Source organism: Saccharothrix sp. NBAS 001 (assembly GCF_056640475.1).
This window is the reverse complement of the sequence record NZ_CM153251.1, coordinates 226,905-284,575: the sequence shown is the minus strand read 5'-3', so window position 1 is coordinate 284,575 and position 57,671 is coordinate 226,905. Positions and strand designations below refer to the sequence as shown.

Genomic DNA, 57,671 nt, shown 5'->3' with positions numbered 1-57,671 from the left:
CTGCGGAGTTCGGGCTCCGGCAGCGCGGCCCGGTCGACCTTTCCGTTGGGCAGCAACGGGAGTTCGTCCAGCACGACCACGAACGGCACCATGTGCTCGGGCAGTGCGCGGGTTGCGTGCTCACGGAGTTCGACGGCGGTGGCGTCGCCCTCGACGTACCCGACGAGTCGGTGGTCACGGACGACGACGACGGCGTTGCGCACCTTGGCGTGCGTGGTCAGGACGGCCGCGACCTCCCCCGGCTCGATCCGGTAGCCGCGCACCTTGACCTGGTCGTCGGCACGACCGAGCAGTTCGACGCCGTGCTCCGTCCAGCGGGCCAGGTCACCCGTGCGGTAGGCGCGGGAACCCGGGACTCCCAGGGGATCGGCGACGAATCGTGCGGCGGTGAGCGCGGGTTGGCCGAGGTAGCCCCGGGCGAGGCCCGGTCCGGCCAGGTACAGCTCGCCGACGACACCCGGCGGGACCGGGCGCAGCGCGGCGTCCAGGACGTAGAGCGAGGTGCCGGCGACCGGGGTGACGGTCTGGTCGGTGTGCCGGACGTACGCGTCGACCGTGTACTCAGTCGGGCCGTAGCAGTCGTAGACCTCGGTCCGAGCCGCGCCCAGCCTGCGCCACAACGATTCCGGCACCGCTTCGCCGCCGACGCAGAGCACCGCGGGCGGGTGGTCGAACAGCCCGCGCTCGGCCAGTTGCGCCAGGTAGGTCGGGGTGAAGTCGAGGTGGTCGAGCCCGCGTTCCCGGACCAGGCCCAGGACGAGTTCGGGGTCGCGGTAGGTGTCGGCGTCGAGCAGGTGGAGTTCGTTGCCCGCCAACATCCACAGGATCGGGTCCCAGGACGCGTCGAACGAGAACGACGCGGTGTGCGTGACCTTGATCCGCCGGTCGCCGAACAGCGTCGCCTTGTGCGAGGCGAACAGGTTCGCCAGGGCCGAATGCGGGACCATGACGCCCTTGGGGGTTCCGGTGGAGCCGGAGGTGTAGATCGCGTACGCGGCGCTGTCCGCGCGAACCGCCACCGCTGCCCCGGTCTCGGGGAGTTCCGGCAGTTCGTCCAGGCGCAGCACCGGTTTCGCGTCGGCCAACACGTGCGCGATCCGCTCGGCCGGGTAGTCCGGGTCGATCGGGAGCACCGCCGCGCCGGACTTGAGCACGCCGAAGACCGCCACCACGGCGTCGGCCGTGCGGGGCAGCGCGAGGGCGACGAACCGTTCCGGCGCGGCCCCGTTGGCGATCAGCCACGCGGCGAGCCGGTCGGATTCGGCGTCCAGACCGGCGAAGGTCAACGTCCGGTCCGCCACCACCGCGACGGCGTCCGGGGTGGCCTTCGCCTGGGCGCGAAGGACGTCGGTGACGGGTTCGACCGGCCGGTCCGGGGCCGTCAGCCGGTCGATCTCGCCGGGCAGCAGGGACTTCGTGCGGGACGGTCGGCGGTCCGGGTCGGTGATGACGGCGTCCAGCAGCGCCGCCAGTCGGTCGCCGATGCGGCCGACCTCGGAGGCGTCGCGCAGGTCGGGGCGGTACTCCAGCAGGAGCCGCAGCCGCACGCCCGGCAGCACGGACAGGGCCAGCGGGTAGTGCGTGGTGTCCCGGCCGCCGACGCCGGCGATCGTGACGCCGCCGACCTGGTGCGCGGCGGTTTCCGGGTCGAACGGGTAGTTCTCGAACACCACCAGCGTGTCGAGCAGGGGGCCGACGCCGCGTTGGAGGTCCGCCAGCGCCACGTGGTGGTGCTCGCCCAGCGCCGCCTGCTCGCGCTGGACCCGCGTGACCAGCGCGCGGAACGTCTCGTCGCGGTCCTGCCGCACCCGCACCGGGACGGTGTTGATGAACAGGCCGATCATCGCGTCCACGTCCGGGATCTCGGCGGGCCGGCCGGACACCGTCGCACCGAACACCACGTCGTCCCGGCCGGTCAGGTGGCCGAGCAGGAGCGACCAGGCGACCTGCACGACCGTGTTGACCGTGACGTCCGACTCCTGCGCCAGCCGTGCCAGCCGCCGCGTCTGCTCCTCGGTCAGCTCGACCGCGACCTCTCGCGGGTCGACCACGTCCCGTGACGCGCCGGGGCTGACCAACGTCGGTTCGACGCCCGCCAAGGCTTCGCGCCACACGTCGAGCGAGCTGCCCGACCGCTCCCCCAGCCATTCCAGGTAGCGGCGGAACGGCGGCACGACGGCCGGCTGCTCGCCCGCGTAGTGCGCGAACAGCTCCTGGACGAGCAGCGGCGTGGACCAGCCGTCCAGCAACAGGTGGTGGCTGCTCAACACGAACCGGAACCGGTCGTCGCCCAGGTGCAGCAACGCGCACCGCAGCAGTGGCGGCGAATCGAGGTCGAACCGCGCGCGCTGGTCTTCCACGAGGAACTCGTCCGGATCGACGCCGTGCAGCTCGACCCACGGCACCTCGACCGCCTCGGGCACGTACGCGAACCCGCCCCGCACGCCGACCCGCAGGTTGTCGTGCCGTGCGACCGTGGCGTCCACGGCGGCGCGGAGCGCCACGGTGTCCAGGTCGCCGTGCAGGTCGAGGGTGAGCTGGGTCAGGTACAGGTCCGGGCCGTCGTCGTCCAGCAGCGCGTGGAACGCCATGCCCTGCTGCAACGGGGTGAGCGGCCAGACGTCGGCGACGCCGTGCGGCAGACCGTCCACTTCGGACTGTGAGACGGCCGCCAACGGGAAGTCGGACGGGGTGCGCCCGGCCTCCCGGACGTCGGCGAGTTCGGCGAGGGCGGCGGTCCAGCGCCCGGCGAGGTCGTCCACCTCGACCTCGGTCAGCACACCGTCCTGCCACGACCACACCGCCGTCAGCGTGTCCTCGGTCGCGTCCACGTTGACTTCCAACGGGTACGCGGCCGGGAGGGCGTCCGCGCCGCCCCGCAGCAGGTCCGGTTCGGGCGACCACGCCCCGCCGGGCTCGCCGGTCGTGCGGCCGAGGTAGTTGAAGCAGATCCGGCCGCCGGCGACCGTGCCGAGCAGGCCGAAGCCCAGGCCGTGGTCGGGTGCGGCGCGCAGCTGCTCCTTGACCCGCTTCAACGCCGTGACGACGTCGCCGCGCCCGTCCAGCAGCACCGGGTACAGGCAGGTGAACCAGCCGACCGCGCGGGACAGGTCGAGGTCGCCGTCCCGGCCGTGGCCCTCGACGTCCACCAGGATCTCGTCGGCCTCGCCGTAACCGTGGTCGCGCCGCCACCCCGGCACCACCCTGGCCAGCGCGGTGAGCAGCACGTCCTGCACGTTGCCGCGAACCGCCGCCGGGACGGTGGTCAGCAGCGACTCGGCCGGGACGGTCACCGCGAGCCGCCTGGTCGTGGCGGCGGTGTCGTGCTCGGTCAGCGGGCGGGAGCCGAGCACGGGTTCGGTGCGCGCCAACGCGTTCCAGTAGTCGGCGTGCGGGTCGCGGTCGGCGAGCGACCGGGCCCACGTCCGGTAGGAGACGGGCACCGGGTCGAGCGCACGGCCCGCGCACGCGGCTTCGAGGTCGCCGAGGATGATCCGCCACGACACCGCGTCGACCACCAGGTGGTGCGCCACCAGGAGGAGCCGCTCACCGAGCCGCACGGCGCGGAACACCACGCCGCCGACCGGGTCGAGTTCGTCCTGCGCGGCACGCAGTTCCGCCGCGACGTCACCGTTCCCGACGCGGAGCCCGACCTCCGGCGACGCCGGGACGTCCAGCCGCCACGGGTCGCCGAGCACCAGCCGCGCACCCAGCACGGGGTGCCGGCCGACCAGGGCGCGCAGGCCGGCGGCCAGCTCGTCGTCGGTGAGCGCGGCGGGCAGGCGGACCAGGACTTCCTGGCTGTACGCGGACATCCGGTCCGGCCGGTCGCCGACCAGGCGCGCCAGCCAGCGGGCGATGGGCGGCGCGGGCAGCTCGCCGTGCGCGGCCTCGACCGGCTCGGCGGTGGCCGCGACGACCGGCACCAGCAGGGCGGCGATGCGCGCCGGGGTGCGCTCGGCGAACACCTGTCGCGCGGTCACCGCGTAGCCGGCCGCGCGGATCCGGCTGACCAGCTGGATGGAGACGATGCTGTCGCCGCCGAGTTCGAAGAACCCGTCGTCCACGCCGGCCGTGACGCCGAGCAGGTCCGCAAACGCTTGGCACACCACGCGTTCGGTCTCGGTGCGCGGCCTGACGACGGTCCGCTCCACCGTTGTCGGCTCGGGCAGCGCGGCCCGGTCGAGCTTGCCGTTGGGGGTCGACGGGAGTTCGTCCAGCGCCACGATCACCGCCGGCACGAGGTGCGCGGGCAGCCTCGCGGCCAGCACGTCGCGCAGGCCGTCCGCCGGGGTGCCGACGACGTAGCCGATCAGCCGGCGGTCCCGGACCACCGCCGCGGCGGCCGTGACACCGTCGAGGACGGCCAGCGCGGCTTCGACCTCGCCGAGTTCGATCCGGTGGCCGCGCACCTTGACCTGATCGTCGGAGCGGCCCTGGAACCGCAGTTCCCCGTTGGCGGACACCGTCGCCAGGTCGCCCGTGCGGTACATCAGCGTGCCGGGTGCGCCGTGCGGGTCGGCCACGAACCGCTGGGCGGTGAGTCCCGGGTTACCCAGGTAGCCCCGCGCCAGGCCGGGTCCGGCCAGGTACAGCTCGCCCGTGACGCCTGGCGCGACCGGCCGGAGCGCGGCGTCCAGCACACGGGTCGTGGTGCCGGCGACCGGGCTCTCGCTGTCACGGTGCCGCAGGTACGCGTCGACGGTGTACTCCGTCGGCCCGTACAGGTCGACCGCACGCACCTCGGACAGCTTGTCCCACAACGATTCCGACACAGCTTCGCCACCGACGCAGACCACGCCGGGCCGGTGCGCACCGGTCAGCAGGCCGCGATCCACCAGCTGGGCCAGGAAGGTCGGGGTGAAGTCCACGACGTCGATCCGCTCGTGGCGCACCAGTTCGACGAACGCATCGGGGTCGCGGTACACGTCCTCGGCGACGACGTGCAGTTCGTGCCCGGCGACCATCCACAGGATCGGGTCCCACGCGGCGTCGAACGACAGGGACGCGGTGTGCGCGACCCGGCGGCGTTCCTCGCCGAACAGATCCCTCCGGTGCCCTGCGAGGAGGTTGGCCAGCGCCCGGTGCGGCACGACGACGCCCTTGGGCCGGCCGGTCGAACCGGAGGTGTAGATCACGTACGCCGCGTCCGAGGGCGAAGGCCACGGCAGGCCCCTCGTGCCCACGGCGTCGGGGAGTTCGTGCAGCACGACGACCGGCCGGGCGTCGTCGGTCATGAGCGCGAGCCGTTCGGCCGGGTACTGCGGGTCGAGCGGCAACGCGGTCGCGCCGGCCCGGAGCACGGCGAGCAGGGCGACGACCGCGTCCGCGCCACGCGGCAACGCCAGTCCCACGACCTGTTCCCGCTGCACGCCCTGGTCGGCGAGCCAGGACGCGACGCGGTCCACGTCCCGGGCCAGCTCGGCGAACGTCCGAGAGCCGCCGTCGTCGGTCAGCGCGACCGCGTCCGGGGTCGAGGTGACCTGACGCGCCAGGGCTTCCGGGATCGACGGCCCGTCGGCCGGGACGCCGAGCGGCGCCGGGGCGGGCGGGGCGAGCGGGAGCCGACCCACCAGCTGGTCGGGACGCTCGGCGAGCGCCGTCAGCACCGCGAGGAGGGCGCCCAGCACGGGTTCGGCGTCGATCACGTCGGGCCGGTGCTCGACGTCCACCCGCAAGGTCTCGGCGGGCGTCACCGTCAGGCCCAGCGGGAACGGCGTCGCGTCGCGCCCGGTGACCGCCGAGACCTTCAAGCCCGGCACGGGTTCGGCGGCCTTGTCCGCGTCGAACGGGTAGTTCTCGAACACGGCCAGCGTGTCGAACAGCTCGCCGTGGTCGCGCTGGAGGTCGGCCAGGCTGACGTGCTGGTGGTCCAGCAGCGCCGTCTGCTCGTCCTGGACCCGGGACAGCAGCGCGGCCAGCGATTCGGCCGGGTTCAGCCGGACCCGCACCGGGACCGTGTTGATGAACAGGCCCACGACGTTCTCGATGCCGGGCACCTGCGGCGGGCGGCCGGAGACGGTCGTGCCGAACACCACGTCCGGCGACCCGGTCAACCCGCTGAGCACCAACGACCACGCGGTCTGCACCAGCGTGTTCAGCGTGACCCCGCACGCCTTCGCCCGGTTGGCCAACGCGGTGCCGAGCGAGGCGTCGAGCGTGGTGCGCAACGTTTCCGGCAGGGCCGGGGCGCGGTTCGTCGACGGGCCGCCGACCAGCGTCGGCCGGACGTCCGCGAGGGCGAGCTGCCAGGCGCTCGCCGTGTCGGCGGCGTCTCGCGAACCCAGCCAACGCAGGTACTCGTGCGGTCCGGCGACCGGGCGCGGCTCGATTCCCCGGTACAGCGCGAACAGGTCGTCCAGCAGCAGTGGCGTGGACCAGCCGTCGAGGAGCACGTGGTGGTTGCTGATCAGCAGCCGGTGCTCGGCGGTTCCGGTGCGCGCCAGGGTGAAGCGGATCAGCGGCGGCGTGCCCAGCTCGAACCGGAGGGCGGCGTCCTCCTCGGTGATGCGGCGCAGGGCGGCGTCGACGTCGTGGTCTTGCACGTCGAGGAACCGCCAGCGCACGTCGACCTGCTCGTACACCCAGGCGTGCCGGGTGTCGGGGAACGCGGTGCGCAAGGTCGCGTGCCGGTCTAGGAGACCCTGTGCGGCGCGGTGCAACGCGTCGACGTCCAGCGGTCCGCGCAGGTCGAGGGCGAGCTGGGTCAGGTAGACATCCGGCCCGTCCTGGTCGAACGCGGCCTGGAACACCATGCCCTGCTGCAACGCGGTCAGCGGCCACACCTCGACGACCCCGGCGGGCAGACCGTCCACTTCGGACTGGTCGAGCGCGGCGAGCGGGAAGTCCGACGGCGTGCGGACCTCGGCCGGAATCTCGGCCAGGGCCGCCACCCAGGCGTCCGCCAGCGCACGGACCTCGTTCTCGTCCAGCACCCCGGCGGGCCACGCCCAGGTGGCGGTCACCACGCCGTCGTGCGCTGCGGCGTCGATCTCGATGGCGTGCACGGCGGGCATCCGCGGGTCGATCCCGTTGACCAGCAGCGAGTTCTCCGCCGCCACCGCGAAGTCGGCGTCCTGCGGTGCGGGCAGCCGGCCGAGGTAGTTGAACCCGACCTCCGGCTGCGGGAAGTCGGTGCGCCGCAGGTGCCGCAGGACACCGAAGCCGGCAACCGGGGGCAACGCGCGGACCTGCTCCCGGACCGCCTTCAACGCCTCGGTCGGGGTGCCGTCGCCGGGGGTGAGGCGCAGCGGGTGGACGGCGGTGAACCAGCCGACCGTGCGCGAGACGTCGAGGTCACCGTCACGGCCGTGCGCTTCCCGGTCCACGACCAGGCTTTCCACGCCCCGGACCCGGCGGAACGCCAGTGCCAGCGCGGTGAGCAGAGCGTCGTCGGCGTTCTTCGGCTCGGGCGCGGTGACGGTCAGCCGCCGCACGGTCGCTTCGGTGTCCACCGCCGGGTCGAGCGGGCGGCCCAACGGCAGGTCCGCGCCGTCCAGCACGGCCTCCCACGCCGGGAGGTCGGCCGCGTAATCGGCCTGCTCGCGTGCCCAGGTGCGGAACGCGACGCCCGTGCGCGGCAGGTCGACGCCCTGGTAGGCGTCGGCCAAGTCGGACAACAGGATCCGCCACGAGACGGCGTCCACGACGAGGTGGTGCACGGTGAGCAGCAGCCGCCCGAGGTCGGCGAACCAGACGGCCTGCACCATCACGCCCGCGTCGGGGTCGAGCCGGTCGCGCGCGGCGGCCGACTCCGTCGCGACGTCGGCGACGGCACGGCGGAACACGTCCGGCGCGGACTCCGGGACGTGCAGGGACCAGCTCTCGCCCCGCACCAGCCGGGCGCGCAGCAGGTCGTGCCTGGCCAGCAGGGCCTGAACCGCCTGTCGCAGGTGGGTTTCGTCGTCGGGCACCCGGACCAGCAACGCCTGGTGGTAGCCGGACACCGGTGCGTCGAGTTCGCCGAGCCACGCGGTCATCGGGGTGGCCGGGACGTCGCCCAGCGCGTCCGCCGCCGTGTCGTGGGCGTCCGGCTCGGCGAGCGGGGTGGCCACGGCGGCCAGTGCGCGCACGGTCTTGTGCGTGAACACGTCCCGCGCGGTGAGACCGAGCCCGGCCGCCCGCGCCCGGCTGACCAGCTGGATGGAGACGATGCTGTCGCCGCCGAGGTCGAAGAACCCGTCGGTCGGGCTCACCTCGTCCAGCCGCAGGACTTCCGCGACCAGCGCGCACAGCAGGCGTTCGGTGTCGTCGGCGGGTTCGGCGGAGCCCCTGGTGAAGGTGGGCGCGGGCAGCGCGGCCACGTCGAGCTTGTCGTTGGCGGTGCGCGGGAACGCGTCCAGCGGCACGACGGCGGCCGGGACCAGGTAGTCCGGCAGCACGTTCGCGGCGTGCGCACGCAGCGCACTTCCGTCCACTTCGGACGGTGTCACGTAGCCGATCAGGCGGCCGTCGCGGAGAATTACGGCAGCCTGATCGACGGCGGGGTGCGCGGCGAGGACGGCCTCGACCTCCCCCGGCTCGATCCGGAAGCCGCGCACCTTGACCTGGTCGTCCGCCCGACCCAGCACGGCCAGGCCGCGCGGCGTCCAGCGGGCCAGGTCGCCGGTCCGGTAGAGCCGGGACCCGGCCGGGCCGAACGGGTCGGCCACGAACCGCTCGGCGGTCGCGCCGGGCCTGCCGAGGTAGCCCCGCGCGAGCGACGCGCCGGCCAGGTACAGCTCCCCCGCGACGCCGGCGGGCACCGGCCGCAGGCGGGCGTCGAGCACCAGCGCGGCGCTGCCCGCCACCGGACGTCCGCCGTGCTCGTCCCACCAGTACGTGTCGACGGTGCACTCCGTGGGGCCGTACAGGTTCAGCGCCCGCACACCCGGTCGGAGCAGGTCGCGCCACAGACCGTCCGGCACCGCCTCGCCGCCGACCGCGACCACGCTCGGCACGTGCGGGCTGTCGAACAACCCTTCGTTGACCAGTTCGCGCAGGTACGACGGCGTGAAGTCGAGGTAGTCCAACCCCTTGCGGGCGACCCGCGCGAGCATCGCGGCCGGGTCGCGGTAGACCTCCCCCGGCACGACGTCGAGCAGGTGGCCGGCGAGCATCCAGAGCACCGGGTCCCAGGACGCGTCGAACGAGAACGACGCGGTGTGCGCGACGGTGAGCCTGCGGTCGGTGGTGACCAGGTCACGGCGGTGCGCGGCGAGCAGGGTGGCGATGTTGGCGTGCGTGACGACGACGCCCTTGGGCTTGCCGGTCGACCCCGAGGTGTAGAGCAGGTAGGCGGCCGATTCCGGGGCGAGGTCCCACTGCGGCTCGGTGCCCACGACGTTCGGCACCTCGTCCAGCACCAGCACCGGGTCGGCGTCGGCGAGCATGGCGTCCAGCCGGGCCTGCGGGTAGTCGCGGTCCAGGGTGAGCGCGACCGCACCGGCCGCGAGCACGCCGAGCAGCGCGACGACCGAGTCCACACCGCGCGGTACCGTGATCGCCACCACCCGCTCCGGGCCCGCGCCGCGATCGCGCAACCAGTGCGCCAGGCCGTGGACGCGGTCGCGCAACTCGCCGTAGGTCAACGTGACGTGATCGTCGGTGACGGCGGGGAGCAAGGCGGGCAGGTCCGCGAGCACGTCCGGCAGCAGTGGCCCGGCCAGGGATTCCGGCACGGCGACCTGTTCCCCGGGCAGCAGGACGTCCAGCTCACCCAGCGCGCGGTCGGGTTGGGCGCAAGCCTGGCGCAGCAGCGAGACCAGCCGTGCGGCCATAGAGTCCACAGTGGACTCCTCGAACAGGTCCGTGCGGTACTCCACGAAACCGGCCATGCCGGACGTGCCGGGCACCTCGTGCACGCTGAACGTGAGGTCGAACTTCGCGGTCTCCTGGGCGGCCTGCACGATCTGCACGCCCAGCCCGGTCAGCTCCGGTGGGCGCCGCTCGCCGATCTGGTGGCTCACCATCACCTGGAACAGCGGGTGGTGCGCGGCCGAGCGCTCCGGGTTGACCGCCTCCACCACCCGGTCGAACGGCAGGTCGGCGTGGTCGAACGCGGCCAGGTCGGTGTGCCGGACCCGGCCCAGCAGGGTGCGGAACGACGGGTCGCCGGCCAGGTCCACCCGCAGCACCAGGGTGTTCACGAAGAACCCCACCAACCGGTCCAGCGCGGGGTCCGGTCGCCCTTCGACCGGAGCACCCAACGGGATGTCCTCGCCCGCGCCCAGACGGGACAGCAGCGCCGCGACGGCGGCCTGCACGACCATGAACACACTGGTCCCGGTTGCACGTGCCAGCTCTCGCACGGCGTCGTGCAGTTCACCGTCGACCTGGAACCCGTGCAGCGCACCGGAGACACCGGCCACGGCGGGGTGTGGATGGTCGGTCGGCAACGTCAGCCGCGTCGGCAGACCGACCAGGTGCGTCGTCCAGTGCGCGAGCTGCGTCTCCTCGACCTGGGCCAGGAGTTCGTTGTGCCACAACGTGTAGTCGGCGTACTGCACCGGCAACGGCGGCCAGGTGGGCGCTTCGCCGCGCAGACGTGCCGAGTACGCGGCGGACAGGTCGTTCGCCAGCGGTTCGAGGGAAGCCTCGTCACCGGCCACGTGGTGCAGCAGGAGCAGGAGCCGGTGCTCTTGCGGACCGTCGACGGTCAGCGACGCGCGCAGCGGCGGTTCGTCGGCGAGGTCGAACACGTAGCCGGGGTCGGGCTCGCCGACGCGGTGCAGCACCGGCCGGTCGTCCCGCACGACCTGGCGTGGCCTGCCGTCCACCTCGGGGAACACCGTGCGCAGGGTCTCGTGGCGCTCGACCACGTCCGCCAGCGCCGCCTCCAACGCGGGCACGTCCAGCGGCCCGGTCAGGCGCAGCAGCAACGGCAGGTTGTAGCCCGCGTTGGGGCCGTCCATGCGGCCGAGGAACCAGAGCCTGCGTTGCGGCGCGGACAGCGGCAGTTCCCCGGGCCGTTCGGCGACCACCAGCGGCGGGCGAGCCGGGCCGTTGTCGTCCACCAGCAGCGCGAGCGCGGCCGGTGACGGCGCGGCGAACAGCGACCGCAGCGGCAGGTCCACGCCGAGTTCGGCGCGCACGCGGCCGACCAGGCGCGTCGCGAGCAGCGAGTGCCCGCCCAGCGCGAAGAAATCGTCGTCCGCGCCGACCGGGACGCCCAGGACGTCCTCGAACACCCGGCACAGCGCCGATTCGCGCGCGGTGGCGGGCGCACGGGACCCGACGCTCTCCACCACCGGCGCGGGCAGCGCCTTGCGGTCGAGCTTCCCGTTGGCGGACAACGGGAGTTCGTCCAGCACGACGAACGCCGATGGCAGCATGTAGTCCGGCAGCACGGCCAGCGCCGAGCGCCGCACTTCGGCCAGGTCCGGCGTGCCGGCGAGGTAGCCGACCAGTGCGGGCTCGCCACCCACGCCGTCGCGCAGCAGCACGGCGGCGGCACGCACGCCCGGCGCGGCGGACAGGGCCGCCTCCACCTCGCCCAGTTCGATCCGGAACCCGCGCAACTTCACCTGGTGGTCGACGCGTCCCAGGAATTCGACCACGCCGTCCGCCGTCCAGCGGGCCAGGTCGCCCGTGCGGTACATGCGGGAACCCGCCGGGCCGTGGGGGTCGGCGACGAAACGTTCCGAGGTCAGGCCGGGGCGGTTGAGGTAGCCCCGGGCCAACTGCACGCCGGTCAAGTACAGCTCGCCCGGGACGTTGGCCGCAACGGGACGCAGCAGCGGATCCAGCACCCGCACGCCCGTGTTCCACACCGGGCGGCCGATCGGCACCGACGCGCCGTCGGCGTTGGACACCTGCCACGACGTGACGTCCACCGACGCCTCGGTCGGGCCGTAGAGGTTGTGCAGCTCGACGTGCAGCAGCTCACGGCACCGCTTGGCCAGGTCGCCCGGCAGCGCCTCGCCGCTGCAGATCACCCGGAACAGGCTGGAGCACTCGGCAGCGGCGGGTTCTTCGAGGAACGCCCGCAGCATCGACGGTACGAAGTGGACGGTCGTGACGCGGTGCCGCCGGATCACCGAGGCGAGGTAGGCGGGATCGCGGTGGCCGTCCGGCCTGGCCACGACGAGGGTCGCGCCGACCAGCAACGGCCAGAAGAACTCCCACACCGACACGTCGAACGTCGCCGGGGTCTTCTGCAACACCCGCTCGTCGGGCGCCAACCGGTACCTGTCCTGCATCCACAGCAGGCGGTTCACGATCCCCCGGTGCGGCACCACGACGCCCTTGGGCTTGCCGGTGGAACCCGAGGTGAAGATCACGTAGGCGGCGTCGTCCGGCGATACCGCCGACAGCGGGCGCGGGTCGACCCGGGGCAGCGGGGAGTCCAGCCGCAGCACGGGGAATCCCGGGAAGTCCCGATCGGCGAGGACGACCACCGGTTCGGCGTCGGCCAGCACCCCGGCGATCCGGTCGGCCGGGTGGTCGACGTCCAGCGGGAGGTACGCCGCGCCCGCCCGCTGCACCGCGTGCAGTGCGACGACCAGCTGCGCGGACCGGGGCAGCGCGACCGCGACGATCCGGTTGCGTTGCGCGCCGAGGGAAGCCAGCACCTGGGCCAGCTCCTCCACGCGGCGGTCGAACTCGGCGTAGCTGATCTCCTGGTCGCCGATCAGCGCCACCGCGTCCGGCGTCCACGCCACCTGGCGGCGCAGCAGGTGCGGCAGGGTCGTCGGCGCGACAGGCCGGTCGGTCGCGTTCCACCGGTGCAGCACCTCGTCGCGCTCCCGGGCGGAGAGCAGGTCCACGTCCTCGATCGGCGTGGCCGGGTCGGCGACGACGGCGTCGAGCAGCCGGGCGAACCGCTCGCCGAGCGCGCGGGCCGTGCGCGAGTCGAACAGGTCGGAGCGGTACTCGACGCTGCCGGTCATCGCCGACCCGGTGTCCACCACGCCGAAGGTGAGGTCGAACTTCGCCGTGCCGACCCCGGTGACGTCCACAGTGGACTTCAGGCCGGGCAGGTCGAGCCGCTCGGCGAGCCCCGCCCGGTGCACCAGCAGCACCTGGAACAGCGGCGAGTGGGCCAGTGAACGCGGCGGGTTGAGGTCTTCGACGACCTGCTCGAACGGCACGTCGGCGTGGTCGAACGCGGCCAGGTCGACCTGCCGCACGGCCTCCAGGAGCTCCTCGAACGTCGTCAGGTCGGCGGTGTCGACGCGCAGCGCGAGGGTGTTGACGAAGAAGCCGACCAGCTGGTCCAGCGCACGATCACCCCGGCCGGCGACCGGCGTGCCGACGGTGATGTCGGTGCCCGCGCCGAGGCGGCGCAGCAGGGCGGTGAGGCAGGCGTGCAGCACCATGAACACGCTCGCGCCGGACCGCGCGGCCAGCGTCCGGACGGCGTGCGCGGTGCGCGGCGGGATGGTGAACGGGACGGTGTCGCCGGCCGTGCCCGCGACGGCGGGACGGGGCCGGTCGGTGGGCAGCTCCAGCACGTCCGGCGCGCCCGCGAGGGCCGTGCGCCAGTGGTCGAGCTGCGCGCCGGAGGCCAGCAGGTCGCGCTGCCACAGCGCGTAGTCGGCGTAGCGGACGGGCAGTTCGGGCCACGTGGGCCCGTCGCCGGCGAGGCGGCTCCGGTAGGCCGCGGCGAGGTCGCCCACCAGCGGGCCCATGGACCACTCGTCGGCCGCGATGTGGTGCAGCAGCAGGACGAGGACGGACCGGTCGCCGGCGCCTCGGATGACCGTGCAGCGGACCGGCGGCTCGGCGGTCAGGTCGAAGGTGCGGCGGATCTCCTGGCGCACCAGGGACTCCGGGTCGCCGGCGGTGACCACGGCGAGGTCCGGGCCGGTGTCGAGCACGCGCGCGTGCGGCGTGCCGTCCGGGCCTTCGGGGAAGACGGTGCGCAGCGACTCGTGGCGCGCGGACACGTCGGCCAGCGCGGCGCGCAGCGCGCGCACGTCCAGCGGGCCGGTCAGCCGCACGACCAGCGGCAGGTTGTAGGTGATGTCGGCGGGGTCGAGCCGGTGCAGGAACCACAGGCGCTGCTGGGCGAACGACAGCGGGAGGTGGTCGGGCAGGGTGCGGCGGGTCAGCGCGGGGCGGCCGAGTTCGGTGAGCGCGGCGGCCACGCCGGCGGGGGTGGGCTCGGCGAACAGGGCGCGCAGCGACAGGTCCCGGCCGAGTTCCGCGCGGATCGCGCCGATCAGCCGGGTGGCCAGCAGCGAGTGCCCGCCGAGGGCGAAGAAGTCGTCGTCGGCACCGAACCCGGGCAGCCCGAGCACACCCGCGAACAGCTCGCACAGCCGGGCTTCCAGCGGTGAGGCGGGTGCCCGGCCGGCGGTGTCGGCGGTCGGCACCGGGAGTGATCTTCGGTCGACCTTCCCGTTGGAGGTCAACGGGATGCGGTCCACCGGGACGATCGCCGAGGGGACCAGGTACTCGGGCAGCGCGCGGGACAGCGCGGCGCGCACCCCGGCCGCGTCCAGCGACGCCGGCACCACGTACCCGACCAGCCGCAGCGTTCCGCCGGCGTCCGGCAGGGGCAGCACGGCCGCGCCGTCGACGCCGGGCAGCGCGGTCAGCGCGGCGGTCACCTCGCGCGGCTCGACCCGGAAGCCTCGGATCTTGACCTGCTCGTCCGCGCGGCCCACGTACTCGAACTCGCCGTCCGGCCGTTCCCGCACCAGGTCACCGGTCCGGTACATGCGCGAACCCGCCGGTCCGTACAGGTCCGCGACGAACCGGGCGGCGGTCAGGCCCGGGTTGCCGAGGTACCCCCGCGCGAGGCCCTCGCCGGTCAGGTACAGCTCGCCGACCAGCCCTTCGGCGACCGGGTGGAGTCCGCCGTCCAGGACGTACGCCCCGGTGTTGGCGAGCGGCCGTCCGATGGACACGGCGAACGGGGGCGGTGCGGTGTCGGGCATGGCGGAATGCTCCAGAGGTCCACACGAACGGGGTAATACTTTAAGGTGAGGCTAACCTAATACACCGGTGCACCACCTCCCCCCGATCAGCCCTGTGACATTGCTCCGAGGAGACCCGATGCGGCTCGGCGACCTGGTTGTCGACACCACCCCGCTGCGACAGAGCAAGGAGTTCCGCTACCTGTTCATCGCGCGGTTGGTGTCCCTCTTCGGGTTCGGGCTCACCACCGTGGCCATCCCGGTGCAGATCTACGACCTGACGGGCTCGTCCCTCCAGGTGTCACTCGTCAGCGTGGTGATCATGGTCCCGGTGCTCGTCGGCACCCTCGCCGGCGGCGTGCTCGCGGACCGGATGGACCGCCGCAGGCTGATCCTGCTGGCCCGGGGCGGCGTGGTGCCGGTGTTCGCCCTGCTCGCGCTCAACGCCCTGCTCGACCCCGCCCAGCTGTGGGTGATCTACCTGTGCGCGGCGCTGAACAGCGTGCTCAACGGCCTGAGCGCGACCGCGCTGATGGCCGCCACGCCCGCGATCGTCGGCCGCGACCACCTCGCGTCGGCGGGTGCGCTGATGGCCATCACGGCGGAGCTGGGCGCGATCATCGGACCGTCGCTGGGCGGCGGGCTGACCGCCGCGTTCGGCCTGGCCGCCAACTACGCGCTGACCGGCGTGGCCACCCTCGTCACGACCTCGCTGGTCGCCCTGGTCCGGCCGCTGCCGCCCACCGGACCGGCCGACGAGAGCCCGCTGCGGTCCATCGGCGAGGGGCTGAAGTTCGTGGCGCGCAGCCGGGTCATCGCCGGGCTGCTGCTGATCGACGTCTGCGTGGCGTTGTTCACCATGCCGTTCGCGCTGTTCCCGGAGATCGCCGAGCGGGTGTTCGCGGGCGGGCCCGAGGTGGTCGGCGTGCTGTACGCCGCGCCGGCCGTCGGCGCGATGCTCGCCGCCGCGGCCAGCGGGTGGACCGGGCGGGTCCGGCACACCGGGCGGTACCTGGTCGCCGCGACCATCGCGTGCGGCCTCGCGGTGGGGCTGTTCGGGTTGAGCGGCGGGGCGCTGTGGCTCGCGCTGACCGCGTTGGCGGTGCTGGGCGCGGCGGACACGGTGTCGGAGATCCTGCGGCGGTCGCTGTTGCAGCACAACACCCCGGACCACTTGCAGGGCCGGGTCAGCAGCCTGTGGCTGGCCCAGACCAACATCGCGCCCGCGCTGGGCAACTTCGAGGCCGGCGTGCTGGCGCGGCTGATCGGGCCGGTGTCGGCGGTGGCGGTCGGCGGCGCGCTGTGCGTGGTCTCCGCCGGTGCGGTCGGCGCGGCCGTGCCGGCACTGCGCGAGGCGAGCCTGCACGACCCGTCGGCCGACGAACTGGCCGAGGGTGCGGCCACGCCCTGACGGTCCGCGACCGTCCACTGTGGAGGAAAAGGACCGCGGCCACCCGACCCGAGCGGGTGGCCGCGGTGGCTCAGTCGTCGTCCTGGTCGTGGTGGTCGAAGTCGACCAGGCCGAGCTTCCAGTAGCCGTCGACGTCGTACGCGTCGCGGTGCAGGCCGCGTTCGTCGCGCAGGTGGCGGCGGACCGGCTTGAGGCAACCGGCTTCGCCCGCCACCCAGACGAAACCGTCGCCCTCGGGCAGCACCAGCGCGGCGATCGCGTCGTGCAGCAACGTCGTGGTGCCCGCCGGCGCGCCGGCCCGGTGCAGCCAGGTCAGCCGCACGTCGCCCTTGGAGTCCAGGTCCTGCTGCTCCGCCTCGTCGGCGACCTCGACGAACGCGTAGATCCGCTCGCCCTCGTCGGCCTGCGCCAGCCACCGGGCGATCGCGGGCAGCGCGGTCTCGTCGCCGGCGACCACGTACCAGGCCAGGCCCTTGGGCACGAGCACCGAACCGCGCGGGCCGAGCACGCCCACCGCGTCGCCCTCCGCCGCGCCCGCCGCCCAGGTCGAACCCGGGCCGTCGCCGTGCACCACGAAGTCGACGTCCAGCTCACCGGCCTGCGCGCGGTACTCGCGGACGGTGTAGTCCCGGAACGTGGGACGCGGCGCGGCCGGGTCGCGCTCCAGCCCCTGCGGGCCGAGCTTCGGCATCACCGGCAGACCCCCGCGCTCGGCGGGGAAGAACAGCTTCACGTGGTCGGCGGGCGCGGCCTCCCGGAACCCGGCCAGGTCGGGGCCCGCCAAGGTGACCCGCACCATCCGCGGCGTGAGCCGGCGGACCGCCTTGACCCGCAGCACGCGCGGCACCAGGTCGTACTGGACGACCTCCGGGGCGGCGACCGTCACTGCGCCTCCGCGAGGCTGCGCGGGCGCAGGTCGGTCCACTCGCGCTCGACGTACTCGACGCACGCCTGCCGGGTGTCCGGGCCGTGCGCGGTGGTCCAGCCCGCCGGCACCTCGGCGAACTCCGGCCACAGCGAGTGCTGGCCCTCGTCGTTCACCAGCACCAGGAACGTGCCGGCCTCGTCGTCGAAGGGATTGGTCACGACACGACTCCCCATCTCTTTGGTTAGGCTCACCTTACCTTGTGATGAGCCCGTCCACCACGAGTGAAATACCACGCAACGCGCGCTCGTCGTGCGCCGCCGCGCCACGGCTCGCCAACGCGGGTACGGCCGACCGCGCCATCCTGGTGCCGAACGACTCGTCGTCGGTGTTGGCCGCCGACAACGCCGCGCCGAACAGGTGCGCCCACAGGATCCGGGCCGAGCCCGCCAACTCGCCGTCCGGCACGCCGGCCCGCGACAGCGCCGCGAGCACCCGGTCCAGCAGCGGCAGGATCAGCGGGCCGGCCAGGCCGTCGACGGCCAGCGCGTGCACCGCCCACGGGTCCTCGCGCAACGCCTCGTAGACCGCCCAGGTGACCGCGATCAGCTCCGCGCGCGGGTCCGCGCCCGGCGGCGGCGCCACGATCTCGTCGGCCACCGCGTCCAGCATCGCCACGACCAGGCCGTCCCGGTCGCCGACCAGCCGGCGCAGGGTCGTCGCGGTGCACCCGAGTCCGGCGGCGACCGAGCGCAACGTCACGGCGGCCAGCCCCTCCCGACGGGCCAGCGCGCGCCCGGCGGCCACCACCTCGTCGCGGTCGGGCACCCGCGCCGGCTCGGCCTGCTCGTCCATTGTGGACGGAGGAACCGGGCCGATCCGGGATGCCAGGCCGTCCAGCAGGATCGTCAGCTTCTCGTCCAGCCAGCCCCGGCCGTGGAAGGCGTCCTGGTTGTCCGGTGCGACGGCCTCCCACGTGGTCTGGTAGATCTCCCGCAGGCTGCGCCGGCCGCGCGGGGTGTCGAACACCCGGTCCAGGCCGCGCATGGAGATCTCGGTGGCGATGGTCAGGTCGGCGACCAGGTCCAGCACCACCAGCGTGTCGCGCTCGGACAGGCCGTCCGCGCGCAGCCGGGAACCGTAGGCGACCAGCAGTTCGGTGACGCCCGGCGGCAGGCCCGGCGAGGACAGCACCGCCTCGCCGATGCCGGGAGACCGCTCCAGGAACCGCCACAGCGCGTCGGCGAACGCGAGCAGCAGGTCCCGCCACGGCAGTTCCGGCGACGGCCAGGCGAACTCCCGGATCGCCAGGTCGAGCGCGGCCAGCACGAGGTCGTCGCGGTCGTGGACGTACCGGTAGAGCGTCGAGTGGCCGACGCCCAGCCGACGCGCCACGGCGGGCATCGACAGGGTCTCCATGCCCTCTTCGAGGGCGGCGCGGGCCAGGTCGTCGCGGGTCAGCGACGGGGGCCGCCCCGGTCGCCGACCCGGCCGGGGCTGTTCGGTCACGCCGCCGACCCTACCCGCCGGACCGGTCACCGGCCCGCGAGACGCCAGCCCCGGGCCCGGTCGCGCTCCCGCCAGAACGCGGCGTAACGGCCGTCGGCCGCGAGCAGTTCCGCGTGCGTGCCCCGCTCGGCCACGCCGCCGTCGGCCAGCACGACGATCTCGTCCGCCGCCACCACGGTCGGCAACTGGTGCGCGATGACCAGCAGCGTCGAGCGCCGCCGCAGCACCTCCAGCGCGTCGCGCACGAACCGCTCGTTCTCCGCGTCCAGCGCGGCCGTGGCCTCGTCCAGCAGCACGATCGGCGCGTTCTTCAGGATGGCGCGGGCGATGGACACCCGCTGGCGCTCGCCGCCGGACAGCGACGTGCCGCCCTCGCCCACCTTCGTCCGCCACCCCTCGGGCAGCCGCGCGACGATCTCGTCCACGCCGGCCAGCCGACCGGCCTCCACCACGTCCTCGGGCGTGGCGTCCGGGCGGCCCACCCGGACGTTGCCCTCCAAGGTGTCGTCGAACAGGTAGACGTCCTGGAACACCATGGACACCTGGGCCATCAGGTCCTCGGTGGTCTGGTCGCGCACGTCGACGCCGCCGACCCGGATCACGCCGGCGTCGACGTCCCAGAACCGGGCGATCAGCCGGGTCACCGTCGTCTTGCCCGAGCCGGACGCGCCGACCAGCGCCGTCATGGTGCGCGGCGGCACGGTGATCGAGACGTCCCGCAGCACGGGCTTGCCCGGCAGGTAGCCGAACCCGACCCCGGCCAGCTCGACCGCGCCCGGCGCGACCACTGGGTCCGAAGTGGACGGTTCCGGCAGCGGCTGCTCGGCCAGCACCGACGAGATCCGCCGGACGTCGTTGTGCGCCATGCGCAACGCGCCCGCCAGCTCGGAGACCTCGCTCAGCGGCCCGGTGAACCGCGCGGCCAGCGCCAGCAGCGCGATCAGCGTCGCCGCGTCCGCCGAACCGCCCAGCGCGAGCACCACGCCGACCACGATCAGCACGGTGAACGCGAACTGGGTGACCAGCCCGCCGGCGAGGATGCCGGGCACCGACATCCACAACGCCTTGCGCCCCACCACGTGCTGCTCCTCGATCGCCGCCTCCAGCGGCTGGTGGCCGGCGGAGCCGCGACCGAACGCCCGCAGCGTCCGCTGGTGCCGGGCGTACTCGACCACCCGACTCGCGGCGGTCACCGCGGCGGCGTCCTGCAACTCGTCGGCGCGGCCGACCATCCGGCCCGACCAGCGGAACACCAGGTGCAGCAGCGGTGCGCAGACCAGCATGGCCAGGCCCAGCCGCCAGTCGAACACCAGGGTCACCAGCGCGACCGTGGCGGGCGTGGCGACACCGGCCACCAGCGGCGTGATCAGGTGCGCGAACAGGCCGCCGACGCTGACCGTGCCGTTGGTGACGACCCGGGACAGCCGGCCGATCTGCTCGTCGGTGAACCAGCCCACGGGCAGCGCGCCGACGTGCTCGCCGACCCGTTCGTGCAGGGTGGTCAGCACCACCAGCGCCACCGCGAAGCCCTTCATGGCCTGGATGTAGTGCGCGGCGCAGGTCGCGGCGACCGCGATGGCCATGACGACCAGCCAGCGCACCGCCTCGCCGGACTCGCCGGCCAGCAGCGCGCGCAGCACCGGCATCAGCAGCGCGGCGGCGATCCCTTGCAGCACACCGTAGACGACCACCCACACCAGGTACGTGCGCAGCGTGCGGCGGTGGCGCGGGCCGAGGATGGCGGCCAGTTCCTTGATCATCGGACGTCCCCTCGCTGTGCGGTTCCCCCGTACGCGGACCACAGCCGGGCGTAGCGGCCGTTGCGGTCCATCAACGCGGCGTGCGTGCCCTGCTCCACGACCTCGCCGCCGTCCAGCACGATGATCCGGTCCGCGCCGACGATCCCGGCCAGGCGGTGCGCGATGACCAGCACCGTGCGCCCCTTCGCCAGTTCGGACAGCGCGTCCTGCACCGCCGCCTCGGACTCCGGGTCGGCGAACGCGGTCGCCTCGTCCAGCACCAGCACCGGGCAGTCGGCGAGCAGGGCGCGGGCGATGGCGACGCGCTGCGCCTCACCGCCGGAGAACCGGGCGGCCACGGTCGCGTAGCCGTCGGCCAGCTCGGTGATCCGGTCGTGGATCCGGGCCGCCTTCGCCGCCGCCACCACGTCCTCGTCCGACGCGTCGGGCCGGCCGAGCCGGATGTTGTCGGCGACCGTGCCGTGCACCAGCGCCACGTCCTGGAGCACGAACCCGACCAGTTTGTAGAGCTGCTCGGGCGCGATGTCGCGGACGTCGACGCCGCCCACGCGGACCGCTCCCCCGGTCACGTCGTGGAACCTCGGCAGCAGGGTGGCCAGCGTCGACTTGCCCGAACCGGACGGTCCGACGAGCGCGGTCACCGTGCCGGGGGCCAGTTCCGCGCTCACCCCTCGCAGGACCTCGGTCGTGCCGTCGTAGCCGAACCGCACGTCGTCGAACTCCACCGCGTGCCCGGTCGGGGTCTTCGGCGCGGCCGGGACCGGGAGTTCCGGGGTGGCCAGCAGCGTCGAGATGCGCAGCGCCGCCGACGCGGCCGTGCGCCGGTTGTGCGCGCCGAACGACAGCGCCATCACCGTCGACGGGATCACCATGGCCAGCAGGACTTCGGTCATCGCCTCGGTGGGCGTGACCCACCCGGCGTCCACGAACCACAGCACGCCGGCGAGGCTGACCAGGCCGACCACGGGCGCGGACAGCGCGAGCGTGCCGACCGCCTCCAGCTTCAGCATGGGCCGCACCCACGCCGCGTAGAACCGGCCGAACTCCCCCGCCGCGCGGTGGTAGCTCTCGTGCGCGCGGCGGGTGCGGCCGAACGCCTTCACCACGCCGATCCCGGTCACGAACTCCACGACGGCCGCGCTGATCCGCGCGAACGCGGTGTCCATCTGCTCCATCTTCTCCTGGTAGCCGCGCATCATCCACGCGTAGAGCCCGGCGTAGAACGGCAGCGTCGCGACGGCCAGCAGCGCGAGCCGCCAGTCCAGCCACAGCAGGTACCCGAGCCCGCCGAGCGGCAGCACCAGGGCGGCGGTCATCTCCACCGAGTGGTGCGCGACCAGGTGGTGCAGGTTGGCGATGTCGTCCTGCGCGGCCTTGCGGACCGCGCCGGAGTTCGTGGCGCCGAACCAGCCCAGCGGCACCCGGCCGAGCCGGCGCACGATCCGCCGGCGCAGTGCGGCCTGGAGGTCGACGTCGGCGAAGTGGGTGATGGTCAGCGCCACCCCCAGCAGGACGCCGCGCACCCCCAGCCCGATCGCCACGACCCACGCCACGGTGATCACCGCGCCCCGGTCGACGGTCTGCGCCAGGAGCAGGGTGGCGAGTTCGGCCAACCCCACGAACGGTACCAGCCCGGCCAGCGCGCCGATCGCCGCGAGCAGCATCGCGAACCGCGTCCGGCCCATGACCGGCGCTCTCAGCCCGGCCAGCGCCCGAGCCGCCGCACGGCCCTCGGCGCGCGCGTCGGCCGGTGCCGCCGCAGCGGCCCCGACCTGCGCTTCCTCCACAACGACGGTGGTCACACCGTGCCCCCTTCCGCTCTGCCGCGAGAGTTTACGACAACCTGTCTGCTTTAGGTAAGCCTAACCTGATGTACGCTCCGGCCATGCCTCGCTACTCGGCCCTGGACCAGCTCCAGCTGAAGGTCCTCACCAAGGCGGTGTCCCTGGTGATGGCGAAGACGAACACCCGTGAGGTGTACGAGCAGTTCCGGATGACGGTGTCGGCGGTCGAGGATCTGACCGCGCACCTGCGCCGGGTCACGTTCCACGCGCCGGAGTTCGCCGAGTTCCGGCTCACCGGCCCGGACGAGTGGTTCGGCCTGCTCATGCCGCCCGCGAGCGGCGTGCTGACCATGCCCAGCGAGGACAAGCTCAACGTCCGGGCGGCGATCCGCGCCATGCCCGCCGACCAGCAGCCCGACGTGCGCTGGTACACCGTCCGCGCGCACCGACCGGAGCGGGGCGAGATCGACGCGGACTTCGTGCTGCACGGCGACGCCGGCCCCGGCACGCGCTGGGCGACCCGCGCGGCCGTCGGCCAGGAGGTGGGGTTCCGCGCCGGCGCGTCGGCCTACCAGGCATCCCCGCCCGGCGGCAGCGCGTTGCTCGTCGCCGACGAGACCGCGCTGCCCGCGCTCGCCGCGATCCTGGAGCAGCGCTCGGAGCACGACCTGCGGGTGTACGCCGAGGTGCCCGACGAGAGCTACGCGCTGCCGCTGGACGCCGTGGACTGGCTGTACCGCGGCGCGGACGCGCCGGGTTCGCACGTGGTGCCCGCGCTGCGCGACACCGCGCTCCCGGACTTCGACTACGCGTGGGCGTGCGGGGAATCGGGCCTGGCGACGGGCGTGCGGCGGCACCTGGTGAAGGAGCGCGGCGTCGACCGCCGCTCGGTGATGTTCAGCGGCTACTGGAAGGTGGGCGCGGCCCGGCTCTGACGCCGGAACCGCCGGGCCGCCGCCGACGTACCGCAAACCGAGTCACCGTCGCGGAAGAACACTCCGCGGCGGGGTGTGACGTCCACTCGTTCCGCCCGGGAGCGCGGTCTTGATCGTCTAGGGTCGGCCGGATGAATCCGACGTTCCGGGCCGCGGTCGGCACCGACACCGGCCACCGCTACACCGCGAACTTCGACGTGGCCCACCTCGCCACGTCCCCGCTGCTGGCCGCCGTCGCGGACGGCATGGGCGACGGCCCGGGCAGCTCGATGGCGGGCCGCACCGCCGTGGACCTCCTGGTGCGCGCCGCCCGGTCCGCCGAGGGCCTCGCGGACGCCGTCGCCACCGCCCACCGCCAGGTCGGCGACTACGGCCGGGAGATCGCCGCGCTGGCCGGCTGCACGCTGACCGCGCTGGTCGAGACCCCGGACGGCCTGTGGCTGGCGCACATCGGCGACTCCCGCGCGTACCGGCTGCGCCGGGGGCTGCTGGAACTGCTCACCGTCGACCACACGATGGCGTGGCTGGGCGCGGTGCACGGCTGGTACCCGTTCGACTCGCCCCAGGCCGCCGCCGCCCGCTACCAGCTCACCAGGTACGTCGGCCACCCGGCGGGGCCGGAGCCGGACCTGATGCGGCTGACCGCCGCGCCCGGTGACGTGTACCTGCTGTGCACCGACGGGGTGGCCGAGCAGGTGCCGTACCACCGGATCCACGAGACCCTGTCCCAGCAGGCGACCCCGGAGGTCATGGTCGGGGCGTTGCTGGCGATGGCGGACGCGGCGGGAGGCAACGACAACTCCACCGCGATCGTCCTGCGAGCCGAGTAGATGGTTGATTCCCAGGGTTGGTGGTCGTAGGCGGTCGGGGATCGTTTGACGTGGCGTCCGGTGTGGTCGTTGTGCCGGATGGCTGCGGTGGGGGCGGGGACGCGTTGCGGGACGCGGGCGATCACTCCCGCGGGTGTGCGTCCGCCGTGTCGTTCGAGGTCGAGTCGGGCGTTGAGGGTCTGGTCGATCGACTCGACGGTCTGGCGCAGCGGCTTGGGTCGGTGTCGAGGATGTCGAGCGGGGTGGTGCGTTCGTCGGCCTCGGCTCCGGTCAGGGCGTAGGCCTGATCACGACCTTGAGCAGGCCGGACGCCTTGCGCAGCCGCTTGTTGCAGCCGGGTTGGCCGGGCAGGTGGCAGGTCGTCGGTTCTGACGTCATCTAGAGGCCGAGCGCGGCGCAGGCCGCGTCGACGCCGGCGGCGCACAGCTCGTCGTAGGGCGCGTCCGGGAAGACCATCACGCAGTCCGCGAGGCCGCCCAGCGCCACGGTCGCCTTCACCGCGTCGACCAGCGACGGCTCGGGACCGACCAGCAGCACGGCGAGCCGCTGCCGCCACTGCCACACCTGGTCGAGCAGCCCGAGTTCCTGCAACGAGATGAGTTCGCGCACCAGCAGCGCCACCACCTCGCGGTGCCGGTACTGGAACTCGAAGTAGCCGGCGAGCAGCTCGCGCGGGGACATCCCGCCGCGCTCGGCCCGCTCGACGAACTCCCGGCCGTCGTCGAACAGCGGTTCCACGACGCTGCGCACCAGGTCTTCCCGGGACGCGAAGTGGTAGTACAGCGCGGGTTTCGAGACGCCCAGCCGGTCGGCGATGTCCTGGAGGCTGGTGCGCTGGAGCCCCTGCTTGAGGAACAGCTCACGGGCCACCGCCTGCGCGCGGGCCTTCGTGTCGGACTTCGGCCTGGACATCCCCGCAGCATACCGACTTAACGGTCGGTAAGGGGTTGCGGCCGCGCACCCGGCGACTTACCATCCGTTAAGTAAGTAAGGGGGGACCATGCGAGTACTCATCTCCGGCGCGAGCATCGCCGGACCCGTCCTGGCCTACTGGCTCGCCCGGTACGGCTTCGAGGTGACCGTCGTCGAACGCGCGCCGGCGCTGCGCAAGACCGGCGGCCACGCGGTGGACCTGTTCCGCCCGGCCATGGACATCGCCGAGCGGATGGGCGTGCTGCCCGCCGTGCAGGACCTCAGGACCGGCACCGACCGGATGACCGTGCACACCGCCGGCACCCGGCCCGTCGAGGTCGACCTGCGGCGGCTGTTCGGCGCGCTGTCCGACCGGCACGTCGAGATCATGCGCGACGACCTCGGCGAGGTGTTCCACCGCGCCGGCGCGGACGACGTGGAGTACGTGTTCGGCGACTCGATCACGTCGATCTCCGACGACGGCGACGTGACCTTCGAGCACGGCGCGCCCCGCCGGTTCGACGTGGTGGTCGGCGCGGACGGGCTGCACTCGAACGTCCGGCGGCTGGTGTTCGGGCAGGTGCGCGAGGAGTTCATCGGCGCGTACCTGGCGGTGCGGTCGCTGCCCGACCGCCTCGGCCTGGCCGACCGCACCATCGCGCACGTCGAACCCGGCCGGGTCGCCGCGCTCTACACCGCGCGCCACCTGCCCGACGCGCGGGCGGTGTTCCTGTTCCACAGCGACCGGGAGCTGGACTACCACTACCGGGACGTCGCGCGGCAGGAGGAGTTGCTGCGCACCGCGTTCGCGGACGTGGCCGGGGTGGCGGACTGGCTGGACGGCGACGGCGCGTTCTACTTCGACTCCATCACCCAGGTCCGGCTGGACACCTGGTCGCGGGGCCGGGTGTCGCTGGTCGGCGACGCGGGCTACTGCCCCGGACCGGCGGTCGGCGGGAGCACCAGCCTGGCCGTGGTCGGCGCGTACGTGCTGGCCGGGGAGCTGGCCTCGGCGGGCGGCGACCACGCGCGGGCGTTCGCCGCGTACGAACGGGAGATCGGCGACTACGTGCGCCGCAGCCGGGCGTTCGCGGTGGGTGCGGCGAAGCGGATCGTGCCGGTGACGCGGCGGGACGTGTGGCTGCTGCGCAACGTCGGCCGGGTCGTCTCCCACCTGCCGGTGCCGATCGGGCGGCTGCTGGCCAAGCTCGACGCGAACGGGTTGCGGCTGCACGATTCGGTGCGCCTCAAGGACTACCCGCTGCCGGTCGGCTCACGCTGAACGGGGCCGGGCCGCCCGCGAGTCGGGCGGCCCACCCCCGGGGTCACCAGCGGACGGCGCGGCGCTGGTTGCCGCTCTCCCCGACCACCACACCGGTGGCCGAGACGGCCCACGCGTTGGCCGTCCCGTCCGGGGCGAGCGCGCCCAGGTCGGTGATCGCGCCCGCCGCGGTCCACCGCACCGGCCGGTACGCGCCGGACGGCCCGCTCGCCTGGCCGACCACGACCCCCGCGTCGTTGATGGAGTTGGCCCAACTCGTCCCGGACACGGCCGGCACGCCCAGGTCGGTGATGGTGCCGTCCGGGTTCCACCGCACCGCGTGGTCGGCGGCGGTGGAGGTGCGGCTGTAGCCGACGATCGCGCCGTGGGCGTTGATGCCGCGCGCCCGGCTCTCGTACCCGCCGGGCAGGATCCCCAGGTCGGTGACCGTGCCGTCGGTGTTCCAGCGGGTGGCCCGGTTGCGCAGGCTGGTGCCCGCCGAGGTGCCCACGGCCGTCCCGTCCGGGGCGACCGCCTCGGGCATGGCCACGGTGTACCCGCCGGGCAGCGGTGGCAGTTCGGTGATCGTGCCGTCGACGTTCCAGCGCACGCCGCGCGTGGTTCCGGCGGCCCCGCCGAGCAAATAGCCGACCGCCACGCCGGAGTTGTTGATCGCGGCGGGATAGGCGCCCGTGCTCCCGGGCAGCAGCGGCAGCACGGTGGTCGTGCCGTCGGTGTTCCACCGGACCGGCGTGTGGATGAACAGGTTCGAGATCGAGTGCCCGACGACCACGCCGCTGTCGTTGATCCCCGTGGCGCTGCTGCCCCAGGCACCGGGCAGGGCACCGAGATCGGTGACCGTGCCGTCGGTGTTCCAGCGCGCCGCGCGGCTCCAGCTCGGGAACCCGTCGTAACCGGAACTCCCGACCACCTCGCCGCCGGCGTTCACGGCGCGCGCGATCGACGTGGTGGCACCGGGCAGGTGGCCCAGGTCGGTCGCCACCGGTACCGCTGCGGCCGGCGTCACGACGCCCACCGCGACCGCGCAGGCCACCGCGACCGCGCCGAAACCGCGACGAATCCTCATACGCACCCCCGAGTCCGCCCGACCGGGTCCCCACCCGGCCCTCCTGCGCAGCGTGCCACGGGGCCGATCACGCGCGCCAGGGTCGACCGGCGGGCGGCCTTCCGCGCGGACCCGTCGGTCATCGCCCGTGCGCAGCGGCCCGCGCGCCCCGTTCCCGTGGGACGCGCGGGCCGGGTCTCACCACCGGATGTCGGCCAGGTCGTCCAACGGCGGCCGGTCGCCGAGCAGCTCCGGCCCGGCCAGGGTGTCCGCCGCGTGCAGCGGCTCCGGGAAGGTGAACCCGCAGCGCGCCTCGACGTCGGTCAGCTTCACCTGGAACACCCGGAACTCGTCCAGTTCCAGCGATTCCAGCTGGTCGAGGTTCTGGGTCAGCACGAACGCGCGGGCCTTGAGCACGCCCTGCTCCACGAAGGCGATGACCTTCCAGTACTCGCGGGGCAGCCGCACGCCGCGGAACACCCGGTCGTCCTCCTGGAACACCGGGCCGCCGTAGACGCTCACCCTGAGGTCGTCCACCTCGACGTCGGCGAGCACCGCGTCCTCCAGCCTGCCCCACAGGCCGTGCCGCATGCTCTGGTTGAAGTCGTCCATCTGCGGGGTGATGTTGGTGAAGAAGAACGAGTCCACGTTGGCCTGTTCCGCCTCGGACTGGCTGCCCCACAACAGGTCCGCGCGCCGCGCCACGTGCCCGCGGTCGAGCCGGTTGCCCTTGTACAGCTCGTCGCCGACCTGGAACTTCGCCGGGATGCGCGAATCGAGGACGAACGGGATGCCGCTGCGGTTGATCGTCTTGAGCGTCTTGCCGTCGATGTTCCACGCCACCCAGAACGCGAACCGCCGCGACTTGCTCAGCGCCAGCGAGAAGTGCGTGTAGTCGACGACCTCCGTGCCGCCGAGCACCACCGCGTCGGCCTTGGCCGCCGCGCCCAGCACCGGCACGCCCACCGGCACGCCCAGGAAGTCCGCCGCGAACCCGGACTTCGCCGGTTTCGGCTGGGGCTTGGGCGGTTTGAGCGTCACGCCGAGCTTCTCGAACACCGACTGCGGCAGGCACGCCAACGCGTGCTCGTCCGTGCTGCCACCGGCCTCGCCGCCGAAGTGCAGGCCCGCCAAGGTCTTGCCGGGCTTGCCGTTGGCGGACTTGAACACCCAGGCCGCGCCCGAGTCGCCGCCGGTGCTGATCTCGCCGCCGGGGGCGGGCTTGGCCGGGTCGGGCCCGATCTCGAAGCAGCCGATCTCCTTGACGCCCGCCGCGCCGCCGTAGTCCAGCTTGACGATCGTGTCGACGCGGCGCACCACGCCGTGCGTGACGCCCGTGGTCCGGCCGCTCTTGACCACCTTGTCGCCGAGTTCCGGCTCGCCGATCCTGTCCACGGACACGCCGAGTTCGGCGATGTCGGCGGCGAACCGCCGGTCCTCGATGGTGGCGATCGCGCAGTCGCCCGCCGCGCCCAGGTGGGAGCGGACCAGGGTGCCCAGGCGGTTGCGCTCCAGCCGGTTGTCGTCGTGCGGACCGGGTTGGACGACGACCTCGCCGATCGCGCCGTCCGGGCCGTGCAGCACGTGCCAGTTCGACAGCACGTACGGCGTCCCGTCGACCTGGTCGTACACGATGCAGCCGACGGTGCCCGCCGACACCTTCACGTGCCCGACGCTGACGCCGGGCGTGACCGGGTCGACCCGGCTCTTGCGGTCGCCGGAGGTGCGTTCGGCGACGATCTGGAAGTTCGTCCGGTAGTCGCGTTCGAGCACGTCGGTCGGCACCTCGACGCCGTCCACGGTGATCGACTCGGGCAGCAGGGTGGTGCCCAGCGCGCCCAACGCCTCGGGCTCGGCCTTCTGCCGCACGGTGAACTGGACGGCGATCTCGTCGGTGGCCTTGCCGTCCTCGACCTTGTAGCCGATGCCGATCGAGGACACGTTGTGGTCGCGCAGGAAGTCGGTGCCCTTGGTGCGCACGAACCGCCGGAGCGAAGCCAGCAGCGTCTCGTTCTTCTTCTTGGCCATGAAGCGCAACCCCCTGTGTGCGCACGTCGGTGCCTTGCTGTCGACAACCCACAGGTCGCCGTTAGCCGCCGCCCGACCGGTTCACCCGTTCAGCCCAGGACCAGCCCGCCAAACGCCTACCTGATCAAGCTTCTCCAAGCAGGGCAACGGAAACATCAACAACCGGCGAACACCGGGTGGCCGGCGCGCACCACTTCGACGGGCCGCCGGGAAGATCACCGCGCGACGGGGTCGCCGCGGTGTGTGGTGACGGCGGGCCACGGGTACCCGGTGGCGGAACCTGGACGGGGGGCACGTCCGCCCGCACCGGGTCGATACTGCTTCCCAGACCCCGAGGCAGTGCCATGACGCAGTCACGTCCCGCTCGCCGCCGGCCCGGCGAGAGCCTGTGCGCGCTGCTGGCCGAGGCGGACTGGAGCGGTGAAGCGCTGGCCGTCGAGGTCAACGCGATCGGCGCCGAATCCGGTCTGTCGCTGCGGTACGGACGCGCGTCGGTCGCCCAGTGGCTGTCGGGGGCGCGTCCCCGCCCGCCGGTGCCGGGGTTGATCGCCGAGGCGTTGTCCCGCCGCCTGCGCCGCCGCACGACGCCGGCCGAACTCGGGTACGCCGAGCCCGCCGGGGAGTCCGTCCCGTGGTGGGAGGAGGACCCGGTGGCCCGGCTGTCCGCCCTCTGCGCCGCAGCGGGCTCCCGGCGGCTCGGCACCGCGTTCGTCTACCGCCTCGAACCGCCGCCGGCGGCCGGCTGGGAGGGTGCCGTGGCGGTGCGCGCCGCGCTCGTGCCCCGGGACGCGACCTCGATCCGGGTGGGCCGGGACGAGGTGGACGCCGCCGGCACGATGCTGCGGCTGTTCTCGGCCACCGACGCCGCCCACGGTGCCGGCGCGACGCGGCCGGCCGTCGCCGACTACCTGGCGACCGCCATCGGCCCGTGGCTGCGCGCGCCGACCACCGGCCCGCTGCGCCGCGACCTGTTCTCGGTGGCCGCGCGGATGGCCTACCTGTGCGGCTTCCTGTGCGTGGACGACCGGCTCGACGGTCTCGCGCAGCGCTACTACCTCAGCGCGCTGCGGCTCTCGGCCGAGGCCGACGACCCGGCCGGCTACGCGGTCACCCTGCGCGGAATGTCCTTGCAGGCGCACACACTCGGCCACCCCGCCGACGCCCTCGACCTGGCCGAGGCCGCCGCGCGGGCGGGCACCCGCGCGCCGAGGTCGACCCGGGCGTTCCTGGACGGCCAGGTGGCGCTGGCCTGCGCCGCGAACGGCGAACGGCACCGGGCGCTGGCGCACCTGCGGTCGGCCGAGCGCCGGCTGGACCACGACGCCGGCTCCGCGTCGGTGGTCGGCACCCACCACTGGGCGTCCCTGGCCCACCAGGAGGCCGCGGTCCTCGCCCGCCTCGGTGACCGCCCCGGCGCGATGAGGGCGCTGGAGCGGTCGATCCGCCACCGGCCGGCCACCGAACGCCGGTCCCGGCTCATCACCGTGGCGCGCCTGGCCGAACTCCGGCTGCGGCACGGTCGGATCGACCACGCCGTGGAGACCTGGCACCGCTTCCTGGACGACTACCCCGCCGTCCGCAGTGCCCGCGCCCGCGCCGCGCTGTCGGCCATGCGCGCCATGCTGCGCCCCTACGCCAACCACCGCGCCGCCACCGCGTTGCTGCACCGCGCCACCGCCGTGCACCAGATCACCCGACGGCCCGGGACGTCGCGGCGGGCCCCCGAGGTGCCACCGCCGGTCACCGAACCGGTCACCGCGCCGGACAGCGTCGCCGATGCGGTGGCCGAACTCGACCACGCGACCGCCGCCGCCGAACGGGCCCGCGCCCGTCTGGTACAGGCGCTGCGCGCGGAGAACGAGGCGGGAACGAGTGCGAACCGGTTGGCGGACGCCGCAGCCGGCGTGATGTCCCGGCCGCTCGTGCTCCGCGCGCTGCGGAAACCGTGACCGGCCCGTAACGTCGGAACCGGCCGGCCACGTCCCGTCCGGGGGGTGCGGCTGCCACTGCTCGCAGCCGCGCGGCCGACTCCCCCGCCCGCGCGCCACGTCGGTGGAACCCGAACGGGAGGAACCGGGCAGCGCCGCCTCAGGACGGACAGCAGAGCGTGTTTTGTCGGGACGCGCCGACGCACGAAGGCATGGACTTCGCCGAGAACTCCCTTGCAGGGACCCACATCGGGTACATCCTTGAACCTCACCCCAACAGTTTCGTCTGGAGAGGTCGGTCTGATGAACCGAAGTGTGGTGCGGGAGAGGTCGAAGTCCTCGACCCAGGTGGTCGAGGGCGAGGTCGTGGTCGCGCGGCGGCTGGAGATCCCGGTGCGCGGCAAGGTCCGGTGCGCGGCCGCGCCGCTGGTCGCCGGCGAACTCCGGCGGCGCGGCATCCGGGTCCGGTTCGGCACGTTCGGCGCGCCCCGGGCCGGGCAGGACGGGGCAGGCGCGGAGCTGGACGTGACGAGTTGGCTGGACCGGGAGGGGCGTCCGATCGGTTTCGGCGCGGCCGCGCACAGCGCCGATGCGGCAGCCCTGGCGGCGACCAAGGAGGTGATGGACGAGTGGTCGTCGGTCCTGCGCACGCGCCGGATGGTGCTGACGGAGGTGACACCGGCCTGCTGGGGGATGCGACGCGCGGTCGCGGCCGCCGGACGGGCGCTCACCCGCGGCGACCCCGTCTACCTGCTCGGGCGGATGGTCGCCGAGGCGCACGTGGCCGACGAGATGGCCGGGCGGGGCGCGAAGGTCGCGACCGACCTGGCCGCCGTGCCCGCCGGCGCCACGGTGGTCTTCCCCGCGCACGGCGTTTCCCGTTCCGTGCGGGCCGATGCCGCCGCGCTGGAACTGTCCGTTGTGGACGCGACCTGCCCGCTGGTCGCACGGGTCCACGCCGATGTGGAGAAGTTCGTGCGGCGGGGCGACACGGTCGTGGTGATCGGCCGGGCGGGTCACGCGATGCTGGAGCCGCTGCTGGCGTCGGCACCGGAGGACATCAGGGTGGTGGAGAACGCCGAGGACGTCCGCCGGCTGGAGTTCGCGTTCCCGGACCGGGTCTCGTTCCTGGTGGCACCGGGATTTCCGGTGGAGGAGGCCACCGCCGTGATCACGGCCCTCCGGCACGCCGTGCCCCGCGTGCGCGCCCAGCACCCGGACGGCCTGTGCTACGCGGCCAGCGACCGCGCCGAGGCGGTCGGTGGCGTGGCCAAGGCGTCCGACGTGTTCCTGGTGGTCGGCGCGGCCGACGACCCGGACGTGCGGGTCGCGGTCGAGTGGGCGCGGGCGGCCGGCTGCCCCGAGGTGCACGCGGTGGCCGGGGTGGAGGAGATCCGGCCCCGGTGGCTGGCGTCGGCGTGGAGCATCGGCGTCACCAACTCGCTGTCGGCCGCGCCGCAGGTGGTGGACGACATCGCGACGGCGGTGGCCGGCCTGGGGCCGATGGCGGTGGTGCGCCGCGAAGTCGACACCTACGACACCGCGTTGGGGGTGCCGGCGTGGCACGCGCCGTCCCCGCCGCCCGCCGCGCCCGCCGAGCCGATCAGGACCGGGTGACCGGATCGCCGGGGTCCGTGCCGGATCCCGCCGTGACGAGCGGGATCCGGCGCGGCGCGCGGGTCGTCCGCCGGGGTCGCCCCGGCCGGGTCAGAGCAGGCCGTGGTCGCGGGCGTAGAGGGCGGCCTGGGTGCGGTCGCGCAGGGCCAGGCGGGTCAGGATGCGGGAGATGTGGTTCTTCACCGTGCCCTCGCTGACGTACAGGCGTCGGGCGATCTCCCGATTGGTGCTGCCGCCCGCGACGAGCTTGAGCACCTCCACCTCGCGTGCGGTGAGCGCGTGGTCGGCGGGCGGTGACGCCGTGCCGCGGTTCAACGCCGCCGCGAGCCGGGCCGCCGCGGCCGGATCGAACTGGGCGATGCCGTCGTGCGCGAGCAGGACCGCGGCGGCCAGCTCCCGGGCCGGCCGGTCCTTGAGCAGGTAGCCGCTCGCCCCGCCGCGCAGCGCGTGCACGACGTACTCCTCGTCGTCGAAGGTGGTCAGCATGACGACCCGGCACGTGGGCACGCGCCCGCGCAGCACGGCCAGCGCGTCGATCCCGTTCATCACCGGCATCCGCACGTCCATCAGCACCACGTCGGGCAGCAGCTCGACCGCGCGGTCCACCGCCGCGCGCCCGTCACCGGCCGTGCCGACGACGGCGATGCCCGGCTGGATGTCCAGCAGCGACGCGATGCTCTCCCGGATCAGCTGCTGGTCGTCCACCACCAGCACGCGCACGTCGTTCACGGCGTCCTCGGAATCGTGACCACCAGGCGGGTTCCGGCCTCGCCGCGCACGTCGACCGTGCCGCCGAGCTGCGCCACCCGGTCCCGCATCCCGGCCAACCCGAACCCCTCGCGCCCGGGCTCGAACCCCCGGCCGTCGTCCACCACCTCCAGCCGCAGACCCGAATGTCCACAGTGGACGGACACGGCGACGGCGGACGCCTCGGCGTGCCGCAACGCGTTGGTGATCCCCTCCTGCGCCGCCCGGTACACGGCGAACAGCGCGGCGGGTTCGTGACCGGTCTCGTCGCCCCGGCAGTCCAGCGCCACCTTCAGCCCGCCGGTCAACTCCTCCAGCGCCGACGCCAGCCGGAACGGCTCGCGCAGCGTGCGCACCGAACTCCGCACGTCCGCCAACGCCCGGCGCGCCGACTCCCGCGCGTCCGCCAGCGCCCGGTCGGCCACCGCCGGGTCCCGCTCCCGGAACGCGGACGCCTTCTCCAGCAACACGGCCACCGCCGTCAGGTGGTGCCCGAGCCCGTCGTGGACCTCCCGCGCCACCCGGTTGCGCTCGGCCGCCGCCGACAGCTCGGCCAGCCGCGCGCGGCTGAGCCGCGCCTCGACCGCCACCGCCGCCATGGCCACCGTGAGCACCAGCCCGACCGCGAACATCAGCAGGTCCGACACCTGCTCGACCTGCCGCGCCCACCCCGGCGCGGTCACCTCGAACGCCACCACCAGCAGCACCAGGCAGCCGACCCCGAGCCCGACCGCGACCAGCCGGCCGAACACGAAGTACGCGCCGAACGGCAGCAGCAGCAACAGCACCCGCGACATCCCGGAGCCGTCGGCCGCGACCACGACGACGACCAGCGCCGCCCGTGCCGCCAGCAGCGCCACGGCGGGCCTGGCCGGGGTCCACGCCGGGTACCGGCGGCGTTCCAGCACGTCCACCGAGGCCAGCACCACCAGACCCGCCACGAACTCCGGCCGCACCACGCCGAGCCCGGTCAGGCCCGCGTAGCAGCCGGCGACCAGCACGACCCCGTACAGCAGCGGGGACAACCACGGAACCGGGCGCACCAGCGCAGGCTACTTCCGTTCCGGCGCGGGCGGGGGCGCCGGAAGGCACGTGCCGACCGGCACCCCCGACGCCGGCCGGTCGGCACTGCCCGCCGGCCGGTGGCCGCTCCTAGCGTCGCCGCCATGACCTTCCTGCTGCGGTTCGGCGCCCTGTCCGGCGCCCTGTCCGGAATCCTGATCGCGGTCACCGGGGCCGTCGAGGCGTTCGTCGGCGAGACCCTGCCCACCAGCCTCGCCATCGGCGTCTCGCCGGCCCTGGCGCTGCCCCTGATCACCGCCCTGCACCTCGGTCAGCGCGACCGCGCCGGCCGGTTCGGGTCGATCGCCTACGCGGTCGACGTGATCGGGCTGGGCCTGTTCGGCGCGGCGGCGTACGCGCTCAACGTCGTGCTGTTCCCGCTCGACGTCGAGCCCGCCGCGCCGACCAGGCTCGTGCTGGCGGCGAGCGCGCTGGTGTTCGCGACCGGCACGGTGCTGTTCGCCGCCGCGATGCTGCGCGCGAAGGTCCACCCGCGCGTGCCGGTGTGGACCCACGCCGTGGCGCTGCCCGTGCTGGCCCTCGCCGCCCGCCTGCCCGACACCCCGCTGACCAGCGGCGTGCACGTGCTGGCGGGCGGCTCGCTGGTCTGGCTCGCGGTCTCGGTCGCCCGGCGCCACCCCGCGAACGCCGCCACGTCCTCCGGCACCGCGCCGGCCTCGAACGCGGCCTCGGTGGTCTCTTCGTCCGCCTCGTAGTCCACGACGATCCGCCACCGGCCGTCGAGCCTGCGGCAGAACACGTGGAACCTGCCGTGGAACACCTTCGGCGTGCCGGCGCGGATCGCGTCGATCCGGAACAGCCCGCGCTCGCTCGCCGCGTCGGCGGAGGCGAGCCGTTCCACGAACCGGAACCGGATGTCGAGCGAGTCGCCGTTGGCCGCCACCCGGTCGAACCACTCGGCCATCTGCCGGGCGTAGTCGGCGTGGCCCACGACCTGCCCGGCCGGGCCGCCGGCGCGGATCAGGTCCGGGCCGTGCACCGCCAGGAACGCCGCTGCGTCGAGATCCCCGTACGCGCTGCGGAACGGCTCCCACACGTCGTGGTTGAGCTGCCGGAGCAAGGTCGCCGAGGTCATCGGTCTCCGGTCTCCGCGAGTCCCGGAGAGTAGTCAGGCCGACGCGATGGCGTAACCGAGATATTCGAGCCCCAGCACGGCGAGGATCCCGAGGTAGGGCACCGGGAAGCGGGGCGGTCGCGTCGCCGGGCCGACCCGGCCGATCCACGTGCCCAGCAGCGCCGCCAGCACCACGACCGGCAGGCCGAGCAGGTTCAGCATCATCGGCAGCTGCCCGTACGCGCACACGCCGGCGTTCGAGTCCTTGCAGCCGGTCGTCGGCGTGAACGCGAACAGGCCGTAGAGGAACGCCACCGGCGTCAACAGCACCAGCAGGACAGTGCCCAGGACGGCGGCGGCTTTCATGACCGCACGCTAGCAGCGCCCTCGGCCCGACCAGGGCGGTTCACCGGATCCGGCCAGGTGTGACGGGATTTACATCGTTGGAACAACGTTGTAAATCCGCCCGCCACGACCTAGGCTCCCGATCACCCACCGCGCAGGACGGAACCCGACCATGGCCACCCTGAAGGACGTCGCCGAACTCTCCGGCGTGTCCGTGAAGACGGTGTCGAACGTCGTCAACGGCCACGCGTTCGTGAAGCCGGAGAACCGGCGGCGGGTCGAGCGGGCGCTGGCCGCGACCGGCTACCGGCCGAACCTCGGCGCGCGCAACCTGCGCAGGGGCCGCACCGGGTTGCTCGCGCTGGTGCTGCCGGAGCTGACCGTGCCCTACTTCGCCGAACTCGCCGGGTTGGTGCTGCGCGCGGCGCGGCGGCACGAGTGGAACGTGCTGATCGAGCAGACCTCCGGCACCCGCGAGGGCGAGCGGGACGCGCTCGCGGCGCTCGGCCCGCACCTGGTGGACGGCGCGATCGTGAGCCCGGAGTCGTTGCGTGAACAGGACTTCGACGCGTTGTCGGTCCCCGCCGTGCTGCTCGGCGAGCACACCGTCGACCTGCCGCTGGACCACGTCGGCACCGACAACGCCGCCGCTGCCCGCGCGGCGGTCGGGCACCTGGTCGGGCTGGGCCGGCGGCGGATCGCCGCGATCGGCGCGCACCCGCACCGGGGCACCGCCGCACAACGCCTCCGGGGCTTCCGCGAGGCGCTGTCCGAGGCGGGTCTGCCCGCCGGCGCGGTGGCCACCGTCGAGAACTACCACCGCCGGGACGGGGCGCGCGCGATGGCCTGGTTGCTCGACCGGCCGACGCCGCCGGACGCGGTGTTCTGCTTCAACGACCTGCTCGCGGCCGGCGCGCTGCGGGCCGCCGCCGACCACGGCGCGCGGGTGCCCGAGGACGTCGCCGTGGTCGGGTTCGACGACAACGACGAGAGCGCGTACCTGCGCCCGTCGCTGACCACCATCGCGCCGGACAAGGCCGCGATCGCCCGCGCCGCCGTGGACCTGCTGCGCCGCCGGGTCGACGGCCCGGACCTGCCGCCGGAGCACGTCCGGACGCCGTTCACGGTGGAGATCAGGGAGAGCACGCTCGATGGCTGACGTGTGGATCGCGCCCGGCCGGATCAACCTCATCGGGGAGCACACCGACTACAACGACGGGTTCGTGCTGCCGATCGCGTTGCCGCACGCCGTCCGGGTCACCGCCGCGCGGCGGGCCGACGGCGTGCTGCGCGCGAGGTCCCGGCAGGCGGACGGCGTGCTGGAGGTCGCCGTCGCGGACCTCGCGCCGGGCGTGGTCTCCGGGTGGGCCGCGTACGTGGCCGGGGTGGTGTGGTCGTTGCGCCAGGCGGGTTTCCCGGTCGGCGGGTTCGACCTGGAGGTGGACGGGAACGTGCCGCCGGGCGCGGGGCTCTCCTCGTCCGCCGCGCTGGCGAGCGCCACCGCGCTGGCCGTCGCCGAACTGTCCGGAGTGGACGTCGACCGGCTCGGGCTGGCCCGGTTGGCGCAGCGCGCGGAGCACGATTTCGTCGGGATGCCGTGCGGGATCATGGACCAGTCGGCGTCGTTGCTCGCCCGCGCGGGCCACGCGCTCCTGCTGGACACCCGCAGCCTGGAGTTCGCGCACATCCCGTTCGACCCGGCGGCGGCGGGTCTGGCGCTGCTGGTGGTCGACACCCGCGCGCCGCACCGCCTGGTGGACGGCGAGTACGCGGCGCGGCGGACGACCTGCCACCGGGCGGCCGAGGTGCTCGGGGTGGCCGCGTTGCGCGACGTGACGGAGGTGCCCGGCGGGTTGTCCGACGAGCCGGCCCGGCGGGTGCGGCACGTGGTGACCGAGAACCGGCGGGTGCTGGACGTGGTGGACCTGTTGCGGGACAACCGGATTCGCGACATCGGGCCGGTGCTGACCGCGTCGCACGAGTCGTTGCGCGACGACTTCGAGGTGACCGTGCCGGAACTGGACGTCGCGGTAAGGGCGTTGCTGGGTGCCGGGGCGCTCGGCGCGCGGATGACCGGCGGCGGGTTCGGCGGCTGCGTCGTCGCGCTGGTCGACGCCGACCGGACGGCGGCCTGCACGGCGGCCGTGCGGCGGGCGTTCGCCGACAAGGGATTCCACGAACCCGACTGCTGGCCGGCCGTCGCGTCGGAAGGGGCGCGGCGCGGGTGACGCCGGCGGTCGGGCACCACATTCTTGCGGGCCTTGCCGAACAGCCCGAGAATGGCGGTTTCCGGCCGGACGCGAATAGCCCGCGCCGGTTCGCGACACCGCCGGACCGGCCCGAAACGCGCCCTGTCGACCGTTGCCCGCACCCCACCCCGCAGGTACGCTCCTCGCACCACAAAACCGGAACGGCCACGTCCGCAGGGCCGCATTTCGGCAAGGTCGAGCGAGAAAGAACGCGCATGAGTGCACATCCCGCGTTATTCCTGTACCTGGATCAGCAGTCCGTCGAAAGCACCTACGCGCAATTGTTCTCCGCGCTGGAACTGACCGAGCACGAGACCGGGACGACCCGGGGCGGCAACCGGGAAACCGCGATCGGCTTCGGGGAGTGGGGCGGGTACAAGCGCGGCGGGCAGAGCGGCGAGGCGGAGCGCACCGTCTACCAACGCAGGCGGACCAGCACGGACCTGGCGCTGCGGGTCGAGCGCGCGCTGACCGCCTCGGACGCGGTCTACGCCGTGGACCTGGACGCGAGCCCGTCGTTCCGGTCCCCGGTCCAGCGGGCCATCGCGGACGGCGACCCGCTGGCCCGGCTCGCCGCCGCGATGGTCGACCGGGTGACGCGCAATCGTTTCCGGCCTGACGACAACGGCGACGGGATCGGCACCGAACTGCTCCACGCGGCCCGGCAGGACCTCGCGCGGCGACGCCAGGACATCTCCTCGGAGACCATCGGGCGGATGATCAGCTGGTCCGGCCACCTGTCCGTCCGGGGAACGTTCGGCGCGCGCCCCGCCCGACACCGGGGAACCGAACTGGTCTTCGAGGACCCGGCGGACGCGGTGACCGTGGTGATCCCGCTGGACGAACAGCACTTCCTCGGACCGGGCAGCGCCATGCTCGGGCCCGGCAGGCGGCTCGCCGTCACCTGCTTCGGCCGCCGGATCGCCTACGACGAAGCGGACGACCTGCTCACCATCTGGCCGTTGTGGATCACCGCGTGAGCCGTGGCGGCACGGCGGCCGGAGCGCGCCGGCCCGCTCGGCGCTGATCCTCCCCACCCGTTTCCGGTGGTGCTTCGGCTGCGCGCAGGCGCCGACCAAGACAACCCGGTGTACATGTGGAGGATGGCGCGCGCTCACCTTGGGCGTGTACGCATCTAGGAATGCGCCGATTAGCCGTCATCGCAGCCCTGGTCCTCCTGCTCCCCGCGCCACCGGCCAACGCCGCCGGGCTGACCCGCGACCCGGTGTCCGTCGTCTACGCCCGTGACCACGCGCTGCACGTGCTCAACAACGGAGCCACCGACGACGAGCTGACCGCGCGCACCGCGAAACTCGCCGCCGACCCGTGGAGCTTTTTCCGCGGCACCTCCCCGCTCTACTACCGCGACCTGGGCGAACTCGCCCCGTCCGGCTACCGCGGCACGCAGGTGTGGATCACCGGCGACGCCCACCTGGAGAACACCGGCGCGGACCGGGGCGCGGACAACACCGAGCAGTACCAGCTCACCGACACCGACGACGCGTGGATCGGCGACTGGACCTGGGAGCTGCGGCGCGAGGCCGTCTCCATCGTGCTGGCGGCCCGGCGCAACGGCCGCAGCGCCGCGCAGACCACCACCGACCTGAACACGTTCGTCGCCGAGTACGCCCAGTGGATCGGCAAGTTCCACGGCAACGACGACGAGCTGACCTACCGGCTGACCAAGGCCAACACGTCCGACCTCAGCCATGACCTGATCGACGCGTCCGACGCCGACAGCCGCGCCGACCTCGTCGCGCGCTGGACGTCCGGCGGGCGGTTCAAGGCCGACCCCGAACTCCAGACCGTGCCGGCCGCCACCCGCACCCAACTCGTCAACGCCGTCGCGGCCTACCGCACCACCGCCGCCGACCCGCTGACCGCCGCCGAGGCGACCGTGAAGGACGTCCGCCGGCGGACCGGCGCGGGCACCGGCAGCCTGGGCCGGTACCGCTGGTACGTGCTGGTCGAGGGCGACACCGCGGCCGCCTCCGACGACCGGATCCTGGAGCTCAAGCAGCAGGTCGACCCGGCGCCCAAGCCGCTCGCGCCGTCCGCCACGACGCTCACCGGCGGGCAGCGGCCCGCGCTCGCCCTGCGGTGGCTCGTGAACCAGTCCGACCCGCTGGCCGGCTGGGCCCAGGTCGGCGCGGTTCCGGTGCTGGTGAAGGAGAAGTCGCCGTTCGCCGAAGACCTGGCGGTCGGCGACCTGACGTCGTCGGCGATCTGGGACGACACCGTGCGCGACGTCGCCCGCCTGCTCGCCGCAGGCCACGCCCGCGCCGACCGGGACCTGGCGGGGACCGGCATCGCCTACTCCGCCGACGCCGCGATCGACAACGCGATCACGTCCGTGTCCGGCCTCCAGGCCGAGACCCGCGCGTTCGCCACCGGCTACGCCGACCAGGTCACCGCCGACTGGTCGGCCTACGTCACCGCGAAGAACAACGGTCGCGCGTTGTTCTGAAAAGGAGGCACACCGTCCCATGTCCCCCCTGACTCGGCGAACCCTGATCGCCGGCGGCATCGCCAGTGCCGGCGTCACGGTCCTCGCACCCACCACGGCCAACGCCGTCGCCTACCCCTTCACGCTCGGCGTCGCGTCGGGCGAGCCCGCACCGGACGGCTTCGTGATCTGGACCAGGCTCGCGCCGAGCCCGCTCGACGCCGACGGCCTGGGCGGCATGTCGAGCGCGAGCGCCACCGTCGAGTGGCAGGTGGCCACCGACCAGCGGTTCACCCAGATCGCCAAGTCCGGCACGGTCACCGCCGTGCAGGCGTGGGCGCACAGCGCGCACGTCGAGGTCACCGGCCTCCAGCCGGGCCGCGAGTACTTCTACCGGTTCCGCGCGCTGGGCTTCGTCTCCGGCGTCGGCCGGGCGGTCACCGCGCCCGCGCCCGGCACGTCCCCGGCGCTGACCATGCTGTTCACCTCGTGCTCGCACTACGAGGCGGGCTACTTCACCGCGTACCGGCGGATGGCCGAGGAGAACCCGCACCTGATCCTGCACCTGGGCGACTACATCTACGAGGGCGCGGCCTCCACCACGAACGTCCGCAAGCACGCGCCCGCCGCGGAGATCGCCAGCCTGGCCGACTACCGGGTGCGGCACGCGCAGTACAAGACCGACGTCGACCTCCAGGCCGCGCACGCCGCCGCACCTTGGCTGGTCGTCTGGGATGATCATGAAGTAGAGAACAACTACGCCAACCTGGTGCGCAACGACGGCTCCCCCGCCGGCGACTTCCGGGCCCGGCGCGCGGCGGCGTACAAGGCGTACTACGAGCACATGCCGCTGCGGCCCGCGCAGGCCCCGACGGCGGAGAACATGCAGCTGTACCGCCGGGTCCGGTGGGGTTCGCTGGCCACGTTCCACATGCTCGACACCCGCCAGTACCGCGACGACCAGGCGTGCGGCGACGGCACGAAGGTGTGCCCGGAGGCGGACGTCCCGACCCGCACGCTGACCGGCAACCCCCAGGAGACGTGGCTGCTCAACGGGATGCGCGAGAAGCTCGCCACGTGGGACTTCATCGGGCAGCAGGTGTTCTTCGCGCAGAAGCTCGCGTCGGCGGACGGCGCGCGGTCGATGGACTCGTGGGACGGCTACACCGCCAACCGCGACCGGCTCCAGCGCGGGTGGGACGCGGCGGGGCTGAAGAACACCGTCGTGCTGACCGGCGACGTGCACCGCTCGTGGGCGAGCAACCTGATGTTCAACTACACCACCCAGGACCGGATCGTCGGCACCGAGCTGGTGACCACGTCGGTCACCTCCGGCGGTGACGGCAACGCGGCCGACAACGGCCTGTCCGCGCTCAACCCGCACGTCAAGTTCCACAAGAACCTGCGCGGTTACGTCCGCACCGTCACCACGCCGAGCCAGGTCGCGGTCGACTTCCGCTGCGTGGACAAGGTGACCGTGCGGGACTACCCGGTCAAGACCGTGCAGAGCTACGTCGTGCGGGCGGGCAACCCCGGATTGCAGGCACCGTGAAGAAGATCATCGCACTGGCCGCCGCGCTGATGCTCGTGACCACGGGCACCGCGTCCGCCGCCGTCGCGTGGACCACCGCGAACTCGACCGCGACCGGCGACCAGGACAACGCCGCCGTGTCCGCCGTGCGCACCGGCTACACGGCCGTGGTGTGGGAGGACGACCGGGACGCCACCGACCCCGGCGACGCGCTGCACAGCGACGTCTGGATCCGGCTGTTCAAGGACGGTGTATCCCGGTACGAGAAGAAGTTGTCGGCCGGCGGCACCGGGAACTGGACGCACGTGCAGCCCGACGTGTCGCTGCACGACGACGGCAGCGCGGTCGTCGTGTGGTCGGAAGACCCGGACGGCAACGGTTTCTACAACATCGCCGTGCGGGTCGTGCGCACGGACGGCACGATCGCCGGTTCCGCCACGGCGAACGCGTCGTCGGACGGCCAGCAGAGCGTCGCGGCGGTGGCCGCCGACCCGGACGGCGCGGGTTTCGCGGTGGCGTGGGAGGACAAGCAGTCGACCACGAACGCGACCGTGCGGGTGGCGGGCTTCGGGTCGGTGTCCGCCAAGACCTACGAGGCCCAGGTGCACGCGAACGGCGGCACGCACCGACGTCCTGACGTGGCCATGGGTGCGGCCGGCAACGCGATCGTCGTGTGGGACGAGGACGGCGACGGCAACGGGTTCTTCAACGTGGCCCGCAAGGTCCTCACCCCAGCCGGTGGCGTGAAGTTGGCGCAGGCCGGGGTGAACGCGGCCGGCGGCGGCCAGCAGCGGCACGCGTCGGTGGCCGCGAACTTCAACGGCGATTTCGCGGTGGCGTGGGAGACCGACCACACCGGGACGCTCCAGACGGCGGTGCGCTCGTTCTCCGCCACCGGGGCCGCAGAGTCCACTGTGGACACTCTGGTGGCGGGCACCGACCCGCAGGTGGGGATCGACGACCAGCGCTCCGCCGTGGTGACGTCCGTGGTCGCCTCGGACGTCGTGACGCAGGGCCTCAACCCGGACGGTTCGACCGAGGGCCGGTTGCCGCGCCAGAACACCGTGCAGACGGCCACGGGGCGGCAGGACGAAGCCGCCCTGGGCGTGGACGCGTGGGGCCTGGTCACCGTCGTCTACACCGACGACAACGACGGCAACGGTTTCGACCAGGTCTACCTCGGGACCGGGTGGCAGAACAGCACGTGGTGAGCCGCGCGGCGCGCCCTCGCGGGGGCGCGCCGCGTCACTCGGCGACCACGACGGCGACCATGCCCTCCGGCGCGTCGCCGTCGTGCGCGCCGCCCGCCAGCACGATCGGCAGGCCCCGGTAGGCGCGCCGGAACTCCTGCACCACCGTGAAGTACCACGCCCGGTCCGCCGGCGGGCCGTCGACCAGCGGCACCAGCCGGTGGTCGGCGAGCCAGGCGAGCCCGGTGTCCGGGTCGATCCCGTAGTCCTCCCGCAGCCGGCCCAGCAGCCACGCGGTGAACGGCCGCACCACCCCCGGCACGGGCGGTCCCGGCCACGTGGCGAAATCCACCAGCACCGCGACGGGTTCCGTCGCGTCCGCACGCGCCTTGTCCACCAGTACGTGGGCGATCTCCCGCAGCACCGCGGAAGTCCCGGCCGCCGGACCGCACACCACCAGTCGGCTCCCGCTGATGTCCAGTTCCTGCAACGGACTCGTGGACACCTGGAAGCGCCGAGTCGGGTCGAGCAGCCTCGGGACGTCCACCGGGCGCGCACCGAGCCGCCGCACCACCCGTTCCAGCACCTCCTCGCGCGGCTCACCGGCCGACCCGGCGCGCACCCGGCCGTCCACCAGGTCCACCGACCGCAAGTGGTCGCGCAGCACCAGGTGCGGGAACCGGAACCGCCTGCCGTCGGCGGCGACCAGGCCGCACGAGGCGGCCTCGCGGAGGAACCGCCGGGTGCGCCACGGCAACACCCCGGCCCACGCCGCCGCCGGGCCCCACCAGCACACGCCGACCGCCAACGCGGTCAACGGCGCGAGCGGGTAGCCGCCCAGGAGACCGACCACCAAGCCCAGCAACGGCATCGCGACCGGACCCGACATCGGCGGGCCGACCAGCCACGCGCCGCCGACCGCCAGCAGGCCGCCCACCGACGCCGCCACCGGCGCCCACCAGCCGATCCGGTGGACCGACCCGAAACGCGAGCGCACACCACCCTCGGAGGCGTCCACGACGGCCCGGCAGCAGATCGCGCACAACACGCCCAGGATGAGCCCCGCCAAGAGCCCGGCGGGCAGGAACGTGAACGCGTCGAGCAGCATCGCCGACCCGTACACGCCCACGAGGAAGACCGTCGCGATGATCGCCACCGCCCGCGACCCCCGCAATCCGGGGTGGTTGTACTGAACGGTGATGAACGCGGTGACCGTGATGTAGGTCGTCACCAGGAGGACGACCGACTGCGGATTCGCCGGTTGCACGACCGTGGTCGAGCCGAGCACCTGCCCGACCGCCGCGCCCAGCACCAGCCCGCCCGCCGCGCCGACGAGCCGGCGGGCCCGGGTCCGCACCGGGTCGACCGCGTAGCGCGTGCCCCAGGAGTCGCGCGGCGTCCGGCGCAGCGCCCACGCGAACGCGGTGACGACCGCGGTCGCCGACAGCCCGGCCGCCAAGCCGCCGAGCCGGGCGAGCGGCAGCACGGCCCCGGTCGTCAGGAGGCCCGCGACCAGGGCGGGGGTCACCCACCGCCGCATCGCGACCGCCACCTCGTCCGGCAGCGGGCCGATGGGCCGGGTCTGCACGGCACCCGGGTCGTCGGTCCGTTCCGCGGCCCGGACCAGCAGGCCGATCCCGCGCACCAGCCGGATTCGCTCCGCCGGGCTCCCGCCGCGCCGGTCGAGCAGTTCGGCGAGGTAGCCGCCGAGCAGGTCGCGCCTCGGGTCGGCGGAGCGGCGGCCGGCGGTCCGCGCCACGCGCAGCCACAGCGGCGTGTCGACCAGGTCGCGCAACTCGCCGGCGAGCGCGCCGAGACCTCGTTCGACCTGCTCCGGCGTCAACGGCTCGATGGTCGCCGTGCGGGCCAGGGCCAGCCCCTCCACCTCGCCGGTCCGGGAGGTCACGACCAGCGGTGGCGCGGCGGGGTCGTTCGCCAGTTCGTTGATCGCCTTCACGCACGCCGCGCGCAGGTCCGCGCGCACCTCGTCCACGCCGTCCAGCAACAGCACCAGCTGCCGCTGCCTCAACCACGCCCGCGCCACGTCCGGCAGCACGCCGTACCGGGTCCGCGCCTGCGCCAACAGCCAGTCCAGCAGCGCCGGCGGCCCGTCCGGTCCGCCACGGCGCAGCAGCAAGCGCCGGCGACGTCCCCACCCGGCCAGCGACAGCACCACCGGCACGGGCTGGAGCACCCGGTTCGCGCGTTCGGCGCGGCGGGCCAGGACTCGGGCCAGCCGCAGCAGTTCGGTGCTCTTGCCGGCCCCGGCGGCACCGAGCACCAGCAGCGACTCGTCCACGTCGTAGGCCGCGACCAACGAGTCCGAGACGTCGTTGCCCGCGCGCACGCTCAACGCCAGCGGCCGCACGGCGGCGAACTCCTCGCGCAGCGCCGCCGCCACGTGCTCGCCCGACCGGCGCAACGCCCGTGCCCGGTCGCGCGGCGTGGGTTCGGGCGCGCCGCCGAGCAACGACCACGACCCGCGCTGACGGCGCAGTTCGACGGCGGTCAGCGCGAGCGCTCCCGCCGCCCACAACACCCACAGCCACCACGGCGGCGAGTCGCCGGTGACCAGGTTGGTGAGCAGTCCGACCAGTACCGTCAGCCAGGTGGCGGCGACGACGAGGGGTAATCGGCGCATCAGTCGTCGAGCGTCGCCCGGAACCGGGCGGCCAGCCGCTTCGGGGCCTTGCACAGCCACGCCTCGGTGACCAGCTCGGCCAGCTCGGCCACGTCGATCCGGTCCAGCCGCACCAGGACGGCGGAGTAGCCCTCGAAGTGCGGGATGGTGAAGTAGACGTCCGGGTCGTCGGCCACCAGCGCCTCTTTCACGCCCAGGTCCGGGACGCTCGCGCCGAGGATCGGGCCGTCCGGCGCGTCCGCGCCGAGTTCCTCCCGGTCGCGCCGGCGCAGCGGCCGGTCCCAGACGAACAGCTTGTCCTTCACCCGCCAGGCGGGCATCCCGTCGTGCGACGGGCGTTCGGTGACGTCGGGCAGCGCCGTCGCGAGTCGGCGCACGTCGTCCCAGGTGGCCATGCCGCACGATAGCCCGCGCGCGCGGTCGGCGCTCCCGTGCGACACCATCGTTGGCAACACCAACATTTGCAGCTATCGTTGGCGTCACCAACATTGGTGAGACCAACGGAGTCGACGTGATCGAGCCCTACGAGCTGAACGTCCCGCAAGCCGACCTGGACGACCTGCGCGACCGCCTGGCCCGCACCCGCTGGCCCGAACCGGAACCCGGCGAGGGCTACGGCCTGCCGCTGGCCCGGACCCGGGAGCTGGCCGCGCGCTGGCAGGCGTTCGACTGGCGCGCCCAGGAGGCGGCGCTCAACGCGTGGCCGCAGCACACCACCGAGATCGACGGCCAGCGGGTGCACTTCCTGCACGTCCGCTCCTCCCGCGAGGACGCCCTGCCGCTGGTGCTGACCCACGGCTGGCCCAGCACCGTGCTGGACTTCCTCGACGTGATCGAGCCGCTCTCGCGGGACTTCCACCTGGTCGTCCCGTCCATCCCGGGCTTCGGCCCGTCCGGTCCCACGCACGACCGGGGCTGGAGCGTCGAGCGGGTCGCCCGCGCGTGGGCCGTGCTGATGGACCGCCTGGGCTACCACCGCTACGGCGCGCAGGGCGGCGATTTCGGCTCCGGGATCTCCCGGGCGCTGGGCGCGATCGCGCCGGACCGGGTGGTCGGCGTGCACGTGAACTACCTGCCCACGCCCCCGCCCGCGAGCACCGACGGGCTGTCCGCGCGGGACCTCGAACGGGTCGGGGCGATCGAGCGGTTCCTCGCGCAGCGGCCCGGCTACCAGGTGCTGCACTCGACCCGGCCGCAGACCGTGGCCTACGGGATCACCGACTCGCCGGTCGGCCTGCTCGGCTGGGTGGCCGACCGGTTCGACCAGTGGGTGGACCCGGCGTCCGGGCTGGACGACGACCGGCTGATCGCGACCGTGGCGATGTACTGGCTGACCAGGACCACCGGGTCCGCGCTGCGGCTCGCCCGCGAGTCCACCGGCGGCGGAACCCCGTGCCCCGTGCCGCTCGGGGTGGCCGTGTTCGCGCGCGACATCATCCTGCCGGTGCGCGGCGTGGTGGAGAAGTCCTTCGACCTGCGGCGGTGGACGGAGTTCGACCGCGGTGGCCACTTCCCGGCGATGGAGACGCCGGACCTGCTGGTCGCCGACGTGCGCGCGTTCTTCGCCGAACTCCGCTGACCGCAGGGTGTGCCCGGTGGCCGCGCACGACGGTGGGCGGCGACAACGGTTCCCCCACCGCCCAGACGCGGTGATCCAATCCAGTTCGCCCCGGGATCGCGTCGACCACCTGCCGGTCGACTCACCATGACCACCAGGCAACCTGATCACGGGCCTGCAGGACGCTGCCTAGCCGAAGCGCCCGTGCACGTAGTCGGCCGTGCGCTGGTCCTCGGGCGAGTTGAACACCGCGTCCGTACCGCCCTGCTCCACGATCACGCCCGGAGTCCCCTGCTCCGCCAGGAAGAACGCGCAGCGCTGCGAAACCCGGGCCGCCTGCTGCATGTTGTGCGTGACGATCACGATCGTCACCAGGGTCCGCAGCTCCGCGATGGTCTCCTCGATCCGCCGGGTCGACGTCGGGTCCAGCGCGGAGCACGGCTCGTCCATCAGCAGCACGTCCGGGCGCACCGCGAGCGACCGCGCGATGCACAGCCGCTGCTGCTGGCCGCCCGACAGCGCGCCGCCGGGCTGCCGCAGCCGGTCGCGGACCTCGTTCCACAGGCCCGCGCGGGTCAGGCACTCCTCGACCAGCGCCTCCCGCTCGGACCGGGACGCCGACGTGCCGGTGAGCTTCAGGCCCGCGGTCACGTTGTCCGCGATGGACATCGCCGGGAACGGGTTGGGCTTCTGGAACACCATGCCGATCCGCCGGCGGGTCTCGGTGATCGGGCGGCCGGGTTCGTAGATGTCCGTGCCGTCCAACCGGACCTCGCCCGCCAGCGCGGCGGACGGCACCAGTTCGTGCATCCGGTTGAGGATGCGCAGGAACGTCGACTTGCCGCAGCCCGAGGGGCCGATCAGCGCCGTCACCGTGCCGGCCTCCATGGTCAGCGACACGCGGTCAAGCACCTTGCGCTGCCCGAACCACGCCGTCACGTCCACCGCGTCCAGGGTCGCCCCGGTCACCACCGGCCCGAGGTCCACTTCGGTCTGCTGCACGGGCGCGAGGGTAGGCAGCGCACCGGGCGCGGCGGTTAACTCGGCGTTCACCCGACATGGCCGGTCGCCGAGTTGGCTGTGCGTTCACCACCTGGGTGAGGGGCGAGAGCGCAACCTTCCCCGATGCGAGGTGGCTACCCCTTGTTGACGTGCGGCAACGTTCTCCTCGCCCCATCCGGGGGGCAGGAAATCGTTGAGGGACAAGGAGATTTCCCGATGCGCTCCACCCTGAAGAAGGCCGCCGTGCTGGTCGCGGGCGCGGCGGCGTTCGCGATGCTCGCGGGCACCGCGCAGGCCGACCCGTCCGGCACGCCCGCCGCCACCGACCTGGTCGGCGTCGGCTCGGACACCACGCAGGACGTCGCCCAGACCCTGGGCACCCTGTACAACGCCAAGACCCCCACCCCGGCCTCGAAGGTCTACTCCTGGCACGCCACCGGCGGCGGCACGATCACCACCAAGACCGGCGCGACCCCGATCACCCGGCCGAACGGCTCCGGGGCCGGCATCACCGCGCTGCTCGCCGACACGGCGCACACCACCGTCGACTACGCGCGTTCCTCGCGCACCCCGAAGACCGACGGCACGGAGGCGGGCCTCGCCTTCATCGAGTTCGCCCGGGACACCGTGACCTACGCGACCGCGTCGACCTCCACCGTCCCCACCACGCTGACCACCCTCGCCCTGAACGAGCTGTACTCCTCGGCGGCGGGCAGCGCGGCGTGCAAGTACACCGCCTACCTGCCGCAGGCCAACTCCGGCACCCGGGCGTTCTTCCTCGCCAGCATCGGCGTGTCCTCGCCGGGTACCTGCGCCAAGGACAAGTTCAACGGCGTGGACGTGCAGGAGCACAGCCCCGCGCCGCTGATCGGCGACCCGACCGCGATCGCCCCGTTCTCGGTCGGCCGCGCCGTCGGCATCACCACCATCAAGGTCAACACGGTGGACGACTCGGTCCGCCCGGTCGGCAAGGCTCCGGCCGTGACCGCGCGGGTGAACCCGGCGACCGGCCAGGAGGTCGCCACCGGTGGCGTCGTGGCCTACGACCGCCCGCTGTTCAACGTGATCCGCAAGGCGGACAAGACCGTCGCCAAGTACTCGGCCTACTTCGGCTCCCTGGGCTACATCTGCACCAACACCAACGCCAAGAACGCCGTCCAGGCCGCGGGCTTCCGCCTGGCCGGCGGCTGCGGCATCGACCGCAACTGACGCTCGACCCGAACCGAGCCCGGCGGCCTCCAGTGGTCGCCGGGCTCGCCCGCACCCGAACGAGAACATCCCCCGAGAAAGGACATCCCATGCGCACCATCGCAGCAGTCGGTGTGGCCGCGGCGATCGCCGTCGCCCTCCCCACCGCCGCCCAGGCCCAGGGCGCGGCCCCGATCACCGTTCCCGGCTACGAGTTCAGCCTGATCGGCGAGCACAGCCTGTCCGGCGGCACGAGATACGCCGGCACCACCGTCGGCGGGATCACCGGCGTCGACTACGACGCGGCGAGCGGCAGCTTCCGGCTGCTGTCCGACGACCGCGCCAACGCCCGGTTCTACACCGGCAGCTTCTCGCTGACCGGCAACTGCCCGAAGCCCACGCTGACCGGCGTGAGCAAGCTGCGCAAGGCGGACGGCTCGAAGATCGCCGGCGTCGACCCGCAGGCGCTGCGCTACGACGCCGCGACCGGCCACGTGCTGTGGGCGGACGCGGGCGAGCGCACCACCGCGCTGAAGGCCGACCCGGCGGTCCGCGAGGCGGCCGGCAACGGCTCGTACGTCGGCCAGTTCGCCACGCCGGACGTGCAGAAGGTCGCGGCGGACGGCGTGGGCGCGCAGCGCGGCAAGTCGCTGTCCGGTCTGGCCACCACCGAGGACGGTACGCAGGTGCTGACCGCCCTGCGCGGCCCGCTGGCCCAGGACGGCACCGCCGTCCGGCTCACCCTGCACGACCGCGCGAGCGGCGACCCGCTGGTCCAGTTCGGGTACCAGCCGGAGGCCGTGGCGGGCAACGGGATCAGCGAGATCCTGGCCGCGGGCGACAGCAGGTTCCTGGTGCTGGAGCAGGCGGGCGTGAACTCCGCGAAGCTCTACGAGGTCGACTTCGCCCTCGGTGCCACGAACGTCGCCGACCTGCCCTCGCTGGTCGGCCAGACCTACGTGGCCGCGCCCAAGCGGCTGGTGCTCGACCTGACCGCGCTCGGCCTGTCCAAGGTCGAGGATCTGGAGGCGGTCACCTGGGGGCCGACCCTCTCGGACGGCGCGCGCACCCTGGTGTTCGTGTCGGACAACGGTCTCAAGTCCTACAAGCGCACCCAGCTCATCGCCGTCAAGGTGCGGCTGAGCTGAACTCCGGTGCACCGAGGGGCCTCCCGACCGTTCGGGAGGCCCCTTCCTGGTTGTGAGGAGGAATTCCATGCGACTCGTCGCAGCGGTGCTCGCGCTGGTGCTGTCCAGCGCGCTGCCCGCCCACGCCGACCCCTGGAACGGCGTGGTGCCCGCGCCGGGCGACGTCGTCGGCGTCGGCGACCGGACCACCGACCAGCTGCTCGACCTGCTGGCGCAGCACTACAACGGCGAGGTGCCGCCCCAGGCCGACCGGCTCCACTCGTGGGACTCGGTGGGCACGCCGCTGATCACGGTCCGATCCGGCCGCCCGCCGATCGTGCGGCCCGCGGAGTGCTCGCACGGGCTCGTCCTGCTGTCCCAGACCGATTCGGGGGTGGACTTCGCGCGGTGTCAGCGGAAAATCGCCGAGACGAGCGACAGCCCGTTCGTCTTCCGCAGGTTCGCCAAGGACACCACCGTGTACGTCACGGCCACGGGCAGCGCGGTGCCGACCACGTTGACCACGCTCCAGTTGGCCCGGCTGTACAGCGCGACCGCCGGCACGCCCGACTGCCCGTACCACGCCTACCTGCCCGCGCTCGGCTCGGACACCCAGGCGTTGTTCCTGAACAGCCTCGGGGTCTCGACGCCGGGGACGTGCGCCCGCACGACGTTCGCCGGCGTGCCCGTCCGCACCGACGACGCCACGCCCGTGCTCGGCGACCCGCTGGCCCTGGTGCCGCACTCCGCGGCCCGGTCGATCGGCGTCCCGGGCTTGCGCGCCAACACGATCGACGACTCCGCGCGCCCGGCCGGCGTGCCCGCGAACCCCGTGGCCCGGATCTCCCCCGGCACCGGTCAGCTCGTCCCGACCGGCGGCGTCGTGGGGTACGACCGCGAGCTGTACCACGCGTTCCGCAAGGCCGATTGGCCCGGACCCCGCTACCAGCGGATCTTCGGCCACGGCGGATGGCTCTGCGCGTCGACCTCGGCCAACGCCGACCTCGTCGCGACGGGGTTCCGCCGCAACTACGCGTGCGGAGCCTGATCCCGTTCCCCTGGAAGGAGAAACCATGCGAGTTCTCGTGATCGCCCTGCTCGTGGCACTGGTCGGCGCGGTGCCGGCGCAGGCCGACCCGCCCTTCACCCCACCGACCAACGCCCTGGTGGGCGTCGGCGACGACATCACCGAACGCCTGATGGACGCGCTCGCCTCGACGTACAACGCCAAGAGCCCCGCGCCGGCCGCCCCGGTCTACTCCTGGGGCAGCACCGGCGGCGCGATCATCACGCCCAAGGTCGGAGCGCCCCAGATCAGCCGGCCCCGGACGTGCGCGCACGGCCTCACCCTCCTGGCGACGAGCCGGGACGTCGACTTCGTCCGCTGCGCCCGTTACAGCGACGACACCCGGTTCTTCTACGCCCGGCTCGCGGACGACACCGCCACCTACGCCACTGCCGCGACCAGCGTCGTGCCGACGACCTTGAGCACGCTGGCGCTGCACGACATCTACAGCGCGGCGGCGGGCTCGCCCGCGTGCACCTACACCGCCTACCTGCCCGGCTCCAGCGACACGGCGTTGCTGTTCCTCCAGGAAATCGGTGTCGCCACACCGGGAACGTGCGCCAAGGACACGTTCGGCGGCGCGCCGGTCGCTCCGAACGACCCGGCACCCGTGGCCGGCGACCCGAAAGCGATCGTGCCGTTCTCGGTGGCCCGGGCGATCGGCGTGACGAGCCTGAAGCTGAACAGCGTGGACGACTCGGTGCGGCCGGTCGGCTCGCCGCCCAACGTCACGAGCCGGGTCGACCCGGCCACCGGGCAACCGGTCGCGGTCGGCGGGATCGTCGGGTACCACCGCACGCTGTACAACGTGATCCGCCGAGCCGACCGGACGGTGGCGAAGTACTCGGCCTTCTTCGGCCCGCTCGGTTGGATGTGCACCAACGCGGTCGCCAGGAGCATCATCGTCTCGCACGGCTTCCGGCGGGACCCCAGCTGCGGCGCGTGAGCAGAACACGGACGCGGCACGATCCTTCCCCCAAGGAGAAACCGTTGCGAACATCAGTGATCGCACTGCTGTTGGTGCTCGCCGGCGCGGTGCCGGCACAGGCCGACCCTCCCGTCGTCCCCCCGGCGAACAGCGTCGTCGGCGTCGGCGACGAGGTCGGTGAGCGCCTGGTCGGGGCGCTGGCCTCGGGCTACGACGGCAAAGTCCCGCCGCCGTCGAACAAGGTGTACTCGTGGGACGCGTTCGGCGGCTCGCCGATCGTCCCCAAGACCGGCGCGCCGCCGATCAGCAGGCCGAAGACGTGCGAGGAGGGCCTCACCGCGCTGATCGCGATCCCGAGCCTGGACTTCGTGCGCTGCCGGCGTTTCATCGCGGACAGCCCGACCAGCCCCTACGCGTTCCGCCGGCTGGCCGACGACACCGCGACGTACGCCACCGCGACCACCAGCAACGTGGCCACCACGTTGACCACGGCGGCGCTGTACGACATCTACAACTCCGCCTTCGGCAGTCCGGCGTGCGTCGCCAACGCCTACCTGCCCGCCTACGGTGACACCGCCGCGCTGTTCCTGCGCAACATCGGTGTCACGACACCGGGATCGTGCGCCAAGACGACGTTCGGCGGCAACCCGGTGGTTCCGCACGACCCGACACCGCTGATCGGCGACCCGAACGCCATCGTGCCGTTCTCGGTGGCCCGGGCGATCGGCGTGCCGGGGCTGAAGGTCAACACCGTGGACGACTCGGTGCGGCCCATCGGGTTGCCGCCGAACGCCATGGCGCAGGTGAACCCGGCCACCGGCCAGCTCGTCACCGGCAGCGGGATCACCGGCTACCACCACACGCTGTACGACGTGTTCCGCAAGACCGAATGGCCGCAGGCCAAGATCCAGGCCGCCTTCGGCCCGGCCGGCTGGCTGTGCGCGAACGCGGCGGCGAACAACACCGTCGTGGCGCAGGGCTTCCGCCTCAATGCCAACTGCGGGACGTGACCCTGCGGGACCCGATCGACCTCGCCTGACCTGAGGGAAGTGGAGGACGCCGTCCGGTGCGCCGGACGGCGTCCGCTCACAGCAGGTTGGGCATCAGGACCACCGACGCGTGCTGGAACACCTGCCACGACGTGGCCAGCAGCACCGGAGCGCCCACCAGCCAGGTCTCCCAACGGCCCCAGCGCAGCACGGTCCACACCGCCGCCACCACCGACGCGAGCAGCACCTGGAGCCACAGCACCAGCGGCACCAGGCCGGTCGGGTCGTGCCGCATCGCCTTCTCCTCCGGCAGGAGGGTGGACGGCCGCGCGCCCGACGGTGCGGCCTGGTCCAGCAGCGACGCGTCGACGTAGATAGACCGCTCCGCGCTCAGCGGGAGGCCGAGGAAGTCCTCCGCCTCCGCGGTGACCAGCACCAGCCGGCCGCGCCCCTTCGCCACCGGCTGCGGTGTCGGGTCGCCGTCCCGGCGCACCCCGTCGACCCGGTAGGTGAACCGGCCCTGGCCGGTGGTCGTCACGATCTCGTCGCCGGCGCGCAGCGCGGAGACCTCGCCGAACGGCCCGCCGGAGGTGATCGCCCGTCCCATCACCACCGACACCCCGGCCTGCCCGGGCAGCGCGGTGGTCCGCTGGTGGCCGGGGCCGTCGTCCAGGTTGCCCCCGGACGTGCCCTCCACCACGACCTGGGTCAGCCGCAGCCCCGGGATCTCCAGCACCGCCACGGGCTCGCCGGGCGCGATCTCGCCGCTGCTCGGCATCTCGATGGCGGCCAGCTGCTCACGGGCCCGGTCGTAGAGCAGGTCCTGCCCCCGCTCGTACCGGATCGGGCCCACCAGCAGCAGGTAGGCCGCGAAGTCCAGCAGCAGCAGGGAGAGCAGCAGCAGGACCCGCCGCAGCAGCACGATCTCCAGCGGTGACTTCACGCGCCACCCCGGCGCAGCACCCGGCCCAGCCACCGGCGCGCCGGGTGGCCGGGCGTGCCCGCCGCCGACACCACGGGCGCGAGCACGCCGGCCAGCAGCCCCAGGCCGAGCAGCGACGGCAACAGCCACCGCCCGAACGACGACGTGTCCGACCGGGTCGCCACGCTGGTGACCGGCCGCGCGGCGCTCGGCTGAGTGGTGGGCGTGGCCGCGACGGCCGGGGTGTCGGCCGGTGCCGGTGGCGCGACCGGGTTGCCCAGCACCGGGTTCACCGCCGGCGGCAGCAGCCCGCCCGCCGGGTCCCGGAGCACCGAGTCCGGCGGCTTGGGCACCTCGCCCTTCTGCTCCCGCACGGCGCGGGCGGCGTTGCGGGTCTGCTCGCGCAGCGGATCGCTCAGCGCCAGGTAACCGCCGGGCAGGTTGCCCAGCGCGGTGCCGTAGTCCTGGCCCGGACCCGCCGCGAACTCCAGGAACGTGGCGTAGTGGCTCGCCTCGGACTGCGGCAGCCCGCTGGTCGGCACGCCCGCGTACACCACGGCGGTGCCCGGGTAGGCCTGGGCGTCCAATTTGGACTGGTCGATGGTCAGGATGCCGGTCTTCGGGTCGATCGTGGTCGCCCGCAGGCCGTAGGCCAGGGCCTCCCGGCTCGGCGCGACGAACGCGCCGGTCGGGGTCTTCAAACCGGCCGAGCGCAACCCGAACACCGACATGTCGGCCAGGTCCGTGATCGCCAGCAGCGCTCGGCTGCCGCTCGGCTGGCGCTCCGGCCGCTTGTAGACCGTCTGGCCCTGCGCGTTCTGGCTCTCCTGCGTGGTCGCGGTCGGCTGGGCCTGCACCAGCGCGATCGCCGCGCTCACCACGGAACCCACCTGGTTGGCCACGAGGTTGAACCAGAGCTGGTCCTTGTACGCGGGCGCGTCCTTCGGCACCTTCCAGTCGTCGCGCAACTCGAACTGCGCGTACGGCAGGCGCTGCAACCGGTACTTGGGGTTGACGACCATGCCGTACTCGTCCGGGGCGCCGCCCAACCAGGCCACCGCCGCCGGGTCGGCCGCGATGTAGGAGGTCAGCGCCCACGTCATGTCCAGGTCGCCCTGCACGAACACCGGGTAGGTGGACGACGAGATGCCCAGCGTGCCCAGCGTCACCTTGCCGTTGGCCTCGGTGAACTCCTTGTCCGCGCCCCACCACTTCGGGTTCTTCGAGATGGACGGGTGGTTCTCGATCCCCGGCGCTTCGGCGGTGTAGGACTGGGTGAGCATCTTCGCCAGCAGCCGGGGTGTCAGGTTGAGCGTGGTCATCTCGACGTGGTCGGAGTTGTCCACCAGGAAGCCCACCGCGAAGCCGGTGGTGGCGACCGGGGCGTAGACCACCGGCGCGGGCGCGTCGGTGTCCGGCGACCGGGCGGTGAGCACCGCGTTCACGCCGTCGGCCCGCCGTTCGGTCAGGTTGGTGAAGAACTGCCGGCGCGCCTCGCCCTCGCCCAGGCTGGTGTAGCCGAGCTTGAACAGGCCGCTGTCGGTGCAGAACTTGGGCCGCCAGCTGGCCATCAGCTGCGACAGGTACGGGGATCCGGCCACGCCGGTCTCCGGGCGGGTGTCCGACGCGCACACCTGCTGGGTCTTGCGGAAGGCCAGCGGGAAGACGAAACGCCGCTCCCAGTTGGTCGGGGTCTTCCAGGTGGAGGCGTCGCGGAACACCGACGAGGTGGAGGTGGGCAGGCAGCCCTCCTTCCACTCGTCGAGCAGGATCTGGTCCTCCGGCTGGCAGTGCGGGTCGCCGATGGGCACCACGACCAGCGAGCACGCGTCCGCTTCGGTGCAGCCCAGGCTCGGCAGGTCGGAGCCGGGCAGCAGCTCGATGTCGGTCGCGCCGGTGCCGTCCGCCCGGGTCTCCGCGCGCAGCGTCGGGGGCATCACGTAGTTGCTGGTCTCCGCCGAGTGGTCCGGCGACTTGCCGGACTTGACCGAGCCGTCCGGCCACGCGGCCGGTTTGCCGTTGTCGCCCAGCTGCACCTCGTCCCACGAGTAGCGCTGGCCGTCGCGGGCGGTGAACGACATGACGGTGGACAGGTTCGCGCTGTCGTCGCCGTAGTCGCCGAAGGCCACCCGGTCCCACGGGCGGTTGTCGTTGAACGTGGCGGGCTCCATGCTGCGGCGGGCGCCCCAGCAGCGCTGCTGGTCGACCTGGTTGGCGTCGCCCCAGCACTGCATGATCACCACCGGGTAGGCGGCGCTGTCACCGGACTGCGCGGTGGGGCGCAGCCCCGACCACGACACCCGAACCCGCTGCCGCACCAGGTCGGCGGTCTGCGACACGGTCACCGAGCCCCGGTGGGCGACGCCGGACTCGTAATACTGGTCCAGGTCCTGGGTGACCGTCACAGGCTGCGCGTTGGGCGCGGGCGCGACCACGCTGGCCGAGCTGAACGGCGCGGACAACCACACCAGGGTCAGCACGAGTCCTAAGAGGACGGTCCTGCGCATCAGAGTCCACTCCCCTGCCGGGCCCGCCTGCGCCGCACGGCGCGAGCCACGAATGTCGGCACGATCAGCACCAGCACCAGTTCGACCGCGGCCAGCACGGCCAGCGCGGTGTCGGTGCTCGCGGAGCGGGCGGCGGCCAACTCGGTGGCGCTTCCCGTGGTGCTGCCGTTGGTGTTCTGGTTGTTGCCCACCTGCTCGCCGGTCACCGGGTCGATCCCGGCCACCGGGTCCGGCACCCCGTCGCCGTCGCTGTCGGCGGTGCCCTGCTGCCCGTTCTGGCCGTTCTGGCTGTTGCCCTGGCGGTTGTCGGCCTCGCCCTGGCCGGTCCCGCCGCCGGCCGTGCCGCACG

36 protein-coding genes and 3 pseudogenes (2 of these 39 cut by a window edge) are annotated in these 57,671 nt (G+C 73.4%); 19 read left to right on the top strand and 20 right to left on the bottom strand.

Annotated features, from left to right (window positions below):
• A pseudogene (locus AC0HI0_RS01305) lies at positions 1-14,864 on the bottom strand (non-ribosomal peptide synthase/polyketide synthase) (its annotated part extends 5,242 nt beyond the left edge of the window); the annotation flags it as partial.
• Between the two features lie 118 nt (positions 14,865-14,982).
• Between AC0HI0_RS01305 and entS the strand changes: the two are divergent.
• Positions 14,983-16,254: an enterobactin transporter EntS gene (entS, locus tag AC0HI0_RS01300; RefSeq protein ID WP_480930368.1), complete on the top strand. Its 1,272-nt coding sequence runs from the start codon at positions 14,983-14,985 to the stop codon at positions 16,252-16,254.
• Positions 16,255-16,324: 70 nt separating this feature from the next.
• On the opposite strand, the gene AC0HI0_RS01295 is transcribed toward entS, so the two are convergent.
• From AC0HI0_RS01295 to AC0HI0_RS01275, 5 genes are read right to left on the bottom strand one after another with little or no spacing between them, the layout of a single operon-like run.
• Positions 16,325-17,140 (bottom strand): siderophore-interacting protein, encoded by an 816-nt coding sequence (locus AC0HI0_RS01295; RefSeq protein WP_480930367.1) that lies wholly within the window; start codon positions 17,138-17,140, stop codon positions 16,325-16,327.
• Positions 17,137-17,340 (bottom strand): MbtH family protein, encoded by a 204-nt coding sequence (locus AC0HI0_RS01290; RefSeq protein ID WP_480930366.1) that lies wholly within the window; start codon positions 17,338-17,340, stop codon positions 17,137-17,139. The genes AC0HI0_RS01295 and AC0HI0_RS01290 overlap by 4 nt, the downstream gene beginning before the upstream one ends.
• A gap of 34 nt (positions 17,341-17,374) precedes the next feature.
• On the bottom strand, positions 17,375-18,628 hold the full coding sequence (locus tag AC0HI0_RS01285) for a TetR/AcrR family transcriptional regulator (RefSeq protein WP_480930365.1): 1,254 nt from the start codon (positions 18,626-18,628) through the stop codon (positions 17,375-17,377).
• A 26-nt stretch (positions 18,629-18,654) separates the two neighbouring features.
• Positions 18,655-20,388, bottom strand: a complete 1,734-nt coding sequence (locus AC0HI0_RS01280) for an ABC transporter ATP-binding protein (RefSeq protein ID WP_480930364.1) — start codon at positions 20,386-20,388, stop codon at positions 18,655-18,657.
• Complete coding sequence (locus AC0HI0_RS01275) at positions 20,385-22,190, bottom strand: ABC transporter ATP-binding protein (protein WP_480930363.1); 1,806 nt, start codon at positions 22,188-22,190, stop codon at positions 20,385-20,387. Before AC0HI0_RS01275 ends, AC0HI0_RS01280 begins: the two co-directional genes overlap by 4 nt.
• Positions 22,191-22,273: 83 nt before the next feature.
• Between AC0HI0_RS01275 and AC0HI0_RS01270 the strand changes: the two genes are divergently transcribed.
• Both AC0HI0_RS01270 and AC0HI0_RS01265 read left to right on the top strand, forming a co-directional pair.
• Entirely contained in the window at positions 22,274-23,107 is an 834-nt protein-coding gene (locus AC0HI0_RS01270; RefSeq protein WP_480930362.1) for a siderophore-interacting protein, read from the top strand.
• Between the two features lie 131 nt (positions 23,108-23,238).
• The gene (locus tag AC0HI0_RS01265) at positions 23,239-23,937 is read left to right on the top strand and encodes a PP2C family protein-serine/threonine phosphatase (protein WP_480930361.1); all 699 of its coding nucleotides are present in this window, start codon (positions 23,239-23,241) and stop codon (positions 23,935-23,937) included.
• Between the two features lie 20 nt (positions 23,938-23,957).
• Here the strand turns inward: AC0HI0_RS01265 and AC0HI0_RS01260 are convergent.
• Positions 23,958-24,146, bottom strand: a pseudogene (locus AC0HI0_RS01260) (IS982 family transposase); the annotation flags it as partial.
• 169 nt (positions 24,147-24,315) lie between these two features.
• On the bottom strand, positions 24,316-24,849 hold the full coding sequence (locus tag AC0HI0_RS01255; protein ID WP_480930360.1) for a TetR/AcrR family transcriptional regulator: 534 nt from the start codon (positions 24,847-24,849) through the stop codon (positions 24,316-24,318).
• Positions 24,850-24,937: 88 nt separating this feature from the next.
• Between AC0HI0_RS01255 and AC0HI0_RS01250 the strand changes: the two genes are divergently transcribed.
• Entirely contained in the window at positions 24,938-26,131 is a 1,194-nt protein-coding gene (locus tag AC0HI0_RS01250) for an FAD-dependent monooxygenase (RefSeq protein WP_480930359.1), read from the top strand.
• A 43-nt stretch (positions 26,132-26,174) separates the two neighbouring features.
• Here the strand turns inward: AC0HI0_RS01250 and AC0HI0_RS01245 are convergent, their stop codons facing one another.
• Together AC0HI0_RS01245 and AC0HI0_RS01240 are read right to left on the bottom strand one after the other, a co-directional pair.
• On the bottom strand, positions 26,175-27,197 hold the full coding sequence (locus tag AC0HI0_RS01245; RefSeq protein WP_480930358.1) for a hypothetical protein: 1,023 nt from the start codon (positions 27,195-27,197) through the stop codon (positions 26,175-26,177).
• Positions 27,198-27,374: 177 nt separating this feature from the next.
• A complete protein-coding gene (locus tag AC0HI0_RS01240) occupies positions 27,375-29,204 on the bottom strand; it encodes a DNA/RNA non-specific endonuclease (protein ID WP_480930357.1) in 1,830 nt (609 codons plus the stop codon).
• 344 nt (positions 29,205-29,548) lie between these two features.
• Here AC0HI0_RS01240 and AC0HI0_RS01235 point away from each other — a divergent pair, with 344 nt between their 5' ends.
• Positions 29,549-31,153 carry an NsdA family TPR-like regulatory protein gene (locus AC0HI0_RS01235; RefSeq protein WP_480930356.1) on the top strand — a complete coding sequence of 535 codons (1,605 nt, stop codon included), beginning with the start codon at positions 29,549-29,551 and terminating at the stop codon, positions 31,151-31,153.
• 282 nt (positions 31,154-31,435) lie between these two features.
• The gene (locus AC0HI0_RS01230; protein ID WP_480930355.1) at positions 31,436-32,749 is read left to right on the top strand and encodes a 4-hydroxy-3-methylbut-2-enyl diphosphate reductase; all 1,314 of its coding nucleotides are present in this window, start codon (positions 31,436-31,438) and stop codon (positions 32,747-32,749) included.
• Positions 32,750-32,839: 90 nt separating this feature from the next.
• Here the strand turns inward: AC0HI0_RS01230 and AC0HI0_RS01225 are convergent, their stop codons facing one another.
• Together AC0HI0_RS01225 and AC0HI0_RS01220 are read right to left on the bottom strand one after the other, a co-directional pair.
• On the bottom strand, positions 32,840-33,478 hold the full coding sequence (locus AC0HI0_RS01225) for a response regulator (RefSeq protein ID WP_480930354.1): 639 nt from the start codon (positions 33,476-33,478) through the stop codon (positions 32,840-32,842).
• A complete protein-coding gene (locus AC0HI0_RS01220; RefSeq protein WP_480930353.1) occupies positions 33,475-34,539 on the bottom strand; it encodes a sensor histidine kinase in 1,065 nt (354 codons plus the stop codon). The genes AC0HI0_RS01225 and AC0HI0_RS01220 overlap by 4 nt, the downstream gene beginning before the upstream one ends.
• A 123-nt stretch (positions 34,540-34,662) precedes the next feature.
• Here AC0HI0_RS01220 and AC0HI0_RS01215 point away from each other — a divergent pair, with 123 nt between their 5' ends.
• The gene (locus AC0HI0_RS01215) at positions 34,663-35,274 is read left to right on the top strand and encodes a hypothetical protein (protein WP_480930352.1); all 612 of its coding nucleotides are present in this window, start codon (positions 34,663-34,665) and stop codon (positions 35,272-35,274) included.
• Positions 35,275-35,294: 20 nt separating this feature from the next.
• On the opposite strand, the pseudogene AC0HI0_RS01210 reads toward AC0HI0_RS01215, so the two are convergent.
• Positions 35,295-35,654: pseudogene (locus tag AC0HI0_RS01210) on the bottom strand (YybH family protein); the annotation flags it as partial.
• A 33-nt stretch (positions 35,655-35,687) separates the two neighbouring features.
• A complete protein-coding gene (locus tag AC0HI0_RS01205; protein ID WP_480930351.1) occupies positions 35,688-35,999 on the bottom strand; it encodes a hypothetical protein in 312 nt (103 codons plus the stop codon).
• Positions 36,000-36,150: 151 nt separating this feature from the next.
• Here AC0HI0_RS01205 and AC0HI0_RS01200 point away from each other — a divergent pair, with 151 nt between their 5' ends.
• From AC0HI0_RS01200 to AC0HI0_RS01175, 6 genes are all read left to right on the top strand, one after another.
• Complete coding sequence (locus tag AC0HI0_RS01200) at positions 36,151-37,137, top strand: LacI family DNA-binding transcriptional regulator (protein ID WP_480930350.1); 987 nt, start codon at positions 36,151-36,153, stop codon at positions 37,135-37,137.
• Complete coding sequence (gene galK / locus AC0HI0_RS01195; RefSeq protein WP_480930349.1) at positions 37,130-38,206, top strand: galactokinase; 1,077 nt, start codon at positions 37,130-37,132, stop codon at positions 38,204-38,206. Before AC0HI0_RS01200 ends, galK begins: the two co-directional genes overlap by 8 nt.
• A gap of 236 nt (positions 38,207-38,442) precedes the next feature.
• Complete coding sequence (locus AC0HI0_RS01190; RefSeq protein ID WP_480930348.1) at positions 38,443-39,207, top strand: hypothetical protein; 765 nt, start codon at positions 38,443-38,445, stop codon at positions 39,205-39,207.
• A gap of 161 nt (positions 39,208-39,368) precedes the next feature.
• Positions 39,369-40,694, top strand: coding sequence for a DUF2252 family protein (locus tag AC0HI0_RS01185; RefSeq protein WP_480930347.1), 1,326 nt, complete (start codon positions 39,369-39,371; stop codon positions 40,692-40,694).
• Between the two features lie 19 nt (positions 40,695-40,713).
• Positions 40,714-42,225 carry an alkaline phosphatase D family protein gene (locus AC0HI0_RS01180; protein WP_480930346.1) on the top strand — a complete coding sequence of 504 codons (1,512 nt, stop codon included), beginning with the start codon at positions 40,714-40,716 and terminating at the stop codon, positions 42,223-42,225.
• Positions 42,222-43,415, top strand: coding sequence for a hypothetical protein (locus tag AC0HI0_RS01175; protein ID WP_480930345.1), 1,194 nt, complete (start codon positions 42,222-42,224; stop codon positions 43,413-43,415). Before AC0HI0_RS01180 ends, AC0HI0_RS01175 begins: the two co-directional genes overlap by 4 nt.
• Positions 43,416-43,449: 34 nt before the next feature.
• Here AC0HI0_RS01175 and AC0HI0_RS01170 read toward each other — a convergent pair whose 3' ends face one another.
• Both AC0HI0_RS01170 and AC0HI0_RS01165 read right to left on the bottom strand, forming a co-directional pair.
• Positions 43,450-46,035, bottom strand: a complete 2,586-nt coding sequence (locus AC0HI0_RS01170; protein ID WP_480930344.1) for an NACHT domain-containing protein — start codon at positions 46,033-46,035, stop codon at positions 43,450-43,452.
• Complete coding sequence (locus AC0HI0_RS01165; protein WP_480930343.1) at positions 46,035-46,430, bottom strand: MmcQ/YjbR family DNA-binding protein; 396 nt, start codon at positions 46,428-46,430, stop codon at positions 46,035-46,037. Before AC0HI0_RS01165 ends, AC0HI0_RS01170 begins: the two co-directional genes overlap by 1 nt.
• A 116-nt stretch (positions 46,431-46,546) precedes the next feature.
• Between AC0HI0_RS01165 and AC0HI0_RS01160 the strand changes: the two genes are divergently transcribed.
• On the top strand, positions 46,547-47,614 hold the full coding sequence (locus AC0HI0_RS01160) for an epoxide hydrolase family protein (protein WP_480930342.1): 1,068 nt from the start codon (positions 46,547-46,549) through the stop codon (positions 47,612-47,614).
• 168 nt (positions 47,615-47,782) lie between these two features.
• Here AC0HI0_RS01160 and AC0HI0_RS01155 read toward each other — a convergent pair whose 3' ends face one another.
• Complete coding sequence (locus AC0HI0_RS01155; protein ID WP_480930341.1) at positions 47,783-48,595, bottom strand: phosphate ABC transporter ATP-binding protein; 813 nt, start codon at positions 48,593-48,595, stop codon at positions 47,783-47,785.
• Between the two features lie 216 nt (positions 48,596-48,811).
• Between AC0HI0_RS01155 and AC0HI0_RS01150 the strand changes: the two genes are divergently transcribed.
• The 5 genes from AC0HI0_RS01150 (at position 48,812) to AC0HI0_RS01130 (ending at position 53,914) form a co-directional block, all read left to right on the top strand.
• Entirely contained in the window at positions 48,812-49,804 is a 993-nt protein-coding gene (locus AC0HI0_RS01150) for a hypothetical protein (RefSeq protein ID WP_480930340.1), read from the top strand.
• 89 nt (positions 49,805-49,893) lie between these two features.
• Positions 49,894-50,931, top strand: coding sequence for an esterase-like activity of phytase family protein (locus AC0HI0_RS01145; RefSeq protein WP_480930339.1), 1,038 nt, complete (start codon positions 49,894-49,896; stop codon positions 50,929-50,931).
• 67 nt (positions 50,932-50,998) lie between these two features.
• Positions 50,999-51,958, top strand: coding sequence for a hypothetical protein (locus tag AC0HI0_RS01140; protein WP_480930338.1), 960 nt, complete (start codon positions 50,999-51,001; stop codon positions 51,956-51,958).
• 25 nt (positions 51,959-51,983) lie between these two features.
• Positions 51,984-52,922 (top strand): hypothetical protein, encoded by a 939-nt coding sequence (locus AC0HI0_RS01135; protein ID WP_480930337.1) that lies wholly within the window; start codon positions 51,984-51,986, stop codon positions 52,920-52,922.
• A 44-nt stretch (positions 52,923-52,966) separates the two neighbouring features.
• Positions 52,967-53,914: a hypothetical protein gene (locus AC0HI0_RS01130; protein WP_480930336.1), complete on the top strand. Its 948-nt coding sequence runs from the start codon at positions 52,967-52,969 to the stop codon at positions 53,912-53,914.
• 76 nt (positions 53,915-53,990) lie between these two features.
• On the opposite strand, the gene AC0HI0_RS01125 is transcribed toward AC0HI0_RS01130, so the two are convergent.
• The 3 genes in view from AC0HI0_RS01125 to AC0HI0_RS01115 are tightly spaced (each overlapping or abutting the next) and all read right to left on the bottom strand, a layout consistent with a single transcriptional unit that may run on beyond the window.
• Complete coding sequence (locus tag AC0HI0_RS01125; protein ID WP_480930335.1) at positions 53,991-54,836, bottom strand: sortase domain-containing protein; 846 nt, start codon at positions 54,834-54,836, stop codon at positions 53,991-53,993.
• On the bottom strand, positions 54,833-57,322 hold the full coding sequence (locus AC0HI0_RS01120) for a hypothetical protein (RefSeq protein ID WP_480930334.1): 2,490 nt from the start codon (positions 57,320-57,322) through the stop codon (positions 54,833-54,835). The genes AC0HI0_RS01125 and AC0HI0_RS01120 overlap by 4 nt, the downstream gene beginning before the upstream one ends.
• Positions 57,322-57,671: the end of a substrate-binding domain-containing protein gene (locus AC0HI0_RS01115; protein WP_480930333.1), read on the bottom strand. Its footprint extends 1,240 nt past the window's final position; the window shows 350 of its 1,590 coding nt (coding positions 1,241-1,590); its start codon lies beyond the right edge, outside the window; it ends in the stop codon at positions 57,322-57,324. Before AC0HI0_RS01115 ends, AC0HI0_RS01120 begins: the two co-directional genes overlap by 1 nt.

Bases quoted from the DNA above. Each gene is read 5' to 3' on its own strand.
- AC0HI0_RS01245 (WP_480930358.1), bottom strand. From the start codon at position 27,197: ATGAGGATTCGTCGCGGTTTCGGCGCGGTCGCGGTGGCCTGCGCGGTC.
- AC0HI0_RS01215 (WP_480930352.1), top strand. From the start codon at position 34,663: ATGACCTTCCTGCTGCGGTTCGGCGCCCTGTCCGGCGCCCTGTCCGGA.
- AC0HI0_RS01150 (WP_480930340.1), top strand. From the start codon at position 48,812: ATGCGCTCCACCCTGAAGAAGGCCGCCGTGCTGGTCGCGGGCGCGGCG.
- AC0HI0_RS01235 (WP_480930356.1), top strand. From the start codon at position 29,549: ATGACGCAGTCACGTCCCGCTCGCCGCCGGCCCGGCGAGAGCCTGTGC.
- AC0HI0_RS01205 (WP_480930351.1), bottom strand. From the start codon at position 35,999: ATGAAAGCCGCCGCCGTCCTGGGCACTGTCCTGCTGGTGCTGTTGACG.
- galK (WP_480930349.1), top strand. From the start codon at position 37,130: ATGGCTGACGTGTGGATCGCGCCCGGCCGGATCAACCTCATCGGGGAG.
- AC0HI0_RS01180 (WP_480930346.1), top strand. From the start codon at position 40,714: ATGTCCCCCCTGACTCGGCGAACCCTGATCGCCGGCGGCATCGCCAGT.
- AC0HI0_RS01185 (WP_480930347.1), top strand. From the start codon at position 39,369: ATGCGCCGATTAGCCGTCATCGCAGCCCTGGTCCTCCTGCTCCCCGCG.
- AC0HI0_RS01280 (WP_480930364.1), bottom strand. From the start codon at position 20,388: ATGATCAAGGAACTGGCCGCCATCCTCGGCCCGCGCCACCGCCGCACG.
- AC0HI0_RS01265 (WP_480930361.1), top strand. From the start codon at position 23,239: ATGAATCCGACGTTCCGGGCCGCGGTCGGCACCGACACCGGCCACCGC.
- AC0HI0_RS01270 (WP_480930362.1), top strand. From the start codon at position 22,274: ATGCCTCGCTACTCGGCCCTGGACCAGCTCCAGCTGAAGGTCCTCACC.
- entS (WP_480930368.1), top strand. From the start codon at position 14,983: ATGCGGCTCGGCGACCTGGTTGTCGACACCACCCCGCTGCGACAGAGC.
- AC0HI0_RS01230 (WP_480930355.1), top strand. From the start codon at position 31,436: ATGAACCGAAGTGTGGTGCGGGAGAGGTCGAAGTCCTCGACCCAGGTG.
- AC0HI0_RS01240 (WP_480930357.1), bottom strand. From the start codon at position 29,204: ATGGCCAAGAAGAAGAACGAGACGCTGCTGGCTTCGCTCCGGCGGTTC.
- AC0HI0_RS01140 (WP_480930338.1), top strand. From the start codon at position 50,999: ATGCGACTCGTCGCAGCGGTGCTCGCGCTGGTGCTGTCCAGCGCGCTG.
- AC0HI0_RS01135 (WP_480930337.1), top strand. From the start codon at position 51,984: ATGCGAGTTCTCGTGATCGCCCTGCTCGTGGCACTGGTCGGCGCGGTG.
- AC0HI0_RS01165 (WP_480930343.1), bottom strand. From the start codon at position 46,430: ATGGCCACCTGGGACGACGTGCGCCGACTCGCGACGGCGCTGCCCGAC.
- AC0HI0_RS01170 (WP_480930344.1), bottom strand. From the start codon at position 46,035: ATGCGCCGATTACCCCTCGTCGTCGCCGCCACCTGGCTGACGGTACTG.
- AC0HI0_RS01120 (WP_480930334.1), bottom strand. From the start codon at position 57,322: ATGCGCAGGACCGTCCTCTTAGGACTCGTGCTGACCCTGGTGTGGTTG.
- AC0HI0_RS01200 (WP_480930350.1), top strand. From the start codon at position 36,151: ATGGCCACCCTGAAGGACGTCGCCGAACTCTCCGGCGTGTCCGTGAAG.
- AC0HI0_RS01255 (WP_480930360.1), bottom strand. From the start codon at position 24,849: ATGTCCAGGCCGAAGTCCGACACGAAGGCCCGCGCGCAGGCGGTGGCC.
- AC0HI0_RS01250 (WP_480930359.1), top strand. From the start codon at position 24,938: ATGCGAGTACTCATCTCCGGCGCGAGCATCGCCGGACCCGTCCTGGCC.
- AC0HI0_RS01145 (WP_480930339.1), top strand. From the start codon at position 49,894: ATGCGCACCATCGCAGCAGTCGGTGTGGCCGCGGCGATCGCCGTCGCC.
- AC0HI0_RS01190 (WP_480930348.1), top strand. From the start codon at position 38,443: ATGAGTGCACATCCCGCGTTATTCCTGTACCTGGATCAGCAGTCCGTC.